This window comes from Escherichia sp. 93.1518, assembly GCF_013368915.2.
Taxonomy (GTDB): domain Bacteria; phylum Pseudomonadota; class Gammaproteobacteria; order Enterobacterales; family Enterobacteriaceae; genus Escherichia; species Escherichia ruysiae.
Genome location: NZ_JABWMT020000016.1, coordinates 1 through 57,671 on the forward strand (window position 1 = coordinate 1; position 57,671 = coordinate 57,671).

Genomic DNA, 57,671 nt, shown 5'->3' on the forward strand with positions numbered 1-57,671 from the left:
TTACAGATAACATCTAAACAGAACTGGGAGCTTCCGTGTCGTCTCAGCACCAAACTTAATCTTTATCATTCTTATTCTATAATAGACCTTACTTACACTTAAACATGTGATCTTTGAAATTTCTTTTATTTTCCTCCTTTTAATAAAGTAGAGGTACAGAATCTCTCGTTCAATATCATTAAGAGAGCACAAGATTTGTTCTGGTGGATATGTATAATCAATTGATAACCGATTTCCATAGTGTATAGTTACATTATCAGCACATATGCACTTAACAGGCCCCCCAGAAAAAAGAAGACTGTATAAAAAATAATTATTATTATCGCAGACTATATAAACATGACTATATTGCTGAACGGCCTCATATACAGAGGCACGCCCACTGAACTCAAAACATTTATACCCTTCATCCTGGCTTGCAAAATATAAGATACCATTTTTTAAATAAATGTCTTTTGTAACCATTATTAGAGCAACGGTCATAGCATATATAAAAACATTAGATACCTGAACTGAATTCAACTATAAGCTAAAGTAAAGAAAAAGGCCATTCTAAAAAATAGCAACATAAGATAAAATTTTACACTACTGAATGTCAGGCAGATAAGTATATTTGACTGTCTATAGTAATCAATCAATAAGAAAACCTGAACAATATGTTCAGGTTTTCTTTTTTATCTACTCTACGACTCAGAATGTATAACGAATATTAGCATTAATTAACTTATCAATATTGTAAGAACCAAACTCAGATCGCTCCATATTCAGACTTATCCTGGTGTTTTCTTTGATTTTAGTATTTAACCCGACATTGAATACCACTCTGCTATCTTTACCATTATTAATATATGTATCACCTGCCAGATCCTTGAATGCTGTCACAGTAGGCTTAAATAAATCGTACTGATAATTAATCCCAGTCAATGCTGTAATTTCCCAGTCTTTGCCCCTGAATGTTTTGCCAAATTCAATGCCTGTGCGACCAATTAACGGTTGCATCCGCTTACGTTGCATATTGATCTCAGCTCCATTGAATTGCCAGGAAAACTGATTCTCAGATACAGTACCGTAGATCAACTCTGTTTGCGGCTGTATATATGTTTCGTCAGGTAAGGAAAAACGCCAACCGGCCTCAGCGCCCAAATACCAGGAGTGCGAGCCATAATCTTGTTCTGGCATTCCTAACGCACTTGATGAGTAATGATTGTCATGACGCACATATTTCCCGATAGTATCTACATAGAGTCCAGAGTCAAACATAGCTGAAGCGTACACACCAATACCCGTTGATTTGGTTCTTCCTGACCATCCACTTCCCCGGTTATTACTGTTTGTAAATGTCGCCGTTACGCCAGTAAATAACTCTCCGCCTTCAATTATATGTTTCCTGTCTGCCCCAATTTGCAAGTGCGTATGACTTCCGGTAAACCCATCAGTAGCTGAGCCCGAACCACTGTTAAGTCTAGCCCAGGCTCCTGTTTCACCGTGGGTATGGCGTAAGTCACCCATACGATCATTCAGATTATTAATTTCTGTAATAAAGTTTTTATAACCGAGATCCATAAAACTCTTGCCTGTCCGCAAAGCGGCTTTATCAGGCTGTATGTAAAATCCCTCCAGACGCCATTGCTTATTAACGTCGGTCTCCAACATATCAAGTTGTGGTGTGAAACTATGGAACCCCGAGTTTATTGAAACCGGGTTAAGTGTAAATATATCGCTTTGTGTATTTTTCGGGGCAGTAACCAATGACACAGGGTAACCGGCCTGTTTTACTGAATTCGTCGTAGGAATAACAACCAGTGTGTTATTCGCCCCTGTCAACGCCTGGTTTACCGTCACCGTATCTGCTGCTTTACCATCGGCATTAATAATGAACGAACTGTTAGTGGCCTCCAGCGTATCTGCCGTCAGTTCCCCCTGCCCGAGACGATTAAAACTCAGTGTTGAACCATTCAAAGTGAGCGACTTAACCACCGACTGCTCATTTGCCAGCCAGGCAGTGTCCTTCATTGTTACACTTGCCAACGGCGCGCTGATATTTCCATAGTAATTTGTGGATTGGTTAATATCAGTCGTGCCAAAGCTAATGCTGGCCGCATCATTGGCATTGATATCTCCAGTGATGATCCCACCCGCGCCAACATTTAAGCTCGTGTTTTGTCCGCTAAGCTCCCAGCTTTGGGCGGAATACATCGTTCCTGGCTGGTCTGATAGTAAGGAAAGGCTCGAACCCGCATTACTGCTTACTGTCCCGTCAGAAAGCAATCCGGCTGTAGCGGTCAATTTTGCCCCTTCACCTAATGACAAAGAAGATTGGGTGAAACGGCTGAGCTGATTAAGTGTGGTATCTTTAGAGGTTATCGTCGTCGCACTATCTGTACTATCAATACCACCGACAAAATGTTCATTAATAGTTAGTGCCGATCCTTGTTTCAACTGTACATGTCCATTGAAACGACTCTGATCATCTTCTGCGGTTGCCTTTGACTTACCCAATGTTGGTTTGGTTGCCACGCCATTACCGTCATTGAGATCAATGTAAAGATCCTCACTACCTAATGTCACGATAGAATGATCGGCATTAATTCTCGTATTAAGGCTGGCGTTTCTTGCAAGATTAAATTCAGCATTTTGTAAGTTAAGCTCCGCCATACTGAACTGTCGATTTTCCCAATCATTCTGAGTAAATGACACTGGTTGGGTCAGTACTGAATCGTCACCCAACGCCTTTAATTTATTTGCTACATCCTGGCTGCTAACGGCGTGAACAACCGGATGTCCTTGCATAAATAGCCGACCATTTTGCTGAGTTACACTCCCCTGAGTATCCACTCCACCATCAATAACGAAATCATTCTGTGTTCCTGCTGTAACCTCATTATTGATATTTAGATTGCCGGTGAAATGGCCGTGCCAGATATTAGCAATCGTGGCTGTTGTATCTGGGCTGTTGAAATCCAGATTAACATTAGCCATGGAGCCACTGTTAGTCAGTATGGCTCCATCATCAGCCCCGTTAAGTTTATGAAAAGTCAAACCGTTTCCATTAATGTCGAGCTTGCCGCCATGATAGCCCCATTTGATATTATCTGGATTAATTTGTTTGTCGTCGCTTAGCACCAGAGTAGGGCGCCCGCTTACAATACTGACAGAACTGAACGCCTGGCTCAGTCCGTTATCATCAGCACGCTGTGCTAATATTACGGTTCCGTCTCCCACACTTAAACTTCCTGGGTTTACACCAGTACCGCTAATTTTTAACGTCCCCGTACCCAGTTTATGCAAACTATCACCAGTAACCCCATTAATCTGCCAGTCGACAAGATGCTCACCATTAACAATAATTCCGCCACCTTTCCATGTCTGAGTATCAACGGGCTTGACAATATAATCATCATCAAAAGTAAGTGTGCCAGCCCCCTGATTAACGGTATTTTCTAACACTACAGTACCGCCGCCCTGAAAAGTTAGATCTTTACCGCTATTAAGCGAAGCAGGCCATGTTGCGCCCAAATTCCCATGCATTGCCCATGATGAGCTTCCCTGGGTTAACGAACCAAGTCCCGTTTTTTCGTCATATGACCAATGAATATCCCCCTCACCTTGTTTTGTATTTACCGGTGCATCGGCATCTTGTTTCATCGTATTTTTTACGTCACCGGCAGGAATTATTGTGTACCAGTTAGTATTGCCATTGACCCCTGCATATGAATTGAGAACGGCTAACAAAACCCATTTATTTTGGTCTGCATCCCAGGCAAAAAGAGGAGAACCGCTGTCACCGGGAGTACCGTAGGTTGAGAGCGGAGTATTAGTGGTATTCGTGACAAAACTCCAGTCAGATATAAACGGCGTATTTACTATTCCACCTGTTTTATACGAGTACGCCCCCATTAAATGGGAAATTTTTCCGTTGGTATCTTTTACATATTGAGTCCCTGCTCCTACTCGATAGAACACAGGGAAACGGTTAGCATTTTGATAGGTTCCATTAGCTGTGCCCGCATTGGTTATATCTAGCGGTGTAACCTCAGTAACAATTTTGTTGAGACGGGGAGTGTGGAAATCTCTCCAGTGGTTATTTCTGTCAACAAGGGTATAGGAGGAATCATCCGCATAGCCAAATTTCACATATTGATAACCAACATTGTGCTTAACGCTGACGACATATTGTGGCGAAACCAATGTTGCAACCCCAGTCAAGTCATTAGAGCTGAAGTCAATCATGGGTGCTTTACTTAAGCTTGTAACGACATTGCCCTGTTTATCATAAAAAGATATGTTCACGGTGCCAGGTTTAAAAAGACCTTTATTTTCAGCAAAATCACGATAGGTCTGGTAAGGAATATAGTTTGTCGTCACCGAAGCCCTTGATGAAGCAGAACATAATAACCCTAACCCAATCATTAACAGGATGTTCAACGATAGTCGTGAAGTAACGCACTTCCTTATACCTTCACTAACTTCTGAAACGACAACCGCCTCGCCCTTTTTGTTCTTTTTTATTGCATATATTTTATTCACTTTATCTCCAGGTAACTATCTTCTTAAATCTTAAATAATTGACATTTAAATAAACTTTGGTAGCCGTCAATAAAAAAAGGCTTTCCTTTTATTTTTATATCTTGAGGAGATATCCTGATAAAGAATTTATTACCCCCGTTCTGTATTTTAACCATTTAATAAAAATAAAAGGATTGGTGACAATAAGTTGAATTTTCATGAGTAGGTATATCAAAAATAAAAAAATATGATAGAAAAATAACGGATGATTATTTGGCGTTTGATTATGAACTTACAGTGCAATATATTCTGCATCGCTCATCAAGATGGTTATGAGCTGACTTAAGAATTAAGCCTATTATTTATGGAGTATAAAATGAAAAAGCTGATTTTAGGTTCGGCAATTCTGGCAGTTTTAGGTGTGGCGTCTAGTGCTATGGCTGCACCAAACACGGGCACTGTGACCTTTATTGGTAGTGTTTCTACTGCAACTTGTGAAATTAATGTAACAGATAGTGCTGGCGCGCAGGTTAGCAATGTTAATTTAGGTACGCTTGCTAATACTGGAACAACTGGGCAACAAGTAGCTTTCAAACTCGTTCCTACAGACCAAACATGCCTTGGCAAGACTCAGGCCAATATTACGTGGTCCTCTCCAACACTAATGGCTACGGGGTTATCTAACGCTGCAACCGGAGGTACTAACGCGACAATGGCACTGGTCGCGATGAATGCAACCAAAACTGGAGCAGCAGCTGCAATTAAAACAGGCGCAACATCTCTTGATTATAATGTTACAGGTGGTATCCCCTCCTTCAATTACAATGCTTGGCTGGCTAAACCTGCCACTGGCGCGCTTACCGCTGGCCCATTCTCAGCCTCTGCAAGCTATGTAATCGCATATAAATAAATATTGCGCATAAAAAAGGGAGTCTCGACTCCCTTCTTAAATGAGATATCCGTCGGCAAGGAATAAAAATGAAAATAAAAGTATTATGTATCGCTATCATTTTTCATTTATGGTCAAATGAAGTTCTTGCCGACGATTTTAATTACAGTTTTATCCGGGGTGGAAGTAAAGAGATACCCGAGGTGTTGAAAAAAACCGGGCAAAACATACCCGGAAAATACGTTATTGACCTGTTATTTAATGGTTCTAAAACTGCGACCTCTGTAGATTTAGCGATCAGTAATGATGATGCAGAGCATATTTGTCTTTCTGATGAATGGTTGCAGGAAAAAGGCATTACTATCAATAAAGAATTTTATAAAGCGTATCTTAATCCCACACGCAACTGCTATCTCATAGATAAAGAGAAGAACAGCCGAGTATTTTTTGATCCTTCCCTGCAAGAGCTGTCAATCGATATGCCTCAGGCGGGTTTTATCGATACAAAAAAAGAAGGCGGCTCCTGGGATTATGGTAGTACCGGTTTTAAACTCGCCTATGATCTTAATACTTCAAAATCAAGCAACCAGGACCGGACAACATACGGTAACATTGAAGGCCAAGTCAATATTGGCGAATGGGTCCTGCTTGGCAGAGGATACGCGTATCAGGGGGAAAAATTTCAGAGCAATAACCTATTGTTAACACACGCAATTAAATCGATAAAATCAGATATTCTGATTGGCAAAACCCAGTCCTACAATACTCTGAATAACGGGTTTACCTTTTATGGCGCACAGTTAAAATCCAATCAGGATATGTATCCCTGGAACTCACAATCCTATGCCCCGGTAATAAACGGTATTGCCAGAACACATGCCCGTGTCACTGTCGAACAGGGCGGGTATACACTGAAATCATTCGTGGTTCCGCCAGGGCCTTTTGTGATTAACGATCTGACTGGTGTGTATTCTGGCGATATTATTTTAAAGATCTATGAAGAAGACGGCACGGTCAAAGAACAGCGATTCCCGGTTGCCGTTCTGCCGAATTTATTGAAACCCGGTAATTATAATTACAATATTGCCGTAGGTAGCAAAGTAGACCAATACAGTGACAAGCGTGATGAGGATAGCTTATTCGCGCAAATGACCTATGATTACGGTTTTGTGCCCTTTACGCTTAATACGTCTGCGCTGGTGGACAAAAACTACACTAACGTTGGTCTGGGGCTTATCCGTTCTTTTGGCTGGTTTGGCGCAGTCGCGATGAGCGGCAATCTGTCGCAAGCCAAATATCATAATGGTAAAGCCATGAATGGTTTTAGCGCATCGGTAAAATATGCCCGCGCCTTAGGGGAAAACGCAAATTTACAGCTAATCGGTTATCGTTTTAACTCAGAGAATTATATTGATTATTCAGATTTCAACTATCGCTATTACAGCCTGTTAAACAACAGGCCTAAACAGCGGTATGAATCGATTATTACCTATCAATTACCAGAAATGAATGTGTTCTTAAATATGTCTGCCTGGAAAGAGGACTACTGGGACACCTCCAGTGAAGTAGGTGCAAACTTGAATCTTAGCAAGAGCTTTAATAATATCTCGGTCTCTCTGAATGCCGGGTATTCCCGACTGCAGGGGATGGAATACGATTATAACGCCGGAGTTTCCCTTAGCGTGCCCTTTAGTGTGTTTGATAAATCGCACTATAGCTTCTCAGGTATAAACTATGATCGCCGTAACGGTACTAACTTCAATACTGGCGTTTCTGGAAATATCAATTCTCGCTTGAGCTATAATGCGTCCATCAACCAGTCGCGTAACACCACAGGAAGCGCAGTTTCTGCTTCTTATCTGTTTGATAGCGTACAAACTTCAGCAAGCTATTCGCAAATGGGGAGCACGTCGAGTTCGTCATTCCAGGTTGGCGGAAGTATTATCGGACTGCCTGATGCAGGTATTCTTTTTACGCCTGTTAAAAATGATGAAATTGCAGTTGTACAAATGGAAGATGTTCCTGGCGTCATATTCAATGGTTCCATGCCTGGCGATAAAAAAGGACGCGCAGTGATACCTTTAACAGCGTATAACAATAACACCATCACGGTCAATGCGGACAACTTACCTCAGAGCGTTGAATTAACCGAAAACGCAATCAATGTAACGCCAACAGAAAACGCGATTATCTATAAAAAGGTGAAATACAGAAAAATCAACACCTATATTGTTAAAGTCATCAGCGGTAATGGTTTCGTTATTCCAATGGGGAGTATTGCTAAAAACGCGGAAAATCAGGAAATCGGCTACGTCAACAACGGCGGCATTCTGTTAATGAATCTGGAAGAAAAAGATGAAGGGATAATTTCTGTCGGTGATTGCAAATTCGACTCTCGATCGCTGAAGAAAGATATGGGTAAAGTACAGGAGATTAAGTGTGGCTAAGAAAAATACACTACAGAAATTATTCACGTTCGCATCACTGTGTTTATTTACGGCATCAACTCATGCGGCTTTCGTCCTTAACAGCACACGTTATGTTTTTGATGAAAAAAGAGAGAATATCTCTGTACAGGTTGATAACCAGTCTACTCAGGAATATGGCGGGCAAATATGGATTGAAAATCAGGATCAGAACGATAAAAACGTCTATTTTGTGCCCAGCCCCACTTTTTTTAAAGTGGCTGAGCAGCATAAACAAATTCTGCGTATCCTGAAAATTAATGATGCATTACCAAAGGACAAAGAATCGCTATTTTGGATCAATGTTCAGGAGATCCCAAAAGCACCAAAAGAAGGCGAAAATTCCTTATCGATTGCGCTGCATACTCAGGTCAAAATGTTTTATCGTCCTGACGCATTGAAAGAGAAAAGGGAAAACGCTGAGCAGAATATTAAAGCGATAAGCAGTGAAGGGAACACCGTTCTCTGGAACGACACCCCCTACTACTTTGCGATAATCAGTGTTAAACAAAATGGAGCACCCATAAAAGTTAGCGAGGATATTAAAGATAAACTATCTGTGTTTGCTCCGGGTGAAAAAGTATCGCTGGGTAAGTCAGTCACCAGTAACAGCCTGAGTATTGTGGCATTCGATGATTATGGCGTTGATAAAGAGTATAAACTAACTAAATCCTGAGGCGCATTAGGTGTTTGCTATGTATAAATTCATACTTGCTCTTTTCATTGCTATTTTATCACTCAGTTCCATACCCGCCATAGCGGCAGACTGTAGCGGAGGAGGAATAGCTTTTCAAATTGATCCCAATGATTCTCGCTATTTTATGAATGGCTACACGTCGGCGGATAATGCCCCATTGTTACTTATGAATCTAACTCTAAGTAATGGCATTGATTGTGAACCGGATTATATAGAAAATGCAGTCAAGAAGAGTAAAATGACCTTAAAAATGACTGGTGGAGGAAGCTGTAAAACCCCCACCACCATAACGACGCCCTATCCAAACATTGAATGGCAACTGGAGGGTATGACGTGCAGTAGTGGGTTCATTGCCTCTAACAACATTAGAGATGTCGACTGGGATGGAAAAGCCCACTGGCCTGCAGGTACTTCTTTGGGAAAAGCCAGGCTTGTGGTAAATGATCAATACTGGATACAAAACACACAAACCGGTGAGTATACTGTTAATATACCGATACTTTCTGCAGGCAATACACTAGTTAACAGTCCCGCAATAAATGTCAGTTCAATATTGGGGGCAATGATGACTTTTATTTTTAATGACATTGGCACCTGCTCGATGTCTTTGTATCCTGAAAATATTGATTTTGGTAAATTAACCCCAAATGATGTTAATAGCAGTATATATAAAGAAATTATGGTTTCTTATTCTTGTAAAAATAAAGCTCTTATTAATGGGTTATATGTTCGCTTTGACCCGGAGAACGTGGTTGACGCAGCAAATGGGTTGTTTAGTGCCAGTGATAGTAATGGACGAAAATTAAACTTCCAAATAACCAGACAGTATGGGAATTTACAGACCATCCCTCTAAATACGAATTATAAAATATTTGAGCCATACAAATATGATCTTGATGCTACTGCGACATTCAGAATTAACGTTAAGCCTTCAACCCCACTTCCTGTCGGGAAGGTTTCAACGTACCTGAATGTTTCGCTAATATACAGATAGGCTGGATGACGTTATGCATAGATGGCTAATATTTTTTTTAATACTTTTTTCATTTCACAACGCCTCTGCGTCGAAATCAGTACAGAGGAGAGCGATGATAAACGCCGAGTTAGCCGTAAACACATGTGCATTGTCACTCTCTCCCGCAAACCTTAACTTTCAACAGGTCAGCTTTAGTCAGTTTGAAAATAGCGCAACAACGGCTCAGACCGTCGATTTGAATATTTCCTGCAGTTGGCCTGCAACGGGGATCTCCATAAAATTTTCGCCAGCCGCTGGCGTTGCTGCGAGCAGCACCAGTCTGATGAAAACGGGTTTATCTGGCGTTGGGCTTGCGTTGTCATGGAAAAATGCAACCGGTACGGATTTTGCGCCGCTTGAATTGAATAAGCCTTTTGCACCTGCATCGACGGCATTAAGTAAAAATAGTGAAACGCTTGGCCAGTTTCAGCTTTTACCCAAACAAATTCCCGGTGAAACGCTCCAGGCAGGGAATGTTAATACCAGTTTGACGGTCGAGGTGACCTATGATTGACAAGCGTTGTCTCCTTTTTCCCTTGCTTATGGGACTCTTAAGCGCATCCACACCGTTGGCGGGTTATGCTGCGCAAAAAGCAAACGTTAGCTTACCCATCAACATGACCGTGACCAATCCACAATGTCAGATCAATAATGGAACTGGTCTGCCTGAAAATGTTCAGCTTCCCCTTATAACGACATCAGGCGCTTTATTAGGTGACAATAATGTTGAAGTCCCAATTTTAATAAATTGCTTAAGTAATATTACCAAATTTGAAGTGACGTTTACTGGAGGCAATAACTCTAAAATCACGACCTCCAACAATATGGTAGATCTTACGCTGTCATGGAAAAAAGGCGGGGGAGCCGTTACATTTGGCTCACCGGTTGAGTTGAGTAAAGCCCCTTTTCTTGTGAGTCCAAAACAGTTTGACGGAAGCTTACTGGTCAGAGTTTCACCGCGTACAGGGACGATTCCTGCCGGAAGTTACACCGCCAGTTTGCCGGTTACATTTACCTATTATTGAGAGGGTGCCGGGGAACGCTCCCCCGGCTTTTAACCAGGTTAATCAAACACACCGTTAATAATTGCGGTTACCACTGAGGTACTCAACCAATCAGTACCAGATTATCCCCTATGATCATCATGATAGAAGAAATCTTCGACTCCGAGTCCGGGCACCACTAATTCCTGAGAACCCGCCTACAAGGCGGGTTTTTGCTTTTGGGAATACGTCCTTCCTGCCTTCGCCCCATCAACTGCGAATATCATCATACTCACGCGTTTTATCAAATTCGTGTTTCGCAAACGGGCACAGTGGGATAATTTTCCGTTTTTCCTGGCGCATTTTTTCCACGACTTTCGCTACCAGTTGTTTACCAATCCCCTGCCCTTTCAGGCTTTCATCAACATCGGTATGTTCGATAATCGCTAAATTCTCTCCGGTCGGCACAAAGACAATTTCAGCTATTTGATTTCCCTGGGCATCATTGATGTAAAATTTATTATGACCCTCACGTATTTCCATTTTCCCCTCGCTTATTTAAGACGGTATTTCAGTGCGCCGCTGGGGCACGTATCAATAACATTCACGACGGTAGCGACGTCTACTTCATCCGGCATGATCCACGGCTTACGTTTGAGATTAAACAGTTTGCTATTACCGCGCACACAATTACCGGAATGCTGACATATTGCGGTGTTGAAATAGACATCGACCTTTTCGCCGGTATAGCAGCGATAACCAACGTCCAGTAGTTCCTGATCCATGACCTTCCCTCCCTCATAAGTATGGTTTTCGCTATAAGCATAGCTCCCGAATCGCCAGACGACACTGGAAGTTTCAGTTACCAAATCAGCTTCCCCGAATGGCCAATCCCCTTACTCCCTTTGAATTACCCGCAGCATCAGAGATAATGCTTAGGAAATTTGTCATACAAGGAAGCTGATGAGACATTCACTGCCCTACCGCATGTTACGCAAACGTCCGATGAAACTCAGTACCACGGTGATCTTAATGGTCAGCGCAGTGCTGTTCTCGGTGCTGCTGGTAGTGCATCTGGTTTACTTCTCGCAAATCAGCGATATGACGCGTGACGGGCTGGCTAACAAGGCGCTGGCCGTGGCGCGTACCCTTGCCGACTCGCCAGAAATTCGTCAGGGCTTGCAGAAAAAACCGCAGGAGAGCGGTATCCAGGACATCGCCGAAGCTGTACGCAAACGCAACGATCTGCTGTTTATTGTCGTTACCAATATGCAAAGCCTTCGCTACTCGCACCCTGAAACCCAACGCATTGGTCAGCTCTTTAAAGGGGACGACATCCTGAAGGCGCTCAACGGCGAGGAAAATGTCGCGATTAATCGCGGTTTTCTGGCACAGGCTTTACGCGTATTTACCCCTATCTACGACGAAAATCATAAGCAGATCGGCGTGGTGGCGATTGGTCTGGAGCTAAGCCGCGTAACGCAGCAGATCAATGACAGTCGCTGGAGCATTATCTGGTCAATTTTATTCGGTGTGCTGGTTGGCGGGCTGGGTACATGGATTTTAGTCAAAGTACTTAAGCGCATCCTGTTCGGCCTGGAGCCTTACGAAATCTCAACTCTGTTTGAGCAACGCCAGGCAATGCTGCAATCAATCAAGGAAGGTGTCGTTGCCGTAGACGCGCGCGGCGAGGTCACACTCATCAATGATGCTGCGCAAGAACTGCTTAATTATCACAAATCCCAGGATGACGAAAAGCTATCGACACTGAGTCAGGCATGGTCGCAGGTGGTGGATGTCTCGGAAGTATTACGTGACGGCACGCCGCGACGAGATGAAGAGGTTACCGTCAAAGATCGGCTATTACTCATCAACACCGTACCCGTACGCAGCAATGGCGTTATCATCGGAGCCATCTCTACCTTCAGGGACAAAACGGAAGTTCGTAAGCTAATGCAACGGTTGGATGGGCTGGTCAACTATGCCGACGCACTTCGTGAACGCTCCCACGAATTTATGAACAAATTACACGTGATTCTCGGATTATTACATCTGAAGAGTTATAAGCAGTTGGAAGATTACATTCTAAAAACAGCCAACAACTATCAGGAAGAGATTGGCTCTTTGCTGGGTAAAATCAAATCTCCGGTTATCGCTGGTTTTTTAATCAGCAAGATTAACCGCGCGACCGATTTAGGCCATACGCTGGTATTAAATAGTGAGAGCCAGTTGCCAGACAGCGGTAGTGAAGATCAAGTCGCAACGTTAATTACCGCACTGGGAAATCTGATAGAAAACGCGCTGGAGGCATTAGGGCAAGAACCCGGTGGTGAAATCAGCGTTACGTTGCACTACCGTCACGGCTGGCTGCACTGTGAAATTAACGATGATGGTCCGGGAATTTCCCCCGACAAAATCGATCACATTTTTGAAAAAGGTGTCTCGACAAAAGGAAGTGAACGAGGCGTCGGTCTGGCACTTGTCAAACAACAGGTTGAAAATCTCGGCGGCAGCATTGCCGTGGAATCGGAACCCGGGATTTTCACACAATTTTTTGTCCAGTTACCCTGGGATGGGGAGAGGTCGAGCAAATGATCAATGTATTAATTATCGATGACGACGCAATGGTGGCGGAGTTGAATCGCCGATACGTGGCGCAGATCCCTGGTTTTCAATGCTGCGGAACAGCCTCGACACTGGAGAAAGCCAAAGAGATTATCTTCAACAACGAAACACCTATCGACCTGATCTTGCTCGATATCTATATGCAAAAAGAAAACGGGCTCGATTTACTGCCTGTCCTGCACAACGCTCGATGCAAAAGCGATGTGATTGTCATCTCCTCGGCTGCTGATGCCGCAACCATTAAGGATTCTCTGCATTATGGCGTCGTTGATTATCTCATCAAACCGTTCCAGGCATCACGTTTTGAAGAGGCACTCATCGGCTGGCGACAAAAGAAAATGGCGCTAGAGAAACATCAATACTATGACCAGACCGAACTGGATCAGCTAATTCATGGCAACTCATCTAACGAACAGGATACCCGCCGACTGCCGAAAGGCTTAACGCCGCAGACTTTACGCACGCTGTGCCAGTGGATTGACGCTCACCAGGACTATGAATTTTCAACCGACGAGCTGGCCAACGAGGTTAACATCTCTCGCGTTTCCTGCCGCAAATATCTGATCTGGCTAGTAAATTGTCACATCTTAGTTACCAGTATCCATTATGGCGTCACCGGTCGTCCGGTTTATCGCTACCGTATTCAGGCAGAGCATTACTCATTACTGAAGCAATATTGCCAATAACGCGTTATTAGTTATCTGGAAGTAACAATTATTGCAGTAATGCAAACCAGCACTGGCACAAGTTACATCAGCCATCAGTAAAACTTGTGCCAGATCAAATATAATTATCCCTCTTCATCCCCTGCGAATTAATATCAATTCGGATAAATAGAGTTTTTAATTTCAAAACGCTAACAAAAGTTAATTAACTATTATGTCACCCGTATTATGTGTATTTTTACCCACAAATAGGTAGATCAGAATAATCTATAAACTTGATGATATCTGTCTGTAGAACAAAAATTATACCAATAAATATCAACAAGATAGAGCAAAACAGATCTTTAACATCTGCGAAACACAAACTATAACCCCATCGCCAGAGAGTATTTTCCTCTGAAAAAGTCACTTATCACAGTGCATAAATTTACCGCTGTCTGAATCAGCCAATATTCACTGTGAAGTATTTACTCAAGCCAGTAACGACCAAACAGATATTTAGTCAGTCTCTGATAACAGTTCATCCAAAACAGAATGTGGCTGTGATCTATTTGGCAAGAATTTAAATGGGATTATCGCGAGGGTTTACACATGTTATTTACCATCCAACTTATCATAATACTGATATGTCTGTTTTATGGTGCCCGAAAGGGCGGTATCGCGCTGGGTTTATTAGGCGGTATCGGCCTGGTCATTCTGGTATTCGTCTTCCATCTTCAGCCGGGTAAACCACCGGTTGATGTCATGCTGGTTATCATTGCGGTGGTGGCGGCATCGGCGACCCTGCAAGCCTCTGGCGGCCTGGATGTTATGCTGCAAATTGCCGAAAAACTGCTGCGTCGCAATCCGAAATATGTTTCCATCGTCGCACCATTTGTCACCTGTACGCTGACCATTCTTTGCGGTACGGGTCACGTGGTTTACACCATCCTGCCGATCATCTACGACGTTGCGATTAAGAACAACATCCGTCCGGAACGCCCAATGGCGGCGAGCTCTATCGGCGCGCAGATGGGGATTATCGCCAGTCCGGTGTCGGTTGCCGTTGTATCGCTGGTCGCAATGCTGGGGAACGTAACCTTTGATGGTCGTCACCTTGAGTTCCTCGACCTGCTTGCGATTACCATCCCCTCTACCTTGTTAGGTATCCTGGCGATCGGTATTTTCAGTTGGTTCCGTGGTAAAGATCTGGACAAAGACGAAGAGTTCCAGAAATTCATCTCCGTACCAGAAAACCGTGAGTACGTTTACGGTGACACTGCCACGCTGCTGGATAAAAAACTGCCGAAAAGCAACTGGCTGGCAATGTGGATCTTCCTCGGGGCAATCGCGGTGGTCGCACTTCTTGGTGCTGATTCTGACCTGCGTCCGTCTTTTGGCGGCAAACCGCTGTCGATGGTACTGGTTATCCAGATGTTTATGCTGTTGACCGGGGCGCTGATTATTATCCTGACCAAAACCAATCCCGCGTCCATCTCAAAAAATGAAGTCTTCCGTTCCGGTATGATTGCCATCGTGGCGGTATACGGTATCGCGTGGATGGCGGAAACCATGTTCGGTGCGCATATGTCTCAAATTCAGGGCGTACTGGGCGAAATGGTGAAAGAGTATCCGTGGGCTTATGCCATTGTTCTATTGCTGGTCTCCAAGTTTGTTAACTCCCAGGCCGCTGCACTGGCAGCAATTGTTCCGGTTGCACTGGCGATTGGCGTTGACCCGGCATACATCGTGGCTTCAGCACCGGCTTGCTATGGTTATTACATCCTGCCGACCTATCCGAGCGATCTGGCAGCGATTCAGTTTGACCGTTCCGGAACCACCCACATCGGCCGCTTCGTCATCAACCACAGCTTTATTTTGCCAGGGTTGATTGGTGTGAGCGTATCGTGCGTCTTCGGCTGGATCTTCGCTGCGATGTACGGGTTCTTGTAATTGCACTCTGCGTGCTGCCCGTCGCTGTGCGGCACGCCATTTTCGTATAACAAATACAGAGTTACAGGCTGGAAGCTATGTCAAATAAAGAGTTTATTTATCAGGCGCCTTTCCCGATGGGGAAAGACAATACCGAGTACTATCTGCTCACATCCGATTACGTTAGTGTTGCCGAATTTAACGGCGAAACCATCCTGAAAGTGGAACCTGAAGCCCTGACCTTGCTGGCGCAGCAAGCCTTCCATGACGCTTCTTTCATGCTCCGCCCGGCACACCAGCAACAGGTTGCTTCTATTCTTCATGACCCTGAAGCCAGCGAAAACGATAAGTATGTGGCGCTGCAATTCTTGAGAAACTCCGAAATCGCCGCCAAAGGTGTATTGCCGACCTGCCAGGATACCGGCACCGCCATCATCGTCGGTAAAAAAGGTCAGCGAGTGTGGACCGGCGGCGGTGATGAAGAAGCCTTGTCAAAAGGTGTCTATAACACTTATATCGAAGATAACCTGCGCTATTCACAAAACGCACCGCTGGACATGTACAAAGAGGTCAACACCGGCACTAACCTGCCTGCGCAAATCGATCTGTACGCAGTAGATGGCGACGAGTACAAATTCCTCTGCGTTGCCAAAGGCGGCGGTTCTGCCAACAAAACGTATCTCTATCAGGAAACCAAAGCCCTGCTGACTCCGGGTAAACTGAAAAACTTCCTCGTTGAGAAAATGCGTACCCTCGGCACCGCAGCCTGCCCGCCGTACCATATCGCGTTTGTGATTGGCGGCACGTCTGCGGAAACCAACCTGAAAACCGTCAAGTTGGCAAGTGCTCACTATTACGATGAGCTGCCGACTGAAGGGAACGAACACGGTCAGGCGTTCCGCGATGTTCAGTTAGAACAAGAACTGCTGGAAGAGGCTCAGAAGCTCGGCCTCGGCGCGCAGTTTGGCGGTAAATACTTCGCTCACGACATCCGCGTAATCCGCCTGCCGCGTCACGGCGCATCCTGCCCGGTGGGTATGGGCGTCTCCTGCTCCGCTGACCGCAACATTAAAGCGAAAATTAACCGCGAAGGTATCTGGATAGAAAAACTGGAACACAACCCAGGTCAGTATATTCCTGAAGAGCTGCGTCAGGCGGGTGAAGGCGAAGCGGTGAAAGTCGATCTCAACCGTCCGATGAAAGAGATCCTCGCCCAGCTTTCGCAGTATCCGGTATCCACCCGCTTGTCACTCACCGGCACCATTATCGTTGGTCGTGATATTGCGCACGCCAAGCTGAAAGAATTGATCGACGCTGGTAAAGAGCTGCCGCAGTACATCAAAGATCATCCGATCTACTACGCAGGTCCGGCAAAAACGCCAGCCGGTTATCCATCGGGTTCTTTAGGCCCAACCACCGCAGGCCGTATGGACTCTTACGTAGATCTGCTGCAATCCCACGGCGGCAGCATGATCATGCTGGCGAAAGGTAACCGCAGTCAGCAAGTCACCGACGCGTGTCATAAACACGGCGGCTTCTACCTCGGCAGCATTGGCGGCCCGGCGGCAGTGCTGGCACAGCAGAGCATTAAGCATCTGGAATGTGTCGCTTATCCGGAACTGGGTATGGAAGCTATCTGGAAAATCGAAGTAGAAGATTTCCCGGCGTTTATCCTGGTCGATGACAAAGGCAACGACTTCTTCCAGCAAATCGTCAACAAACAGTGCGCGAACTGCACTAAGTAACTTCTTTGGCCCAGCGCCTGGCGGCATACTGCCAGGTGATCCCCCTGGGCCACCTCTTTTGCGATTGTAATTTCATGCTTGCTGGTGAATAGTCAGTATTTTCCCTGACTTGCGAACTCACCATGACCCGCACACTCAAGCCGTTAATTCTTAACACTGGCGCACTGGCGCTGACGTTAATCCTGATTTACACCGGAATTTCGGCTCATGACAAACTCACCTGGTTGATGGAAGTGACGCCGGTAATTATTGTCGTACCGTTGCTGCTTACCACCGCCAGACGTTATCCGTTAACACCGCTGCTCTATGCACTGATTTTCTTTCACGCCATCATCCTGATGGTCGGCGGACAATACACCTACGCGAAAGTCCCCGTTGGTTTTGAGGTGCAGGAATGGCTGGGGTTGAGCCGTAATCCGTATGACAAGCTGGGGCATTTTTTCCAGGGGCTGGTGCCTGCACTGGTGGCACGAGAGATTCTTGTACGCGGGATGTACGTTCGCGGACGTAAGATGGTGGCGTTTCTGGTCTGCTGCGTGGCGCTGGCGATAAGCGCGATGTATGAATTAATCGAGTGGTGGGCGGCGCTGGCAATGGGCCAGGGAGCGGATGATTTTCTCGGCACCCAGGGCGACCAGTGGGACACGCAATCCGATATGTTCTGCGCGCTGCTTGGCGCATTAACGACGGTGATATTCCTCGCTCGCTTTCATTGCCGCCAGCTACGGCGCTTTGGCTTGATAACCGGATAACAACGTGCGCTTTGTTGATGCCGGATGCGGCGTGAATTCCTTATTCGGTCTACAAAATTTGCAAATCCAAAGCATTGTATTAAGACGTGGCCTGATAAACATAACACATCAGGCCATTTTCGTTAGCTATTGTCCACGTCAGGCTTTCACATCACTCACTGCACCGACCGGAATATCAGCATGAACAGGTTCGGGCGGTACTTTGCGATATTTATCCAGCAGATGGATCTGGATCCTGCGCAGCGTGTCGCCATTGAGGCGATAGAAACGAAAGTAGAGAATCAGCGTTACCATGAAAAACAGAGTCGGTAGAGCAATCATAATAAACTGCATACCTAATAGGGCTTGCGTAGACTGTTCAACATTCGGTACATAGCCAATCATCCCTAACACAACCGCAATGAAAAAAGCCGCAAAGGCTGAACCGCCCTTCACCACCATAGTCTGCACGGAGTAAGCGATGCTTTCACAGCGTACGTGCAGTTTATATTCACCGTAATCAACGGTATCTGCCACCATGATGACCTGTAATACCCAGAAAAGCGCCGTTCCCACATTCAGCAAAATACCCGCAATCACAATGAGGACGACGTTGTGATAGCTCATTAATGCCATTAACAGGAGAACACCACAGCTTAACACCGGAAGAATAGATGCTCCGGCCCATAAAATGCGTCGGGATAATGATTTAACTAAGCGTGGGAAGAATACTAACGTCACCAGGTTAGCAGCTCCCGCATACGACAGATAATAGGGGAACAAATCCGCATCACCGATAACATATGAGAAATAATAGATAGCAAAGCCGGTAATAATATTGCTGGCTACATTATAAGCAAGAGCCATACCCAAGAGGCATGAAAGCTGATCGTTTTTATAAATTAGCGCAACGATGGCTTTAAGTGTCAGATGGCTTCCTTCAGCAGACGGTTGATTGTCTGACGAAAAGACTTCATGCACATTGCGCAGAGTGATGATGGTTGAAACAATAAAAAAGGCGATCAGTACCAGAGTGAACATCTGAAAGCCAAATCCCCGATCGGCACCGCCGACATAATTAACAAATGGTAGCGTCACACCAGCCGTAACAAAGCCTGCCAGACTGGCAAAAAAACGCGGATAAGGAACCAGTTGTTCGCGCTCACGTTTATCGAGCGTTATGGTTGGAACCAGCGACCAGAAGGGAATATCCATAATGGTGTAAGTCATGCCCCAGAGGATGTAGGTCACGCAAACAAAGACAATCTGAGTAGTACCTTCAAACAGATGCGCACTAAAGAGGAGAAATAAGATTACAGAGTTTGCCAACGTACCGATCAGGATCCAGGGTTTGAACTTACCCCATCGCGATCGCGTAGCATTTACAATCCATCCCATAATCGGATCGTTAATAGCATCCCAGATCCTCGCCACCAGAAACAAAGTACCGACCAAACCCACAGACAGCCCGACGACATCGGTGTAGTAATACATGAGGTACATATACACAATGCCGATCGCAAAATCCTTCCCGAACGCTCCAAATCCATAACTGAGTTTTGTAGTCATTGAAATGCTCATAGGGTATCGGGTCGCTGTTACCAACGCCCGCCTTCTGTTATTGGTATCGTCAGAGGTGTGCGCCGGAATAAATCCCCCGGCGCAGTAGCGTTTAGTCGCGTTTTAACGGTGCAACCAGCCTGGCAGCCAGTCGCCGTGGGCGGCAATCAGGTCGTCAACAAGAGCATATATTTCGTCAATGCCCAGCACGGCGGCAGTATGCGGGTCCATCATCGCGGCGTGGTAAACACGGTCACGATTTTCCGTAAGAATAGCTTCGGTCAGCAGCGTCTGTACGTTGATGTTGGTTTGCATCAGGGCGGCCAGATGCGAAGGTAGCGTACCGACTTTGGTCGGCTGAATGCCATTAGCATCAACCAGACAGGCTACTTCCACGCAACATCCTTGTGGCAGGTTATCAATCAAACCATCGTTACGGACGTTGCCATAAATCACACTCGGCTCGCCAGTCCAGATAGCGTTCATGATTGTGCTGGCATATTCCCGTGATGGTTTAATATCAATCAGGGAGGCGTTTTTATACTCCTCCAGCTCTTTATGCCAGTTCGCCAGCTGCTCGACGCAGCGTTTCGGGTACTCATCCAGCGGTACTTTATAACGCTCAATCAAATCCTCACGACCTAGCTTAATAAACCACGGTGTGTACTCAGCAAAATGTTCTGACGATTCCGTAACGAAGTAGCCTAGCTTTTTGAACATTTCGTAGCGCACAATATTCTGGCAGCGAGGATTACCATGAATATTCGGCTTCGGTGCCTGACCTGCGTCATACGCTGCCAGCAGTTCCGGGTAGAGATTCACGTAACTGCCGTCGGCGGTTTTGCGCTCCAGTTCCAGGTAAAACGCCATATGGTTGATACCCGCACAACGATAACGCAGCGTAGCGGGGTCAATATTGAGGTCACGCGCCAGCTCTTCCGCCGTTCCTTGCACCGAATGGCACAGCCCTACCTGTTTGATATGCGGATAGCGGGCATACATCGCCCAGGTATTCATCGCCATCGGGTTAACGTAGTTGAGCATGGTGGCATCGGGGCAGACTTCTGTCATGTCTTCGCAAATTTGCCACAGGTGCGGAATGGTACGCAGCGCGCGCATAATGCCGCCCGGCCCCAACGTATCGGCAATAGTTTGTTCCAGACCATGGCGCTTACAGACCTCGAAATCAGTCACCGTGCAAGGTTCATAACCACCAATCTGAAATGCCACCACGACAAAATCGGCATCCTGTAAGGCTTCTTTCTGTTGCGTGTGGCAGGTGATTTTGCCGCTGGCTCCTGCTGAATCCATCAGCTTACGCACCACAATGTGCGACTCTTCCAGGCGAGTTGGATCAATGTCCATCAGAGCAATATGCGCCGTTTTCAGCGCCTCGCGATGAAACACATCACCAAGAATATTTTTTACGAAAATTGTCGAACCAGCGCCGATAAAAGTAATTTTGGGTGCAGACATCATTCAGGTCTCCAGGCTTGCTTGAATGATTTCATCATGACAGGCGATTTCGCAGAAAGCCTCCGGCTTCCCGATTGAGCATTCCCAAAAACTCAGATCTGGGGTTACTTAGCAGTAAATCTGAGTTTTTGGGACTAAATTACCTAAAAAACAGAGTAATTGGCTCTTATAAAATCCTCTCTCTTTACGTTTTGTGTCGTCATTCGCAGTCATCCTCAGCCACTCATGCCATAATTCTGATAATCCAGGAAAGAGAGCCATCCATGAATACAGATACCTTTATGTGTAGCAGCGATGAAAAACAGACCCGCAGCCCGCTGTCTCTGTATTCAGAATACCAGCGGATGGAGATAGAGTTTCGTGCACCGCATGTCATGACCACCAGCCACTGGCATGGTCAGGTTGAGGTAAATGTGCCTTTCGATGGCGATGTGGAATACCTGATTAACAATGAAAAAGTGAATATCAATCAGGGGCATATCACACTGTTCTGGGCCTGTACGCCACACCAACTAACCGATACCGGAACCTGTCAGAGCATGGCGATTTTTAATCTGCCGATGCATCTGTTTCTCTCCTGGCCTCTGGATAAAGACCTTATAAACCACGTCACTCACGGCATGGTGATTAAATCGCTGGCGACACAGCAACTTAGCCCCTTTGAAGTGCGCCGCTGGCAGCAGGAATTGAACAGCCCGAATGAGCAAATCCGCCAGCTCGCCATTGATGAAATTGGCCTGATGCTCAAGCGATTTAGCCTCTCCGGCTGGGAACCGATTCTGGTCAATAAAACCTCGCGCACGCACAAAAACAGCGTCTCGCGCCATGCGCAATTTTACGTCAGCCAGATGCTGGGCTTTATTGCAGAAAACTATGACCAGGCGCTGACCATCAACGACGTGGCTGAGCACGTCAAACTAAACGCCAACTATGCGATGGGGATATTTCAGCGAGTCATGCAGTTGACGATGAAACAGTACATTACCGCGATGCGCATCAACCACGTTCGCGCGTTACTGAGCGATACCGATAAAAGTATTCTCGATATTGCCCTGACGGCAGGTTTTCGTTCGAGCAGTCGTTTTTACAGTACTTTCGCCAAATATGTCGGTATGTCGCCGCAACAATACCGCAAACTTAGCCAACAACGCCGCCAGACACTTCCCGGTTAAAAACGATATCAGTATCAGCCAAAAAAATAATTTAGCTGTCGATAATAAACATTGAAAATTAATTGAAAAATTAATATAAGCTTCTGTTTATAATAACAAAAAATTAAAACCGCTTATTTTTCAATCGCTTTACAGCCTGAAATGCCCGGAAGATACTTGCCCGCAACGAAGATTCCTTCACAACCGGGTAAACAATGATGAAAGTATTAATTGTTGAAAGCGAGTTTCTACATCAGGACACCTGGGTCGGTAGCGCCGTTGAACGTCTGGCGAATGCCTTGAGCCAACAAAATGTTACCGTCATTAAATCAACCTCATTTGATGATGGTTTTGCCATTCTCTCTTCAAATGAAGCTATTGATTGTCTGATGTTCAGTTATCAAATGGAGCATCCGGACGAACATCAAAACGTCAGAGAATTGATCGGTAAACTTCATGAACGCCAGCAAAACGTGCCGGTATTCCTGTTAGGCGATCGGGAAAAATCAATCGCCGCGCTGGATCGCGACCTGCTGGAGCTTGTCGATGAATTCGCCTGGATTCTGGAAGATACTGCCGATTTTATTGCCGGACGCGCCATCGCCGCGATGACCCGCTACCGTCAACAGCTGTTACCGCCACTGTTCAGCGCGCTGATGAAATATAGCGACATCCATGAGTATTCCTGGGCCGCGCCGGGTCACCAGGGCGGAGTGGGGTTCACTAAAACGCCAGCCGGACGTTTCTACCATGACTATTATGGTGAAAACCTGTTCCGCACCGATATGGGGATCGAACGAACTTCTCTCGGTTCTTTGCTTGACCATACTGGCGCATTTGGCGAAAGCGAAAAATATGCCGCGCGCGTATTTGGTGCCGATCGCTCCTGGTCAGTCGTTGTCGGCACTTCAGGTTCTAACCGCACCATCATGCAAGCCTGCATGACCGATAACGACGTGGTCGTTGTTGACCGTAACTGCCACAAATCCATTGAACAAGGCTTAATGCTGACTGGCGCGAAACCGGTATACATGGTGCCAAGCCGCAACCGCTACGGCATTATCGGGCCAATCTACCCGCAGGAAATGCAGCCTGAAACCTTGCAGAAGAAAATCAGTGAAAGTCCGCTGACTAAAGACAAAGTCGGGCAAAAACCGTCTTACTGCGTGGTGACCAACTGCACCTACGACGGCGTGTGTTATAACGCCAAAGACGCGCAGGATCTGCTGGAAAAAACCTCTGACCGTCTGCATTTCGACGAAGCCTGGTATGGCTACGCACGGTTTAACCCAATCTATGCCGATCACTATGCAATGCGCGGTGAACCGGGCAATCACAACGGTCCAACCGTTTTTGCTACCCACTCCACACATAAACTGCTGAATGCGCTGTCGCAGGCATCTTATATTCATGTACGTGAAGGCCGGGGCGCGATTAACTTCTCCCGATTTAATCAGGCATACATGATGCATGCCACCACTTCCCCGTTGTATGCCATCTGCGCATCAAATGATGTGGCTGTATCAATGATGGACGGCAACAGCGGTCTGTCACTGACTCAGGAAGTGATCGATGAAGCGGTCGATTTCCGCCAGGCAATGGCACGGTTGTATAAAGAATTTACTGACGAAGGTAGCTGGTTCTTTAAACCGTGGAATAAAGAAGTGGTTACCGATCCGGAAACCGGCAAAACCTATGACTTTGCCGACGCGCCACGCAAACTGCTGACCACCGTTCAGGACTGCTGGGTAATGCATCCGGGCGAAAGCTGGCACGGCTTTAAAGATATCCCGGACAACTGGAGTATGCTCGACCCGATTAAAGTCAGCATCCTCGCACCGGGGATGGGTGAAGACGGTGAACTGGAAGAGACTGGCGTACCTGCCGCACTGGTTACCGCATGGCTTGGTCACCACGGCATCGTGCCAACTCGCACCACCGATTTCCAGATTATGTTCCTGTTCTCAATGGGCGTGACCCGAGGGAAATGGGGAACTCTGGTTAACACCCTCTGTTCCTTCAAACGCCACTACGACGCTAACACACCACTGGCGCAGGTGATGCCGGAACTTGTTGAACAATATCCTGACACTTACGCGAACATGGGGATTCACGATCTGGGCGACAAAATGTTTGCCTGGCTGAAAGAAAACAACCCAGGTGCACGGTTAAACGAAGCCTATTCTGGCCTGCCGGTGGCTGAAATCACTCCGCGTGAAGCGTACAACGCGATTGTCGACAACAACGTCGAGCTGGTATCCATTGAAAATCTGCCAGGACGCATTGCGGCGAACTCAGTCATCCCGTATCCGCCAGGAATCCCGATGCTGCTGTCTGGTGAAAACTTCGGCGATAAAAACAGTCCGCAGGTAAGTTATTTACGCTCGCTGCAATCCTGGGATCATCATTTCCCTGGATTTGAACACGAAACTGAAGGGACTGAAATTATTGACGGTATTTACCACGTAATGTGTGTGAAAGCGTAACCACTATTCCGCTGAAGGCGTAATTGTTTTAATAACATTACGCCGCCTGGCCTGAGGCCTTTTGAGTATGGCAACGTTTTCATAAAAATTGCTGCAAACAAAAATGTCATACTTTTTGCGCGGTCCCACCCCGCGCTTTTTTTGTTTATTATTTACCCTTCACCACTCTGTAAAAATTTTTGTACATGAGAAATTACTATAAAAATTTGTAATATTAGTAAAACACGTTATTTTTATGCATGTTTTGATTCGTCATACAATTATATAACCAGTCCCCGGTATCTCTCTATGTTGGCGAGATCCACTATTTTTCTTTGCATTTCAGGAGTACATGTATGAGGATTTGCAGCAACCAACCTTGTATAGTTTTATTAACTGAAAAAGATGTCTGGCTAAGAGTGAATGGGAAAGAGCCTATAAGTTTGAAGGCTAACCATATGGCGTTATTAAGTTGTGAAAATAATATTATCGACGTCTCCTCTCTGAATAACACTTTGATTGCGTATATTAGCCTCGACATCATCAAAGATTATCTCCGTTTTCTGAATAAAGATCTCTCGAAAATACCGGTCTGGCAACGTAGCGCCACACCGATTATTTCCCTGCCATGCCTTACACCAGAGGTGTTTCGCGTTGCGGCGCAACATAGCACAGCGCCTGCTGAAACAGAGTCGGAAAAAGAACGAACACGTGCATTATTATTCACTGTGCTCTCTCGCTTTCTCGACAGTAAAAAATTCCTTTCTCTACTTATGTATATGTTACGTAATTGTGTTAGCGACAGCGTTTATCAAATCATTGAAAGCGATATCCATAAAGACTGGAATCTTAGTATGGTAGCCAGTTGTTTATGTCTTAGCCCAAGTTTGTTAAAGAAAAAGCTGAAAAGCGAAAACACCAGTTATAGCCAAATAATAACCACCTGCCGGATGCGTTATGCTGTTAATGAATTAATGATGGATGGAAAAAATATCTCACAGGTGTCACAGTCCTGTGGCTACAACAGCACGTCTTACTTTATTTCTGTATTTAAAGACTTCTATGGCATGACGCCACTCCATTATGTTAGCCAACACAGAGAACGTTCTGTCGCCTGATTTATAACCTTTACGAAGAGATATATTAATAACGGCATCAGCGATAACCCGACTGACGATAATTCAATGCGCGAATGCAGGCGTATGATATGACGTAATTTATTGTCACGAAGCTCGCCTTCGCAGGAGTTTAATTATGTCTTCGGATGCTGATGCTCACAAAGTGGGCTTAATCCCCGTTACTCTGATGGTGTCGGGGAATATTATGGGGTCAGGTGTATTTCTGTTACCTGCAAACCTGGCCTCAACTGGCGGTATTGCCATATATGGTTGGTTGGTGACGATTATCGGTGCTTTGGCTTTATCGATGGTCTACGCCAAAATGTCGTTCCTCGATCCCAGCCCTGGCGGTTCATATGCCTACGCGCGCCGCTGTTTCGGTCCTTTTCTCGGATATCAAACCAACGTTCTCTACTGGCTGGCCTGCTGGATTGGCAATATCGCCATGGTGGTCATTGGCGTAGGATATTTGAGCTATTTCTTCCCGCTCCTCAAAGATCCGTGGGTATTAACCATCACCTGTGTAGTGGTGCTGTGGATCTTCGTTCTGCTTAATATCGTCGGTCCGAAAATGATCACCCGCGTGCAGGCCGTCGCTACCGTGTTGGCGCTGATCCCAATCGTCGGGATTGCCGTATTCGGCTGGTTCTGGTTCCACGGAGAAACCTATATGGCGGCATGGAACGTCAGCGGCCTGGGCACCTTCGGCGCGATTCAAAGCACCTTAAACGTTACGCTGTGGTCATTTATCGGGGTGGAAAGTGCGTCTGTTGCAGCGGGTGTGGTTAAAAACCCGAAACGCAACGTCCCTATCGCCACCATTGGCGGGGTATTGATTGCCGCCGTTTGCTATGTGCTCTCGACCACCGCGATTATGGGGATGATCCCCAACGCCGCACTGCGCGTTTCCGCCTCACCTTTCGGTGATGCTGCACGGATGGCGCTGGGTGATACCGCAGGGGCCATTGTCTCCTTCTGTGCGGCGGCTGGTTGCTTAGGTTCGCTGGGCGGCTGGACATTACTGGCCGGGCAAACGGCGAAAGCCGCTGCTGATGACGGTCTGTTCCCACCGATTTTTGCCCGCGTCAACAAAGCTGGCACACCGGTAGCTGGGTTGATTATCGTCGGTATCCTGATGACTATCTTCCAGTTCAGCAGCATTTCGCCAAACGCAACCAAAGAGTTCGGTCTGGTCTCTTCCGTATCGGTAATCTTTACCCTGGTGCCTTATCTTTATACCTGTGCAGCTTTACTGCTTTTAGGCCACGGTCACTTTGGTAAAGCGCGTCCGGCGTATCTGGCCATCACCACTATCGCCTTCCTTTACTGCATCTGGGCGGTGGTCGGTTCTGGCGCACAAGAGGTTATGTGGTCATTCGTCACGCTGATGGTGATCACCGCAATGTACACGCTGAACTACAACCGACTGCATAAAAACCCCTATCCTTTAGATGCACCAATAAGCAAAGATTAAGCCCCCTTAATCCAGCAAACATAAAAGCCAACCTTAAGAACTTAAGGTTGGCTTAACTTTGCTTTGCGAGCATATGCGCACTTTGTTCGATGGAAACACCGTGATGTTGAAGCGCCTTCTAAAAAGACCCTCTTTGAATTTACTCGCCTGGCTATTGCTGGCCTCTTTTTATATTGCTATCTGCCTGAACATTGCCTTTTTTAAACAAGTGTTACAGGCGTTACCGCTGGATTCAATGCATAACGTACTGGTTTTCTTATCGATGCCGGTCGTCGCGTTCAGCGTGATTAATATTGTCCTGACGCTAGGCTCTTTCTTATGGCTTAATCGTCCACTGGCCTGCCTGTTTATTCTTGTCGGCGCGTCTGCACAATATTTCATAATGACTTATGGCATCGTCATCGACCGTTCGATGGTTGCCAATATCATGGATACCACACCTGCGGAAAGCTACGCGTTAATGACACCGCAGATGTTATTAACTCTGGGATTAAGCGGGGTTCTTGCTGCGCTGATTGCCTGCTGGGTAAAAATCAAACCCGCAACCTCACGCCTGCGTAGCGTTCTTTTCCGTGGGGCCAATATTCTGATTTCTGTACTGCTGATTCTGCTGGTCGCCGCGTTGTTTTATAAAGACTACGCCTCGCTGTTTCGCAACAACAAAGAGCTGGTGAAATCCTTAAGCCCCTCCAACAGCATTGTTGCCAGTTGGTCATGGTATTCCCACCAGCGACTGGCAAATCTGCCGCTGGTTCGCATTGGCGAGGATGCACACCGCAACCCATTAATGCAAAAAGAGAAGCGTAAAAATCTGACCATCTTGATCGTCGGCGAAACCTCGCGGGCAGAGAATTTCTCACTCAACGGCTACCCACGTGAAACCAATCCGCGTCTGGCGAAAGATAACGTGGTCTATTTCCCCAATACCGCGTCTTGCGGCACGGCAACGGCTGTTTCTGTGCCATGCATGTTCTCGGATATGCCGCGTGAGCATTACAAAGAAGAGCTGGCACAGCACCAGGAAGGCGTGCTGGATATCATTCAGCGAGCGGGCATTAATGTGTTATGGAATGACAACGACGGTGGCTGCAAAGGTGTCTGCGACCGCGTACCACACCAGAATGTCACCGCGCTGAACCTGCCCGGCCAGTGTATCAACGGCGAATGCTATGACGAGGTGCTGTTCCACGGGCTGGAAGAGTACATCAATAACCTGCAAGGTGATGGCGTGATTGTCTTACACACCATCGGTAGCCACGGACCGACCTATTACAACCGCTATCCGCCGCAGTTCAGGAAATTTACCCCCACCTGCGACACCAACGAGATCCAGACCTGTTCCAAAGAACAACTGGTGAACACTTACGATAATACGTTGCTCTACGTCGACTATATTGTTGATAAAGCAATTAATCTGCTGAAAGAACATCAGGATAAATTTACCACCAGCCTGGTTTATCTTTCTGACCATGGTGAATCGTTAGGTGAAAATGGCATCTACCTGCACGGCCTGCCTTATGCCATCGCACCTGACAGCCAAAAACAAGTACCGATGCTGCTGTGGTTATCGGAGGATTATCAAAAGCGGTATCAGATTGACCAGAGCTGCCTGCAAAAACAGGCACAAACGCAGCACTATTCACAGGACAATTTATTCTCAACCCTGTTGGGATTAACCGGCGTCGAAACGAAGTATTACCAGGCTGCGGATGATATTCTGCAAACTTGCAGGAGAGTGACTGAATGAAAATTCTGATTGTTGAAGACGATACACTGTTATTGCAGGGGCTGATTCTGGCGGCGCAAACCGAAGGCTACGCGTGTGATGGCGTTACGACCGCGCGGATGGCGGAGCAAAGCCTTGAGGCCGGTCATTACAGCCTGGTGGTGCTGGATTTAGGTTTACCCGACGAAGATGGGCTGCATTTTCTCGCCCGTATCCGGCAGAAAAAATATACCCTGCCGGTACTGATCCTCACCGCTCGCGACACCCTGACCGACAAAATAGCGGGGCTGGATGTCGGTGCCGATGACTATCTGGTAAAACCTTTTGCGCTGGAAGAGTTACACGCCCGCATCCGCGCCCTGCTGCGACGCCATAATAATCAGGGCGAAAGTGAGCTGATTGTTGGCAATCTGACGCTGAATATGGGTCGCCGTCAGGTATGGATGGGCGGCGAAGAGTTGATTCTGACGCCCAAAGAATATGCTCTGCTCTCGCGGCTGATGCTCAAAGCAGGCAGCCCCGTGCATCGGGAAATTCTCTACAACGATATCTACAACTGGGACAACGAACCCTCGACCAACACCCTGGAAGTGCATATCCACAACCTGCGCGACAAAGTGGGCAAAACACGTATCCGCACCGTGCGCGGCTTTGGCTATATGCTGGTCGCGAATGAGGAAAACTAATTGAATCTGATGCGTTTTCTGCGCCGCCCAATGTCGCTGCGTCAACGGCTGATATTGACCATCGGCGCCATTCTGCTGGTTTTTGAGCTGATTAGCGTCTTCTGGCTATGGCATGAAAGTACCGAGCAAATTCAGCTCTTTGAGCAGGCGCTACGTGACAATCGCAACAACGATCGCCACATCATGCGTGAGATCCGCGAAGCAGTCGCCAGCCTGATTGTTCCCGGCGTATTTATGGTCAGCCTGACACTATTTATCTGCTATCAGGCGGTGCACCGCATCACACGCCCGCTGGCGGAACTGCAAAAAGAGCTGGAAGCGCGCACCGCTGACAACTTAACGCCCATAGCCATTCACAGTGCCACCCTCGAAATCGAAGCGGTGGTTTCGGCGTTGAACGATCTGGTCAGTCGCCTGACCAGCACGCTGGATAACGAAAGGTTGTTTACCGCTGACGTCGCTCACGAACTGCGAACGCCGCTGGCGGGGGTGCGTTTGCATCTGGAACTGCTGGCGAAAACGCATCACATTGATGTAGCGCCGTTAGTCGCACGGCTTGATCAGATGATGGAGAGCGTCTCCCAGTTGTTGCAACTGGCACGCGCCGGACAGTCATTTTCTTCCGGTAATTATCAACATGTAAAACTGCTGGAAGATGTGATCCTGCCCTCCTATGACGAACTCAGCACCATGCTCGACCAGCGTCAACAAACCCTGCTGTTACCAGAGAGCGCCGCCGACATCACCGTTCAGGGCGACGCGACCCTGCTGCGGATGTTATTGCGTAACCTGGTAGAAAACGCCCATCGCTATAGTCCAGCAGGCAGCAACATTATGATTCAGCTGCAAGAAGATGGCGGTGCGGTAATGGCGGTTGAAGATGAAGGGCCTGGCATTGATGAGAGTAAATGCGGAGAGTTGAGCAAAGCGTTTGTACGAATGGACAGCCGTTATGGCGGGATTGGTCTGGGATTAAGCATTGTCAGCCGCATCACACAGTTGCATCACGGGCAGTTTTTCCTGCAGAACCGGGAAGAGGCTTCCGGCACGCGCGCCTGGGTACGGCTGAAGAAAGATCAGTACGTGGCAAACCAGATATAGAGAAAGCTGCTGACGACCAGCACGCTAAACACAGTCGTTAAACTTTCATAAACACGGTTTTTCATTGCACTCTCCTCCGTTGTCCTGGAGGAGAGTATGCGCGTCAGAGATTAAGTGAACCTTAAGAGTTCGATTGTTGGCCTGATAAGAGAGTGCCGCATCAGGCAATCCGTTTCAGCTTACTCATCAATTCGCGGATGTTGCTGCACCAGACGGGTACGTTTCGCCTGCAAATCGGCAATCTCCTGGTCAATATCCTCGATTTTCTGCTCGATATTATCGTAATGCTCGACGAGAATTTCCTTCGCTTCCTGCAAATCTGACGCCGCAGGCGTCGCACCTTTCAGTGGACGATTCGCCGTCTCTTTCATGGTCACGCCGGTAATTAATCCAATCACCGCCACTACCATCAGATAATAGGCAGGCATCATCAGATTATGCGAGCTTTCCACCAGCCAGGCCGCCAGCGTTGGCGTCAGACCGGCAACCAGTACCGAAATATTAAATGCCGCCGCCAGCGCACTATAACGGATATGTGTCGGGAACATCGCTGGCAAGGTAGAGGCCATTACACCCGTAAAGCAGTTAAGGATCACCGCCAGCATCAGCAACCCGGCGAAAATCAGGCCGATAATATTACTGTTAATCAGGATAAACGCCGGGATCGCCAGCGCAAACAACGCAACACTGCCGAGGATCACAAACGGACGACGGCCAAAACGGTCACTCAGCAAGCCCATCACCGGCTGAACAAACAGCATACCGATCATAATCGCGATAATAATCAGCACCCCGTGGTCTTCGGAGTAATGCAGGTTATGCGACAAATAACTCGGCATATAAGTCAGCAACATGTAGTAAGTCACGTTGGTGGCAATCACCAGACCAATACATGTCAACAGACTGCGCCAGTGTTTGGTGGCAATCTCTTTAAACGAGACTTTCGGGCCATCCTGCAAACCTTCGCGGTCACCCTGTTCCAGTTTCTCAACATGTTGCTGGAACGCTGGCGTCTCTTCTAAAGCATGACGAAGATAAAGCCCAATAATTCCCAGCGGCAGCGCGATAAAGAACGGAATACGCCAGCCCCAGTCAAGGAAATTCTCTTCACCGACGATGGTCGAGATCAACACCACCACGCCCGCACCCAGCACAAACCCGGCAATAGAACCGAAATCCAGCCAGCTGCCCATAAAGCCACGTTTACGGTCAGGTGAGTATTCCGCAACAAATATCGACGCTCCGGTATATTCGCCGCCGACCGAGAAACCTTGTGCCATCTTACAGATCAACAGCAAAATCGGCGCCCAAATACCAATAGAGGCGTAGGACGGTATTAAACCGATACAGAACGTACTGATCGACATAATCACAATAGTGATAGCGAGGATCTTCTGGCGACCATATTTATCGCCCAACATACCAAAGAAGAGTCCGCCAAGCGGTCGAATCAGAAAGGGAACGGAGAAGGTGGCAAGTGCAGCAACCATCTGCACGCTGGGGTCAGCCCCTGGGAAAAATACTTTACCTAATGCGTAAGCAACAAAGCCATAAACACCAAAATCGAACCATTCCATTGCATTACCCAGCGATGCTGCAGTAATGGCTTTTCGCAGTTTACCGTCATCAATAATGGTGACATCACGAAGGGTTATCGGTTTTACTTTTTTCCTTTTCAGCATAGCTTTCCTCGCAGAGTAAGCCCATTTCCGCACGCGTCAGGCAAATCGACACGGCGCCCGCAAAAGGGGAGCGGGAATTGCAGGGTGCAATCTCTGTAACAAGCGTAGCTGGTTTGCTTACACGATCCGATTAAGGATTGTACAATCAAACCTGTTGACGCCTGAATTGGGCAGTTAATGACCTTTTTACCCTACCAGTGTTTAAATTTGTGATCAACTTCACACATGGATTTCGTTGAGCACTCATTGATGTAACTGATCATTTACAGTCAATTTACAGAGAAGATTTCCTCAACCATCGCGCCCGCCAGACGCTGTGCTGAACAGAGCCGTGGCATCCCCAGCGCGACGGTTTGCCAGCGTTGGGTTACTGACCAGCAAACGGGCTGCTTATCGGCATCGGACCACTTGCCAAGCCAACTTAAAAAGTCAGCATGATCCCCGCCAGTCGGGGTAGTAGGAGAGGAAAACCACTGATGGTAATAATGGCGAGTAGTCGGTGCCGCATTGATACTTTCAGCCAGATATTGCGTCGCTTTCACGCGTAAATCGCCAAGCAACAACGCCGCTGCTTGTGGGTTTCCCAGACGGCAGGCATCACCAAACGCCCCCCAGCGCAGCTCTTCCAGAGCAATAAAACAACGTCCCGGCAGCGACCAGGCGTTGTACGCACCAGCACACCAGCGGGTAAAAATTTGTTCACTCTGCTCACCTGCCTGAACCAGTAACCCTCGTTGCATTAACGCTTTTTCCTTCCAGCGACAGCGGGCAGAAAACCACTCATACAACGCGGCAATTTGCTGGGGAAGTTCCGGGAAAGCGGAGTGCGAGCGGTGATCCATTTTTTGCAATAGCGCCAGATGTTGCGTGATCTGCGTCAGCGCCAGATGGCCGGGATCCAGCATCGCCGCCAGTTTTTCCACCAATGTCAGGCGCAGGCTAAGTGGCGCATTTAACATTCCGACATTCGCCCACGCCTGAAGCTGTGCGCGCGCAAGGATCTCCTGCATCAGTCGTTCACGAAACTGCTGCTGATGGGCTTGTGGATAGCGGGCATCATCGCCCTGCGCCAGATCCACCAAAAAGCGGGGATAAACCGACTCCAGTACGCGACCGGAGCCGTCCAGTAACGTCTTTGTCAATACTGTTCTGCCATGAAAAGAGTTTGAATATCATCGCGTAACAACTGAGAGTCCGTATAAATCCAGCCATGAATCATCACGGTCTGTTGCAATTGCTGCTGCATCATCCTGACCACGGATTCATTTTGTTGACGCAGAGCCAGACTATCGCGTAAACGCGCCTGTAATTCCGTCAAACATAACGCGAAATCAGCGAAAAAAGTGTTCATGCCTGCCGTGACAGAATCATCGACCTGAACCGCCAAAGCTTTAGCCATTTGTTGGCAATAAAGGTCTACTTCTTCGGTTAACGTTCGTTGTAGCGCACTGTAATCAACGGCCTCTGGCGGGGATTTCTCACCACCCCGTCCCCAGTCAGGCTGATTCAGCCAGCGCGAGAACGTCTCACGCACAATGCCAAAACGGCTGCTCTGCTCATCCGTTGCTTCCTGGTGGGATATTGCATCGCTGAACAACTGGCGAGTATTGAAGTGTGGGACTGCGCCATGAAAAGCAGGAAAATGAAAGCCGGGGCGAAACCCGGACTCATTCAATTCTGTTTTTACCCGCTGCTCGATGGGGTGAATAACATCGGTTAACACCCGGCAAAGGGTTGATTCCAGTTCAGCAAAACGCAGCGTAAAATCACGGCTGATTTTGGTCTGCGCCGCCTGTAACAGCGTCTCGCAGCGGGTACGAATCTCGCTTAACGACCATGAATCATGTTGAAAAAGTACAGCTAACTGGGTATTCACCTCATCTTGCTGCTGACGCAGAAAGTCGTTGGCTGATACCAGAGCCACCTCGATTTCATGTTTAATCTCGCCACTCACCTGCACCTGATTGAGCTGCAATAGCTGCATATTTTCTTCAACCTGGCGGATATTTTGCCGCAATTGCTCGCAGACGACGTTCAGCCCGTGTGCGCGAAAATCAAGGTATTCCCGCGCTTGTTGGGCATAATTCAACAACTTATGCGAGGCAGATCGCAGAGCATATAACGACGCGTTGGCGTAGGCAGCATGGAGTAATGCCTGAACCGGTTGCGCGAACAGCGAATCTTCCCACAGTTGATCGGCGGCATGACGAATACGGTCGATATCTGCCAGATCGGCATTGCGCCAGCGCCTGCCAAGCGCGGCATGGGCAAAATCCTCCACCCAGCGTTGTTGCTCCGGCGCAGGCAACTTCCCATTGTTAGCTAACTCATGACGTGCCCGATTCGCCAGATAGCCCCACATCGACGATACCGGAAATATCTGCCCTGGCGTAACACAGCCTTTCATCAGCGTTCCGGAAATCAGCGCCCGCACCTGTTCGGCATCGTCACTGTTACGATCCTGCTGATCGAACTTATTGACGAGCACATACAGCGGTACTGATTTCCCCACCGCTAAAACCGCCTCACGCACCTCTTCATCGGAGATTGACTTCAGTTGCGTATAGTCCAGCACCGCCAGCACTGCGGAGGCGCGCGCCAGTTGCTCGTTAAGCATTTTTTGCAGATGCGGTTGTCCGGCTTCATTCGGTCCGGGGGTATCCAGCAACGTCAATTGACCGGGATAACTCTCCAGCCCCGCCAGATGGACAAACTCCACTTCAATTACTGGAATATGCTCAATGGCGGCGTAAGCAGAAAAAGGAAAATCGACGTCCAGCGCCTTCGCCAGACGCACCAAATCATTCAAACTTTTCAGACAATGAAAAATTGGCTGGGCACCAAGATAATATTTTTCAAAAGCAACGCCATTTTCGATCCGCTGCATAAGCGCACGCATATCTTTATCTATTTCCAGCAGTTCGGTCAGATGCTCAATATCGCAATCGCGCAGGCGTTGTTGTAATTGTTGGATTAAACAGTCGATTGGTGCGACATGTGAAAAATGCAGCACCGGTTCTTTTTGCCCCGGCGTATGGCGAATAAGCGTCGGCAGCGCAGTCATAGGGCGATTGCGATTAGGCAGAACTTCAGTGCCAACAATAGCGTTAATGGTGGTTGATTTCCCTGCTTTCATGGTGCCAATAATCGCCAGCACCATTTCCAGACGGGAAATTTTACGCAGCTCATTATTCAGCATCGCATGACGCTCGGCGATATTAGGCTGACTCCAGGGTAAAGTCAGTGGTGGTGCATCTTCTCCGGGCACAGAGAGCGGCATTTTTTCCAGTAACTGCAACTGTTGTCGGGAAAGCTGTAACAGACGCTCAGCCTCCTGACTTAATTCATATATTGTCTGTGTGTACATGGAAAATTCTTCCTTAAGGCAAATTTCATTATTTTTTATTTAGCCAGATCGTTTTTTAGTTCTGTTGTCGGCTTTTATAATTACTGCAGGAAATAATTTTTATATTTAATATATTGTTTTTATTAGGATGAATAAATCTCTTCCGACAAGTTAAAAGTCAGAAAGATAAAATAACAATTTAATTAAAAAAAGAACAAGAAGAGAGTTAACCTTAACTTAAATAATAAACAGAGGCAAAAAGATTATTTTCTTTTTGCGTTGTCTTTCAAATGAAAACGATCGTCGACTAAAATCAGCAGTACCCCCGACAAACTCAGGGATTTTGTGTATAATTGCGGCCTTTTTCGGCAATCTGCCGTTTTTTGGCGCTTTTGCCCTGCTGACTTTTGAGGAAATCCACATGTCATTACCACACTGCCCGAAATGCAACTCCGAATACACCTACGAAGATAACGGCATGTACATCTGCCCGGAATGCGCCTACGAATGGAACGACGCCGAACCTGCACAGGAAAGCGACGAGCTGATCGTTAAAGATGCTAACGGCAACCTGCTGGCTGACGGCGACAGCGTTACCATCATTAAAGATCTGAAGGTGAAAGGTAGCTCTTCGATGCTGAAAATTGGCACCAAAGTGAAAAACATCCGCCTGGTTGAAGGCGACCATAACATCGATTGCAAAATCGACGGTTTTGGTCCAATGAAACTGAAATCTGAGTTTGTGAAAAAGAACTGATTTCAAATGCCGGGTGCGATACATCCGGCAACGGTGCCAAATGCCTGATGCAACGCTTGCGCGTCTTATCAGGCCTACTCTTCATCTGTACAAAATTCAAACTACACTTAACTGACTTCTCTTAACTGAGGTCACCATCATGCCGTTAAGTCCCTATATCTCTTTTTCCGGTAACTGTGCCGACGCGATAGCCTATTACCAACGCGCGTTAGGCGCGGAACTGCTCTATAAAATCAGCTTTGGGGAAATGCCGAAACCCACGCAAGAAAGCACCGAAGGCTGTCCTTCAGGGATGCAATTTCCCGATACTGCCATCGCCCATGCTAACGTGCGCATTGCCGGAAGCGACATCATGATGAGCGATGCCATACCGTCAGGAAAAGCCAACTACTCCGGCTTTACGCTGGTGCTCGATTCGCAACAAGTCGAGGAAGGGAAACGTTGGTTTGACAACCTTGCAGCCAACGGAAAAATCGAAATGGACTGGCAGGAAACCTTCTGGGCGCATGGCTTCGGCAAAGTTACCGATAAATATGGTGTGCCGTGGATGATTAATGTCGTTAAGCAGCAGTCAACACAATAGCGGGGCTTTAATAGCTGATGGGGAGAATTAGGGGGAGGGGCGATGCCTGCTCCACACCCAACATCACCGCCCATACTCATCTTCCATTCTCCGCTCTTCATCTTCCAGCTGCCGACGCTCCTGATCAAGCTGGCGCTGGCGGTCGTCAAGCTGCCTGCGGCGATCTTCAAACTGGCGGCGGCGGTCGTCATATTGTCTGCGACGATCGTCGCTCACTTGACGCTGCCAGCCGTCGTCGCGCGAATCTTCATAGTCACGCCCACGATCAGGGTTATAAGCGTCGTTAATCGCCTGCTGAATATTACCAATCGTGTCGTCGATAATATCGGCCTGAGCCGGAACGATGGTCAACGTGAGCAGGGTGAAAAGAAAGAGTGTGGAGTAAGGTTTCATAAGCCAGTCTCTGTGATGGACTGGCTTAACGTTAGTTGAGTGTGAATAACCGGAGTAGCGGAGTAATCTCAAATACGGTAAGGCGCAGACTCTTCCATTAGCTGGATAGCTCGCCGTTTATTTTCCGCCACCAGCACAATGCTATGACATTTTTGATCCGGAGAAATACTCCAGATACGTTCTTCCGGAATGCAGCCACCATCGTAGATCACTTTCGTGCCATCGTAAGGCCAAAATGTCTCTTGTTCAGTGTCTAATATAAACACTGAAATCTGATCGGACTCGCGCGCGATCTTCTGCCAGAGCATCTTCCCGCCATCATACTGATCAAAATCGCTGATGAGTGTGATTCCGCATTGCAGGATTAACGCTTCATACAGTCGCGTTGCCAGACCTTTATCGCGTTCACCTGGGAAGACGCAGATACCTTCCACTTGTACCAGATCCGAGTCTTCCCACCAGCGTTCAACGGCAATAATATCGCTGCCGAACTCTTTTTTACGCTGCAGGTCGAGAGCGGCAAGTACCCGATGACGTGGCACGCCTGCAAAAACTTCAATGTCCGCTTCAATGATGGCCGCTCTTGGCGTCTGGCTGTCATAAATCACCTGTAACAGACGCCCGGAAAGCTCGATCTCTTCCACCACGCGAAAAGAACGAGCAACCGTCATTGGGCTATAGGTGGTTGGCATCACGATCATATGTGAATCGCCTCTTGTCAGTACTGGCATAATTCCTTTTATATCCCATTCAGAGCAGAATTGCTCACAATAGCAGCACATTTGCTCCAGGCCTCTTGATAAATTCTGAAAATCATCCCTCAATTTGCCCCAATGCCTGCGCCAGTTGCACGCGGGTAAAAGGTTTGCGCAGCAGCGCCACTTCTGGCAACGCGGGGTTATAGCTGGGGCGTAAATCCTGACCGCTGATAAGCAACAGCGTCAGGTGTGGGTAGCGTTTGCGTGCTGCATTGACCACTTCTGCGCCGCTCATACCGCCTGGGAGCATTAAGTCGCTGATAAAGATATCGATTTCCGCTGATGCCGCCAGCAGATCCAGCGCCTGTTCGCCGCTGCTGGCTTCCAGCGTCAAATAGCCCAGTAGGTGCAACTGTTCGCAGATTGTCTGGCGTACCGCAGCTTCATCTTCCAGCACCAACACCAGCTTATCGCCGCTGACGGCTGTCTGTTCTACCACCGCTGACGATACATTTTTCGCCGCCAACAACGCACGGGGAAGCTGTAGTCTGACTGTCGTTCCCTGCCCCGGCGCACTTTCGATTTCCACCCTCCCGCCGGACTGGCGCACAAAACCATAGACCATCGACAAGCCCAGCCCGCTGCCGCTCCCCGTCTGTTTGGTGGTAAAGAACGGTTCGAACACCTGGTCTTTCACCTCCTGCGACATTCCACAGCCATGATCGATAACCTCCAGAGCCACCATATCCTGACGCTGCCCACCGCTACGGGTGACACGCTGGTTCCAGGTGCGGATTTTGAGGGTTCCCGTCAGCCCTTCCATCGCATCACGAGCGTTCATCACCAGGTTGATGATGGCGTTTTCCAGTTGGCTGACGTCAATCCACGCAGGCCACGCCGGAGACTGCGCTTCAATCTCCAGCGTCAGCGTTGCCGGTAAGGAGTGGCGCATCAATTCGCTTAACTCTTCCAGCAGTGTTTTCAGTTCAATGGCTTGTGGATGTAAGGACTGCTTGCGGGAAAATGCCAACAGCCGTTGGGTCAGTAGCGCGCCACGTTCGGCGGCTTGCTGCGCCCGCTGTATTCGCGGCGCGTCGGGCGAGTCCGTGTTCACCAGCTCCAGGCTGCCAATAATCACCGCCAACAGATTATTAAAATCATGCGCCAGTCCCCCCGTCAGTTGCCCGACCGCTTTTAGCTTCTGGCTGTGCAATAGCGCCTCTTCCAGCCCCTGCCGCTCGGTTTGGGCAATCTCCATCTGCGTGGTTTTCTCTTTCAGCAGCCGTGACGTCCGTTCAAGCGATGCGGTATTACGGGCGAAGACGTTAAAGGCGCGTGCCAGTTCCCCCAACTCATCGCGCCGCTGTAACGCCGGAAAGCTGACGTCTGCTTCACCGTGCGCCAGACGACTCATGGCGCGAGAAATCGCCGTCAGGTTTGAGCCAAGATTGCGATAGATGTACCAACCTGCAAACGCGGTGATCACCACCGCTAACAGGGCAAAGATCATGATCACTCTCTCGCCGGAGCGCAGATCCTGGTAACTTTGCGCTACCCGCTGACCTGAAAGCATCGCCACCTGTTCGGCATAATGGTTAATATCGCTGTTAAGGATCGCCACCAGAGCTTTGATGTGAAACATATACCAGCTAATCGCCAGATCGCTTTGCTCCAGAGCGGCAGAAAGCGGCGCGAGTTTACGTAGTTCATCATTGAAATCAGTAAGTAGCGTATTTACTAACGGCGTATCACTATGAGTCGGCAGCGCAGACATCACTTCAACCAGTTGATGAATAATCGCCTGCGGTGCTGGAGTGGCAATGGCGGCAACAATCAGCCGGTTCATCTCGTTAAGCAAAATATCATCTTGCGCGTGAGTGACTTTTTGCAGATGCCGCAGATAACTTAAGTTTTGATATAGCGAACTTAACAACGCGTTGCGTTCCAGATGCCGCCTTTGCCCCCGCTCCAGCATTCCGCCGACGCTGGTTTGCAGTTCATTGCTGCGCTGGATGATTCGCGCCACCAGCCCGGCGTCCTGCTGTGCTAAAGGCGCTGTCGCCAGTTGCTCAAGTGAGTTTTTTAACGCCCGCTGTGTCTCCAGCAATCGCTCGGCTTCGCCTTTATATTCCAGCGCCCCCACCACCTGTGACAATCGCACCGCCGCCGTCGCCACGTTTGCCGTGTCGCGCGCCAGATTCAGGCTGCCGGTCATATCATCTACCGTTTGCTGCTGCACCTGCTCCTGCATCTGGCTGGCATGACGAAAGCCCATTACCGCCACGCCGCTGACCATCAGCGTCACTGCTACCACCAGCAAATTTAAAAGCAGCAATCGCCCGCGCGCGCTGGCAAAAAAGTGACGTCCGGGGTGCGCCATATCACGCTCCGTGAAGAAAATTCGCAATATGACAAATATGAACGGCTTCTGACATTTTGCATTTACTTTCCTGTGATGGAGTGCTGATATCGACAACCTCGCAGGAGTCCACCATGAACAGCACGCCAGTTCTGGAGATGCGCAATATTGCCAAAGCCTTCGGCAAATTTTATGCGCTCAAAGGGGTGGATTTGACGGTTTACCCTGGCGAGATCCATGCCCTGATGGGGGAAAACGGCGCAGGAAAAAGCACGCTGATGAAGGTGCTGGCAGGGGCTTATACCGCCACCAGCGGCGAGATCCTGATTGATGGCACCCCCTTTCACATTCGCACGCCAAAAGATGCCTTAAGCGCCGGTATTACGCTGATTTATCAGGAGATGCAGCTGGCACCCAATTTGACGGTGGCAGAGAACATTTTCCTCGGCAGCGAGCTTTCCCACGGCGGGCTGGTGCAGCGTAAAGAGATGCTGGTACAGGCGCAAAAAGTGATCGACCGCCTTGGCGCGCAGTTCAAGGCCAGTGATAAAGTCATGACGCTGACCATTGCCGAACAACAGCAGGTCGAAATTGCCCGCGCGCTGCATCGCAACAGCCGCATTCTGGTGATGGACGAACCCACCGCCGCCCTCTCCTCCCGCGAAACTCACCGCTTGTTTGAACTGATTATGCGGCTGCGCGATGAAGGGATGGCGATTATCTACATCAGCCACCGCATGGCAGAAGTGTATGAGCTTTCCGATCGCGTCAGCGTGCTGCGCGACGGGCAATACGTTGGCAGCCTGACCCGCGACAACCTCAACGCTGCTGAACTGGTGCGGATGATGGTTGGCAGGCCGCTGAGCGATCTGTTCAATAAAGAACGCGATATCCTGCCCGGCAAAGCCCGCCTGAACGTTCACCACCTGACCGACGGCGGCAAAGTGCAGCCGAGCAGTCTGCTGGTGCGTTCAGGCGAAATTGTCGGCCTCGCAGGGCTGGTGGGTGCCGGACGTTCCGAACTCGCGCAGTTAATTTTCGGCGTGCGTAAAGCAACGGGCGGAATGATTGAAGTGGATGGCGAACCGGTGGTGATCCACTCCCCGCGCGAAGCCATCGATCTTGGCATTGGATTTCTGACCGAAAACCGTAAAGAACAGGGGCTGTTCCTTGAAATGGCGGCAGCCGAAAACATCACCATGGCAACCCTGGAGCGCGATGCCAGCTGGGGGATGCTCAACCGCAAAAAAGCGCAAACCATCTCCGATGACGCCATTAAGTTGCTCAACATTCGTGTGCCACATTCCCAGGTGCGAGCGGGCGGGCTTTCCGGCGGTAATCAGCAAAAACTGTTGATCTCCCGCTGGGTGGCGATTGGCCCGCGCATTTTACTGCTCGATGAACCCACGCGCGGCGTGGATGTCGGCGCAAAAAGTGAGATCTACCGGATCATGAACGAGATGGCGCGCAAGGGCGTGGCGATCCTGATGATCTCCAGCGAACTGCCGGAGATAGTCGGGATGAGCGATCGCGTTTATGTAATGCGCGAAGGCAGCATTGCCGGTGAGTTAAACGGCAACAACATCACCCAGGAAAACATTATGACCTTAGCGACCGGCGTCAACGACGCTCATTCCCAGGCGGTGCGCTCATGACAACATCTGCAAAGACCTCTGCCAAAAAAATGTTAATGAGCGATCTGATGCAAACGGTCGGCATTTTGCCGATTCTAATCCTGATCGTGGCAGTTTTTGGCTTTATCGCGCCAAACTTTTTTACCGAAAGCAACCTGCTGAATATTACCCGCCAGGCGTCAATCAACATTGTGCTGGCGGCGGGAATGACCTTCATTATTTTGACCGGCGGGATCGATCTTTCTGTAGGTTCAATTCTTGGCACCACGGCGGTAGCGGCGATGGTCGTCTCCCTTAGCCCGGAGTTCGCCATGCTGTCGATCCCGGCTGCGCTGATGCTCGGCCTGCTGCTGGGGTTGTTCAACGGCGCGCTGGTGGCCTTTGCCGGATTACCGCCGTTTATCGTCACACTTGGCACCTATACGGCGCTGCGCGGGGCAGCGTATCTGCTGGCGGATGGCACTACGGTTATCAACTCCAACATTAATTTCGAGTGGATAGGCAATAACTATCTTGGGCCGATCCCCTGGCTGGTGGTCATTGCGCTGGCGGTGATCGTGGTGTGCTGGTTTATTCTGCGCCGTACTACGCTTGGCGTTCATATCTACGCCGTCGGCGGCAATATGCAGGCGGCGCGTCTTACCGGCATAAAAGTCTGGCTGGTGCTGCTGTTTGTTTATGGCATGAGCGGCCTGCTTTCAGGGTTGGGCGGGATTATGAGTGCCTCGCGACTGTACAGCGCCAACGGCAACTTAGGCATGGGTTACGAACTGGACGCCATTGCGGCGGTGATCCTCGGCGGCACCAGTTTTGTCGGCGGCATCGGCACCATCACCGGCACGCTGGTGGGGGCGCTGATTATCGCCACGCTAAACAACGGCATGACCTTAATGGGCGTCTCTTACTTCTGGCAACTGGTGATCAAAGGGGCGGTGATCATCATTGCGGTGCTGATCGACAAATACCGTACCCGACACCATCAAAGCGCATAACAACAATACCCTACATATGAGGAATACAGCATGAGATTGAAGCCCTTAGTGACCGCGCTCTGTGCAGGCGCGCTGCTGGTCGCAGCACCGTTCGCCCAGGCGAAAGAACTGAAATCGATAGGCGTGACGGTGGGCGATCTGGCGAACCCGTTCTTCGTGCAGATAACCAAAGGCGCGGAGTTGGAAGCGAGCAAACTGGCAGGCGATAACGTCAAAGTGACGCTGGTGTCCAGCGGCTACGATCTGGGCCAGCAGGTGTCGCAAATAGACAACTTTATCGCCGCCAACGTCGATATGATCATTTTGAATGCTGCCGATTCAAAAGGGATCGGCCCGGCGGTGAAACGGGCGAAAGACGCCGGGATCGTGGTGGTGGCGGTTGACGTAGCGGCAGAAGGTGCCGACGCCACCATTACTTCCGATAACACCCAGGCGGGCGAAATGGCCTGTAAATACATCACCGATCGCCTGAAAGGCAAAGGCAACGTGGTGATCATCAACGGGCCGCCGGTGTCCGCCGTGCAGAACCGCGTCGAAGGCTGCCAGACCGAATTTAAACGCCATCCTGACATCAAGGTGCTCTCTGACAACCAGAACGCCAAAGGCAGTCGTGAAGGCGGGCTGGAGGTGATGACCGGGCTGCTGGCGGCGAATCCGAAGATCGACGGCGTGTTTGCGATTAACGATCCCACCGCGATCGGCGCCGATCTGGCAGCAAAACAGGCACAACGTAACGAGTTCTTTATTGTCGGTGTGGACGGAAGCCCGGACGCCGAAGAGGCGCTGAAACGTGAGAACTCGTTGTTTGTCGCGACTCCCGCGCAAGACCCACAGGTGATGGCGGCGAAAGCCGTTGAGATCGGTTATGACATTTTGCAGGGCAAGCCCGCGCCGAAAGAGCCGGTGCTAATCCCGGTGACGATGATCGACAAAGACAACGTCGGCAATTACAAAGGCTGGACGGTGAAATAAGTCCGAGGCCGGGCGGCGACGCTGCCCGGCGGTAGCGCATTAGCTAATCCAGGAGCTGGCATGATGGAACGTAAAGGTATTATCGCAGCAGGAAATATGTTGGTTGATCACGTCCACCAGATTATCCAGTGGCCGGAGCGCGGCTGGCTGGCGGAGATCACCCACAGCGAACGCTCTACCGGTGGCGCACCGCTTAACGTCCTGCTGACGCTGGCGAAAATGCGCGCCGGGCTGCCTTTGCAGGCGGTCGGACTAATCGGTCAGGACAGCGATGGCGATTACATTATGGCGATGCTTGAGCAATACCACGTCAACCGCCAGCATGTGCAGCGCACCACCTTTGCGCCGACGTCGATGTCGCAGGTGATGACCGATCCCAGCGGACAGCGCACATTTTTCCATTCACCGGGCGCTAACCGGCTGCTGGATCTCCCGGCGTTCGACCAGCTTGATAGCAGCATGAAAATCTTCCATCTCGGCTATCTGCTCCTGCTCGAAAGCCTGGATATGCCAGACGATGTTTATGGCACTCGCAGCGCCCGCTTGCTGGCGCAGATGCATGACGCTGGCTATGAAACCTGTCTCGATCTGGTTTCCCGCAAGGGCGATCCGCGCTATCAGCCGCTGGTATTGCCCGCGTTGCGTCATCTGGATTATCTGGTGATAAACGAACTGGAGGCCGGAGAATTTAGCGGGCTGGAGATTCGTTTGCCCAACGGTGAGCCACATATCGCGCATATTGCCGCCGCCGCGCGCGAACTGTTAGATGCGGGCGTGCGCCAGCGCGTGGTGATTCACTGCGCGGAAGGCGCATGGGGAGAGACGCCAGAACAGGGCGGCATGTGGATACCCTCACGGAAATTAGAACCGCGCGAGATTATCGGTAGCGTCGGCGCGGGTGATGCGTTTTGTGCCGGATTTTTGTATGGCTGCCACGAACGCTGGACGCTTACCGAGAGCATCAAACTGGCACATGCCTGTGCGCGCGCGAGCCTGTTATGCGCCAACGCCATCGACGGGGCAAAAACACTGGAAGAGCTGCAAACAGAAATGTCGGATTAATGCACGTCGGCAGCGAAGACATAACCCAGACCGCGCAGAGTTTTAATCAACATTGGCTGATGCGGGTTCAGTTCGATTTTGCGTCGTAGTCGCATGATTAATACGTCGATGGTGCGATCAAACACCTCTATGCTGTCACTATGGGTAAACTCCAGCAACTGCTCGCGGCTCAATACCCGACGGGCGTTTTGTGCCAGAGCCAGCAACAAGCCATATTCGCCCTGAGTCAGCTCAACAAGTTGCTGTCGCGGATTGTGTAGCTGGCAGCGTGTGGTATCGAGATACCAGCCATTAAATGACAGCCCGGCATTTTTCTCCTCATTGACCGCCAGCACGCCAACGCGCCGTAACACCGCTTTTAGTCGCGCGACCACTACCCGTGGGGTAAATGGCTTGCAGATGTAATCATCCGCGCCCATTTCCAGCCCGACCACCACATCAGACTCACTGCCCAGACCGGTCAGCATCACCACCGGCAATGCAGGACGCATTTTCTGTAGTTGTTGTAATACCATCAGGCCGTTGGTATCAGGCAACATCATATCCAGCACCACCAGCGCAATGTCAGGATCGCCTTCAATACACGATATTGCCTCCTGTCCGGTATGGCAGACTGAAACCGTAAAGACATGTTCGCTTAACACGTCCTGCAACAGTGCGCAGATAGCCGCGTCATCATCCACTACCAGCACCACGGGTTTCATGGTTACACTCCGCATTATTCGCCTGATTAATCATTGTGCGTACTTCCTGGCGAAGTGAAAGAGGAAAGCAATATATATAATGAAAATATAATTCATGTCACATTATTGATATTATTAATAGATATGCCGTACTTTTTCACCTTCAGCACAAATGCCTAATAAAATGGCTCGTTCCGCTCACACTTCCGTTTATTAAAGTCGTCGTTTCCCAATTATGATAACGCCAGCTTTAAATGACGTATTTTGCATGGATTACATATTTACGACATAAATGATAAATGGAGATTTATATGAATAACTCTCAGTTATTCCGTTTGAGCAGGATTGTTATTGCCTTAACCGCCGCCGGCAGCATGATGGTAAATACCGCTTACGCAACAGATGAAGCGAAAGCCGCCACTCAATATACGCAACAGGTAAATCAGAATTACGCCAAATCATTACCGTTTAGCGATCGTCAGGATTTTGACGATGCCCAGCGTGGATTTATCGCCCCGCTGCTCGATGAAGGTATTCTTCGTGATGCGAATGGCAAAGTTTACTACCGCGCGGATGATTACAAATTTGATATTAATTCCGCTGCACCGGAAACCGTAAACCCCAGCCTGTGGCGTCAGTCGCAGATCAACGGTATTTCTGGCCTGTTCAAAGTCACCGATAAAATGTATCAGGTACGTGGTCAGGACATCTCCAACATTACGTTCGTGGAAGGCGAGAAAGGCATTATTGTTATCGACCCGCTGGTGACGCCACCAGCCGCAAAAGCCGCACTTGACCTTTACTTCCAGCATCGTCCGCAAAAACCGATTGTTGCGGTTATCTACACCCATAGCCACGCCGACCATTATGGCGGTGTGAAAGGCATTATCTCTGAAGCTGATGTTAAATCGGGAAAAGTTCAGGTGATCGCTCCGGCTGGCTTTATGGACGAAGCCATCAGCGAAAACGTACTGGCGGGTAATATTATGAGCCGCCGTGCGCTCTACTCTTACGGCCTGTTACTGCCGCACAACGCGCAGGGTAACGTGGGTAACGGCCTCGGCGTGACGCTGGCAACCGGTGACCCAAGCATTATTGCGCCAACCAAAACTATCGTCAGAACTGGCGAGAAGATGATTATCGACGGTCTGGAGTTTGACTTCCTGATGACCCCTGGCAGCGAAGCGCCAGCGGAAATGCACTTCTATATTCCGGCACTGAAAGCCCTGTGTACCGCCGAGAACGCTACTCATACCCTGCACAACTTCTACACTCTGCGCGGCGCGAAAACCCGCGACACCAGCAAGTGGACCGAGTATCTGAACGAAACGCTGGATATGTGGGGTAACGAAGCAGAAGTATTGTTTATGCCGCATACCTGGCCGGTTTGGGGCAATAAGCATATCAATGATTATATTGGTAAATATCGCGATACCATCAAGTACATTCACGATCAAACCCTGCACCTGGCAAACCAGGGCTACACCATGAATGAAATCGGCGACATGATTAAGCTGCCGCCAACGCTCGCCAATAACTGGGCCAGCCGTGGCTATTACGGTTCTGTCAGCCACAACGCCCGTGCGGTATATAACTTCTATCTCGGCTATTACGACGGTAACCCGGCAAACCTGCATCCGTATGGACAGGTGGAGATGGGTAAACGTTATGTGCAGGCGCTGGGCGGTTCCGCACGCGTCATCAACCTGGCGCAAGAAGCGAACAAGCAGGGTGATTATTGCTGGTCGGCAGAACTGCTGAAACAGGTGATTGCCGCCAATCCGGGTGACCAGGTGGCGAAAAACCTGCAAGCCAATAACTTTGAACAGCTCGGTTATCAGGCAGAGTCCGCCACCTGGCGCGGTTTCTACCTGACTGGCGCGAAAGAGCTGCGCGAAGGGGTACATAAGTTCAGCCATGGCACCACCGGTTCCCCGGATACCATTCGCGGTATGTCGGTCGAAATGCTGTTCGACTTTATGGCTGTTCGCCTCGATAGCGAAAAAGCCGCCGGGAAGAATATCAGCCTGAACTTCAATATGAGTAACGGCGATAACCTCAACCTGACCCTGAACGATAGCGTGCTTAACTACCGTAAAACGCTGCAACCGCAAGCCAATGCCTCTTTCTACATTAACCGTGAAGATCTGCACGCCGTGCTGACCGGACAGGCGAAAATGGCGGATCTGGTAAAAGCGAAGAAAGCCAAAATTATTGGCAATGGTGCGAAACTGGAAGAAATTATTGCTTGTCTGGATAATTTTGATTTGTGGGTGAATATCGTAACCCCGAATTAATTCCACTCATTCTCGGGGGCGTTCAAGCCCCCGAAAGCATTTATATTAAAAATATATGCAGCAAATTAATACACAATATATATAAGTTATGAATGCGGTGGCTGAATAAAGCTATTTTTATTCATCAAGAAAATAGCCATACTGACGCCTTCAATGGATATTGATATTCACTACAGATATTGTTCGCAGCAGACAGGATGTATTTAATATGCCAACAGTTCTCTCTCGCATGGCGATGCACCTCAAAAAAACAGCCTGGATAGTTCCCGTCTTCATGGTTTCGGGATGCTCATTATCTCCGGCAATCCCGGTGATCGGCGCTTATTATCCCAGCTGGTTTTTCTGCGCCATTGCCAGCCTTATTTTGACGCTCATCACGAGGCGAATTATTCAGCGGGCAAATATCAATCTGGCATTTGTCGGAATTATTTATACCGCCCTTTTTGCTCTCTACGCCATGCTGTTCTGGCTGGCATTTTTCTAATCTATTTGAGATGCGCTCATGGAAAGTACGCCGAAAAAAGCTCCTCGCAGTAAGATCCCTGCCCTGCTGGTCGTTGCGCTGGCGCTGGTTGCCCTCGTTTTCGTTATCTGGCGCGTAGACAGTGCGCCATCAACCAACGACGCTTATGCTTCTGCCGATACCATCGATGTGGTGCCGGAAGTCAGCGGTCGTATTGTGGAACTGGCAGTCACAGACAACCAGGCAGTCAAACAGGGCGATTTGCTGTTTCGTATCGATCCTCGCCCTTACGAAGCGAATCTGGCGAAAGCCGAAGCCTCCCTCGCCGCACTGGATAAGCAAATTATGCTCACCCAGCGTAGTGTTAACGCCCAACAGTTTGGCGCCGACTCAGTTAACGCCACGGTAGAAAAAGCCCGCGCCGCCGCTAAACAGGCCAGCGATACATTGCACCGTACCGAACCATTACTGAAAGAAGGTTTTGTTTCTGCTGAAGAAGTTGACCGTGCGAGAACTGCACAGCGCGCTGCAGAGGCCGACCTTAATGCCGTATTGTTGCAGGCGCAGTCAGCCGCCAGCGGCGTCAGCGGCGTCGATGCACTGGTCGCCCAACGTGCAGCGGTGGAAGCGGATATCGCGCTGACCAAACTGCATCTGGAGATGGCAACCGTTCGCGCGCCGTTTGATGGTCGGGTCATTTCCCTCAAAACCTCGGTTGGACAATTTGCCTCCGCAATGCGCCCTATTTTCACGCTAATCGACACCCGTCACTGGTACGTTATTGCCAACTTCCGCGAAACCGATCTGAAAAATATTCATGCTGGTACGCCTGCGACAATTCGCCTGATGAGCGACAGCGGCAAAACCTTCGAGGGTAAAGTGGATTCCATTGGCTACGGCGTGCTGCCGGATGACGGCGGTCTGGTGCTTGGCGGCCTGCCGAAAGTGTCTCGCTCTATTAACTGGGTTCGCGTCGCCCAGCGTTTTCCGGTCAAAATCATGGTCGATAAACCTGACCCGGAAATGTTTCGCATCGGCGCGTCGGCAGTCGCTAATCTTGAGCCGCAATAATGAGCGCCCTCAACTCCCTGCCATTACCGGTGGTCAGGCTGCTGGCGTTCTTTCATGAAGAGTTAAGCGAGCGGCGGCCTGGTCGTGTGCCGCAGACCGTGCAGCTCTGGGTTGGCTGCCTGCTGGTGATTCTGATCTCAATGACCTTCGAGATCCCCTTCGTGGCGTTATCACTGGCGGTGCTGTTTTACGGTATTCAGTCGAACGCGTTTTACACCAAATTTGTGGCGATCTTGTTTGTGGTTGCCACGGTGCTGGAGATCGGCAGCCTGTTTTTGATCTACAAATGGTCATACGGCGAACCGTTGATCCGATTGATCATCGCAGGTCCTGTCCTGATGGGCTGTATGTTTTTGATGCGCACTCATCGGCTGGGGCTGGTCTTTTTTGCCGTCGCCATTGTCGCCATTTACGGGCAAACCTTCCCCGCCATGCTCGACTACCCGGAAGTGGTCGTGCGTTTAACGCTGTGGTGCATCGTTGTCGGCCTCTATCCAACCTTGCTGATGACGTTAATCGGCGTGCTGTGGTTTCCCAGCCGCGCCATTACGCAGATGCATCAGGCGCTTAATGATCGGCTTGATGACGCGGTACGTCACCTGGCAGAAAGTCTTGCGCCGCTACCCGAAACGCGGATTGAAAGAGAGGCGCTGGCGCTGCAAAAACTGAATGTCTTTTGCCTCGCGGACGACGCCGACTGGCGAACCCATAGCGCATGGTGGCAAAGCTGCGTGGCAACGGTAACCTACATTTACTCCACGCTGAATCGCTACGATCCCACCTCTTTTGCGGATTCGCAGGTAATCATTGAGTTTCGGCAAAAATTAGCCTCTGAAATCAACAAGCTGCAACATGCTATTGCCAAAGGGCAGTGCTGGCAAAGCGACTGGCGGCTTAGTGAAGATGAAGCGATGGCGGCACGGGAATGTAACCTGGAGAATATCTGCCAGACACTGTTACAGCTTGGTCAGATGGACCCGCACACGCCGCCAACGCCCGCCGTCAAACCGCCGTCAATGGTCGCCGATGCCTTTACTAATCCGGACTATATGCGTTACGCGGTAAAAACACTGCTGGCCTGTTTGATCTGTTACACCTTCTACAGCGGCGTGGACTGGGAAGGCATTCACACCTGTATGCTGACCTGCGTGATCGTCGCTAATCCAAATGTCGGTTCGTCGTACCAGAAGATGGTGCTGCGTTTTGGCGGAGCTTTTTGCGGTGCAATTCTGGCGTTGCTGTTTACGCTACTGGTCATGCCATGGCTGGACAATATTGTCGAATTGCTGCTCGTACTGGCACCGATTTTCCTGGTGGGCGCGTGGTTCGCCACCAGCTCTGAGCGTTCTTCTTATATCGGCACGCAGATGGTGGTGACCTTTGCTCTCGCCACGCTCGAAAACGTCTTTGGTCCAGTTTACGACCTGGTGGAAATACGCGATCGTGCCATCGGCATTCTTATCGGTACGGCGGTATCGGCGGTGATTTACACCTTTGTCTGGCCTGAAAGCGAAGCGCGCGCGCTGCCGCAAAAACTGGCTGGCGCGCTGGGTATGTTAAGCAAACTGATGCGTATCCCGCGCCAGCAGGAAGTCACGGCTCTGCGCACTTATCTGCAAATTCGTATAGGTCTACATGCGGCGTTTAATGCCTGTGAAGAAATGTGCCAACGCGTGGCGCTTGAACGTCAACTGGACGGCGATGAACGCGCCTTACTGATTGAACGCTCGCAAACAGTTATTCGTCAGGGACGCGACGTTCTTCACGCCTGGGATGCCACCTGGAACTCGGCGCAGGCGCTGGATCACGCGCTCCAGCCGGACAGAGCCAGCCACTTTGCCGATGCACTGGAGAAATACGCTGCCGGTCTGGCAACCGCGCTCAGCCATTCTCCCCTGATAACGCTTGAAGAGATACCCGCCTCGCAGGCCATCCTGCCCACCTTATTAAAACAGGAGCAACACGTCTGTCAGCTCATCGCCCGCTTGCCAGACTGGACAGCCCCGGCATTAACGCCCGCCACGGAACAGGCACAAGGAGCCACTCAATGATCAATCGTCAACTTTCATGCTTGTTGTTGTGCAGCATTCTCGGCAGCGCGACGCTGATTTCCGGCTGTGCGTTAGTGCGTAAGGATTCAGCCCCTCATCAACAGCTTAAACCAGAGCAGATCAAACTTGCCGATGATATTCATCTTGCCAGTTCCGGCTGGCCGCAAGCGCAGTGGTGGAGACAGTTTAATGATCCACAACTGGATGCGCTGATCCAACGGACGTTAAGCGGTTCTCATACCCTCGCCGAAGCGAAATTGCGGGAAGAAAAAGCGCAGTCGCAGGCAGATTTGTTAGATGCTGGTTCACAATTGCAGGTGGCGGCATTAGGGATGCTCAACCGCCAGCGCGTCTCTGCCAACGGCTTTTTAAGCCCTTATGCGATGGATGCGCCCGCACTGGGAATGGATGGTCCGTACTACACCGAAGCCACCGTAGGTTTATTTGCCGGATTAGATCTCGATTTATGGAGCGTACATCGCTCAGCGGTTGCCGCAGCCATTGGCGCGCATAACGCCGCGCTGGCAGAAACTGCGGCAGTGGAACTGTCGCTCACTACAGGCGTAGCGCAGCTTTATTACAGTATGCAGGCCAGCTACCAGATGCTCGATCTGTTAGAGCAAACCCGCAGCGTGATTGATTACGCAGTGAGAGCGCACCATAGTAAAGTGGCGCACGGCCTGGAAGCGCAAGTACCGTTCCACGGCGCGCGGGCGCAGATTCTGGCGGTCGATAAACAAATTGCTGCCGTCAAAGGGCAAATCACTGAAACGCGAGAATCTCTGCGTGCATTGACTGGCGCGGGCGCCAGCGATATGCCGGAGATCAAACCGGTAGCATTGCCGCAAGTCCAGACCGGTATTCCGCCGACACTCTCTTATGAGTTGCTCGCCAGACGCCCGGATCTGCAAGCCATGCGCTGGTATGTTCAGGCGTCATTAGATCAGGTGGATTCCGCACGGGCGCTGTTCTACCCAAGCTTTGATATCAAAGCGTTTTTCGGCCTGGATTCCATCCACCTGGATACCTTATTCAAAAAAACCAGTCGCCAGTTCAACTTCATTCCGGGTCTGAAATTGCCGTTGTTTGACGGTGGGCGGTTGAATGCCAATCTCGAAGGCACTCGTGCTGCCAGCAACATGATGATTGAACGTTACAACCAGTCCGTGCTGAACGCAGTGCGCGACGTTGCAGTCAATGGCACGCGTCTGCAAACGCTGAATGACGAGCGGAAGATGCAGGCAGAACGCGTAGAAGCGACCCGCTTCACCCAGCGCGCCGCCGACGCCGCCTACAAGCGCGGTTTAACCAGCCGCTTACAGGCAACCGAAGCCGAATTGCCGGTGCTTGCCGAAGAGATGTCATTACTGATGCTGGATAGCCGCCGCGTGATCCAAAGTATTCAGTTGATGAAATCGCTGGGCGGCGGGTATCAGGCGGCTCCCATCACCGAGAAAAAATAAAATGTCTGCCGCGTGATGGCTGTCACGCGGTATTTCGTTTCGTCACGTCAAAACTGACGACAGCCTGTTTTTCGTCAGAGTTTTGAATAAATAGTGCCCGTAATATCAAGGAATGTCCCCAAATAAAATGTGGCATAAAAGATGCATACTGTAGTCGAGAGCGCGTATGCGTGATTTGATTAACTGGAGCGAGACCGATGAAAAAAGTCGTCACGGTTTGCCCATATTGCGCATCAGGTTGCAAAATCAACCTGGTCGTCGATAACGGCAAAATCGTCCGGGCGGAGGCAGCGCAGGGGAAAACCAACCAGGGTACTCTGTGTCTGAAGGGTTATTATGGCTGGGATTTCATTAACGATACCCAGATCCTGACCCCGCGCCTGAAAACCCCCATGATCCGTCGCCAGCGTGGCGGCAAACTCGAACCTGTTTCCTGGGATGAGGCACTGAATTACGTTGCCGAGCGCCTGAGCGCCATCAAAGAGAAGTACGGTCCGGATGCCATCCAGACGACCGGCTCCTCGCGTGGTACGGGTAACGAAACCAACTATGTAATGCAAAAATTTGCGCGCGCCGTTATTGGTACTAATAACGTTGACTGCTGCGCTCGCGTCTGACACGGCCCATCGGTTGCAGGTCTGCACCAATCGGTCGGTAACGGCGCAATGAGCAATGCCATTAACGAAATTGATAATACCGATTTAGTGTTCGTTTTCGGGTACAACCCGGCAGATTCCCACCCGATCGTGGCGAATCATGTGATTAACGCTAAACGTAACGGGGCGAAAATTATCGTCTGCGATCCGCGTAAAATTGAAACCGCGCGCATTGCTGACATGCACATCGCACTGAAAAACGGCTCGAACATCGCGCTGTTGAATGCGATGGGACATGTCATTATTGAAGAAAATCTGTACGACAAAGCGTTCGTCGCTTCTCGCACAGAAGGCTTTGAAGAGTATCGTAAAATCGTTGAAGGCTACACGCCGGAGTCGGTTGAAGATATCACTGGCGTCAGCGCCAGTGAGATTCGTCAGGCGGCGCGGATGTATGCCCAGGCCAAAAGCGCATCCATTCTGTGGGGCATGGGGGTTACCCAGTTCTATCAGGGCGTGGAAACCGTACGTTCTCTGACCAGCCTCGCAATGCTGACCGGTAACCTCGGTAAGCCACATGCGGGCGTTAACCCGGTTCGTGGTCAGAACAACGTGCAGGGTGCCTGCGATATGGGCGCGCTGCCAGATACGTACCCTGGCTACCAGTACGTAAAAGATCCGGCTAACCGCGAGAAATTCGCCAAAGCCTGGGGCGTGGAAAGCCTGCCAGCCCATACCGGTTATCGCATCAGCGAACTACCGCACCGTGCGGCACATGGCGAAGTCCGTGCGGCGTACATTATGGGCGAAGACCCGCTGCAAACTGATGCGGAACTGTCGGCAGTACGTAAAGCCTTTGAAGATCTGGAACTGGTCATCGTCCAGGATATCTTTATGACCAAAACCGCGTCGGCGGCGGATGTTATTTTACCGTCAACCTCGTGGGGCGAACATGAAGGTGTCTACACTGCGGCTGACCGTGGCTTCCAGCGTTTCTTCAAAGCGGTTGAACCGAAGTGGGATCTGAAAACGGACTGGCAAATCATCAGTGAAATCGCCACCCGTATGGGTTATCCGATGCACTACAACAACACCCAGGAGATCTGGGATGAGTTGCGTCATCTGTGCCCGGATTTCTACGGTGCGACTTACGAGAAAATGGGCGAACTGGGCTTCATTCAGTGGCCTTGCCGCGATACATCAGATGCCGATCAGGGGACTTCCTATCTGTTTAAAGAGAAGTTTGATACCCCGAACGGTCTGGCGCAGTTCTTCACCTGCGACTGGGTAGCGCCAATCGACAAGCTCACCGACGAGTACCCGATGGTGCTGTCAACGGTGCGTGAAGTCGGTCACTACTCTTGTCGTTCGATGACCGGTAACTGTGCGGCGCTGGCGGCGCTGGCTGATGAACCTGGCTACGCACAAATCAATACCGAAGACGCCAAACGTCTGGGTATTGAAGACGAGGCATTGGTTTGGGTGCACTCGCGTAAAGGCAAAATTATCACCCGCGCACAGGTCAGCGATCGTCCGAACAAAGGGGCGATTTACATGACCTACCAGTGGTGGATTGGTGCCTGTAACGAGCTGGTTACCGAAAACTTAAGCCCGATTACGAAAACGCCGGAGTACAAATACTGCGCCGTGCGCGTCGAGCCGATCGCCGATCAGCGCGCCGCCGAGCAGTACGTGATTGACGAGTACAACAAGTTGAAAACTCGCCTGCGCGAAGCGGCACTGGCGTAAATCAGTCCCTCTTACAGCCTCCTTTCGGAGGCTGTTTTTTTATCTATTCGAACTCTTTATACTGGTTACTCCCTACCCAATCGTATTATCAAAATGAAAAAAATTATCGCATTGATGTTATTTTTGACATTCTTTGCCCACGCAAACGACTCCGAACCCGGCAGCCAGTATGTAAAGGCAGCAGAGGCCGGAGATAAACGCGCACAATATTTTCTTGCCGATAGCTGGTTTAGCTCCGGCGATTTGAGCAAAGCCGAATATTGGGCACAGAAAGCCGCTGACAGCGGTGATGCCGATGCCTGCGCGCTGTTAGCGCAGATCAAAATCACCAATCCGGTCAGTCTGGACTATCCACAAGCAAAAGTTCTTGCCGAGAAAGCGGCACAGGCGGGCAGTAAAGAAGGTGAAGTGACGCTGGCGCATATTCTGGTAAATACTCAAGCGGGTAAACCGGATTATCCAAAGGCGATTTCGCTGTTAGAAAACGCTTCGGAAGATTTAGAGAATGATACTGCCGTTGATGCCCAGATGCTGCTTGGCTTGATTTACGCCAACGGCGTGGGCATTAAGGCCGACGATGACAAGGCAACCTGGTATTTCAAACGCAGCTCTGCAATTTCCCGAACCGGTTATTCCGAGTACTGGGCGGGAATGATGTTCTTAAACGGTGAAGAAGGTTTTATCGAGAAGAACAAGCAAAAGGCGCTGCACTGGTTGAACCTGAGCTGTATGGAAGGGTTTGATACCGGGTGTGAAGAGTTTGAAAAATTAACCAACGGTTAAGCCAGGCCTGATAAGACGCGTTAAGCGTCGCATCAGGCGTTGATGTCGGATGCGGCGTAAACGCCTTATCCGACCTACAAAAATCACGCTAAATCAGGCTATTGCACTGTCTGGCGTAGGCCTGATAAGACGCGACAGCGTCGCATCAGGCATCACACATTGCCGGGTGGATATAACCCTCCGGCAATCTTCAATTACTGATCCGCAGTCTTATCAAATTTGCCCAGCATTTCACGTTCATAGGCCATCGCCTTTTTGCGGTCAAATTTGTGTTCCCACTTGGCAATCACCAGCACCGCCAGCGCATTACCCACCACGTTCAGCGCGGTACGCGCCATGTCGAGGATACGGTCAACACCGGCAATAAACGCCAGGCCTTCCAGCGGAATACCCACGCTCCCCAGCGTTGCCAGCAGCACCACAAACGACACGCCCGGCACGCCTGCAATCCCTTTCGAGGTCACCATCAGCGTCAGCACCAGAATGATTTCCTGCCAGATGGACAAATCAATGCCATACAACTGCGCGATGAAGATAGCGGCAATACTTTGATACAGCGTCGAGCCATCAAGGTTAAAAGAGTAACCGGTCGGCACCACGAAGCTGGTGATCGACGCCGGTGCTCCGTAGGCTTCCATCTTCTCAATAATTCGCGGCAGTACGCTTTCAGAGCTGGCAGTGGAGTACGCCAGAATCAGCTCATCTTTCAGAATACGAATCAGGATCCAGACGCTTAACCCGCACAGGCGCGCCACAATTCCCAGCACTACCAGCGCGAAGAACAGAATGGCGAAATGCACCAGCAGCACCAGCTTCGCCAGCGGCCACAGGGAAGAGAAACCGAAGTTAGCCACCGTCACCGCAATCAGCGCAAATACACCCACCGGTGCATAACGCATCACCATGTGAGTCACTTTAAACATGGTTTCAGAGATGGAGCGGAACACAGTCACCAGCGGTTCACGATGCGTCGCTGGCAGGGAGGAAAGCCCCAGACCAAACAGCACCGAGAAGAAGATAATCGGCAGCATTTCACCTTTCGCCATCG

At 49.5% G+C, this 57,671-nt stretch carries 45 protein-coding genes (1 of these 45 running past the window's edge); 31 read left to right on the top strand and 14 right to left on the bottom strand.

Going from position 1 to position 57,671, the window contains the following annotated elements; all coding sequences use genetic code 11:
• Positions 1–690: 690 nt before the first annotated feature.
• Entirely contained in the window at positions 691–4,527 is a 3,837-nt protein-coding gene (locus tag HEN21_RS13300) for a S6 family peptidase (protein WP_176252146.1), read from the bottom strand.
• A 355-nt stretch (positions 4,528–4,882) separates the two neighbouring features.
• Between HEN21_RS13300 and HEN21_RS13305 the strand changes: the two genes are divergently transcribed.
• From HEN21_RS13305 to HEN21_RS13330, 6 genes are all read left to right on the top strand, one after another.
• Positions 4,883–5,416, top strand: a complete 534-nt coding sequence (locus HEN21_RS13305) for a fimbrial protein (protein WP_105290481.1) — start codon at positions 4,883–4,885, stop codon at positions 5,414–5,416.
• 68 nt (positions 5,417–5,484) lie between these two features.
• Positions 5,485–7,842 carry a PefC/AfrB family outer membrane usher protein gene (gene pefC, locus HEN21_RS13310; protein WP_176252241.1) on the top strand — a complete coding sequence of 786 codons (2,358 nt, stop codon included), beginning with the start codon at positions 5,485–5,487 and terminating at the stop codon, positions 7,840–7,842.
• Positions 7,835–8,536, top strand: a complete 702-nt coding sequence (locus tag HEN21_RS13315) for a fimbrial chaperone (protein ID WP_176252240.1) — start codon at positions 7,835–7,837, stop codon at positions 8,534–8,536. Before pefC ends, HEN21_RS13315 begins: the two co-directional genes overlap by 8 nt.
• 19 nt (positions 8,537–8,555) lie before the next feature.
• Positions 8,556–9,551, top strand: coding sequence for a fimbrial protein (locus HEN21_RS13320; protein WP_176252239.1), 996 nt, complete (start codon positions 8,556–8,558; stop codon positions 9,549–9,551).
• Between the two features lie 94 nt (positions 9,552–9,645).
• A complete protein-coding gene (locus HEN21_RS13325; RefSeq protein ID WP_105286321.1) occupies positions 9,646–10,086 on the top strand; it encodes a fimbrial protein in 441 nt (146 codons plus the stop codon).
• Entirely contained in the window at positions 10,079–10,597 is a 519-nt protein-coding gene (locus tag HEN21_RS13330) for a fimbrial protein (RefSeq protein ID WP_176252238.1), read from the top strand. The genes HEN21_RS13325 and HEN21_RS13330 overlap by 8 nt, the downstream gene beginning before the upstream one ends.
• Positions 10,598–10,825: 228 nt before the next feature.
• On the opposite strand, the gene HEN21_RS13335 is transcribed toward HEN21_RS13330, so the two are convergent.
• Complete coding sequence (locus HEN21_RS13335) at positions 10,826–11,098, bottom strand: GNAT family N-acetyltransferase (RefSeq protein ID WP_000405640.1); 273 nt, start codon at positions 11,096–11,098, stop codon at positions 10,826–10,828.
• Positions 11,099–11,109: 11 nt separating this feature from the next.
• Entirely contained in the window at positions 11,110–11,340 is a 231-nt protein-coding gene (yjdI, locus tag HEN21_RS13340) for a 4Fe-4S mono-cluster protein YjdI (RefSeq protein ID WP_016159911.1), read from the bottom strand.
• A 178-nt stretch (positions 11,341–11,518) separates the two neighbouring features.
• Between yjdI and HEN21_RS13345 the strand changes: the two genes are divergently transcribed.
• From HEN21_RS13345 to HEN21_RS13365, 5 genes are all read left to right on the top strand, one after another.
• Complete coding sequence (locus tag HEN21_RS13345; RefSeq protein ID WP_176252237.1) at positions 11,519–13,150, top strand: sensor histidine kinase; 1,632 nt, start codon at positions 11,519–11,521, stop codon at positions 13,148–13,150.
• Entirely contained in the window at positions 13,147–13,866 is a 720-nt protein-coding gene (gene dcuR / locus HEN21_RS13350) for a two-component system response regulator DcuR (protein ID WP_021551520.1), read from the top strand. The genes HEN21_RS13345 and dcuR overlap by 4 nt, the downstream gene beginning before the upstream one ends.
• A 570-nt stretch (positions 13,867–14,436) precedes the next feature.
• Positions 14,437–15,777 (top strand): anaerobic C4-dicarboxylate transporter DcuB, encoded by a 1,341-nt coding sequence (gene dcuB, locus HEN21_RS13355; RefSeq protein WP_176252236.1) that lies wholly within the window; start codon positions 14,437–14,439, stop codon positions 15,775–15,777.
• Positions 15,778–15,854: 77 nt separating this feature from the next.
• The gene (fumB, locus tag HEN21_RS13360) at positions 15,855–17,501 is read left to right on the top strand and encodes a class I fumarate hydratase (RefSeq protein ID WP_000066142.1); all 1,647 of its coding nucleotides are present in this window, start codon (positions 15,855–15,857) and stop codon (positions 17,499–17,501) included.
• 122 nt (positions 17,502–17,623) lie between these two features.
• Positions 17,624–18,253, top strand: coding sequence for a DUF2238 domain-containing protein (locus tag HEN21_RS13365; protein WP_176252235.1), 630 nt, complete (start codon positions 17,624–17,626; stop codon positions 18,251–18,253).
• A 138-nt stretch (positions 18,254–18,391) separates the two neighbouring features.
• On the opposite strand, the gene melB is transcribed toward HEN21_RS13365, so the two are convergent.
• Together melB and melA are read right to left on the bottom strand one after the other, a co-directional pair.
• Positions 18,392–19,813: a melibiose:sodium transporter MelB gene (gene melB / locus HEN21_RS13370; RefSeq protein WP_176252234.1), complete on the bottom strand. Its 1,422-nt coding sequence runs from the start codon at positions 19,811–19,813 to the stop codon at positions 18,392–18,394.
• 102 nt (positions 19,814–19,915) lie between these two features.
• Entirely contained in the window at positions 19,916–21,271 is a 1,356-nt protein-coding gene (gene melA, locus HEN21_RS13375) for an alpha-galactosidase (protein ID WP_176252233.1), read from the bottom strand.
• Between the two features lie 260 nt (positions 21,272–21,531).
• Here melA and melR point away from each other — a divergent pair, with 260 nt between their 5' ends.
• The 7 genes from melR to pmrB all read left to right on the top strand — a co-directional run bounded on the left by melR (position 21,532) and on the right by pmrB (position 30,989).
• On the top strand, positions 21,532–22,440 hold the full coding sequence (gene melR, locus HEN21_RS13380; RefSeq protein ID WP_001090774.1) for a transcriptional regulator MelR: 909 nt from the start codon (positions 21,532–21,534) through the stop codon (positions 22,438–22,440).
• 197 nt (positions 22,441–22,637) lie between these two features.
• Positions 22,638–24,905: an arginine decarboxylase gene (adiA, locus tag HEN21_RS13385; RefSeq protein ID WP_077637380.1), complete on the top strand. Its 2,268-nt coding sequence runs from the start codon at positions 22,638–22,640 to the stop codon at positions 24,903–24,905.
• Positions 24,906–25,240: 335 nt separating this feature from the next.
• Entirely contained in the window at positions 25,241–26,002 is a 762-nt protein-coding gene (gene adiY / locus HEN21_RS13390; protein ID WP_001217092.1) for a DNA-binding transcriptional activator AdiY, read from the top strand.
• Between the two features lie 136 nt (positions 26,003–26,138).
• Positions 26,139–27,476, top strand: coding sequence for an arginine/agmatine antiporter (gene adiC, locus HEN21_RS13395; RefSeq protein WP_000093133.1), 1,338 nt, complete (start codon positions 26,139–26,141; stop codon positions 27,474–27,476).
• Positions 27,477–27,579: 103 nt separating this feature from the next.
• Positions 27,580–29,223, top strand: a complete 1,644-nt coding sequence (eptA, locus tag HEN21_RS13400) for a phosphoethanolamine transferase EptA (RefSeq protein WP_010349934.1) — start codon at positions 27,580–27,582, stop codon at positions 29,221–29,223.
• Complete coding sequence (gene basR, locus HEN21_RS13405) at positions 29,220–29,888, top strand: two-component system response regulator BasR (RefSeq protein WP_000697918.1); 669 nt, start codon at positions 29,220–29,222, stop codon at positions 29,886–29,888. The genes eptA and basR overlap by 4 nt, the downstream gene beginning before the upstream one ends.
• Positions 29,889–30,989, top strand: coding sequence for a two-component system sensor histidine kinase PmrB (gene pmrB, locus HEN21_RS13410; RefSeq protein WP_001052143.1), 1,101 nt, complete (start codon positions 29,889–29,891; stop codon positions 30,987–30,989).
• Here pmrB and pmrR read toward each other — a convergent pair.
• From pmrR to crfC, 4 genes are all read right to left on the bottom strand, one after another.
• Positions 30,965–31,054: an LpxT activity modulator PmrR gene (gene pmrR / locus HEN21_RS13415; RefSeq protein ID WP_000797657.1), complete on the bottom strand. Its 90-nt coding sequence runs from the start codon at positions 31,052–31,054 to the stop codon at positions 30,965–30,967. The genes pmrB and pmrR overlap by 25 nt on opposite strands.
• A 114-nt stretch (positions 31,055–31,168) precedes the next feature.
• Complete coding sequence (gene proP, locus HEN21_RS13420) at positions 31,169–32,671, bottom strand: glycine betaine/L-proline transporter ProP (RefSeq protein WP_010353876.1); 1,503 nt, start codon at positions 32,669–32,671, stop codon at positions 31,169–31,171.
• Positions 32,672–32,940: 269 nt separating this feature from the next.
• Positions 32,941–33,813, bottom strand: coding sequence for a diguanylate cyclase regulator RdcB family protein (locus HEN21_RS13425; RefSeq protein ID WP_105285635.1), 873 nt, complete (start codon positions 33,811–33,813; stop codon positions 32,941–32,943).
• Positions 33,810–36,038: a clamp-binding protein CrfC gene (gene crfC, locus HEN21_RS13430; RefSeq protein ID WP_000288530.1), complete on the bottom strand. Its 2,229-nt coding sequence runs from the start codon at positions 36,036–36,038 to the stop codon at positions 33,810–33,812. Before crfC ends, HEN21_RS13425 begins: the two co-directional genes overlap by 4 nt.
• Positions 36,039–36,438: 400 nt before the next feature.
• On the opposite strand from crfC, the gene HEN21_RS13435 reads away from it, so the two are divergent.
• Together HEN21_RS13435 and yjdN are read left to right on the top strand one after the other, a co-directional pair.
• Complete coding sequence (locus HEN21_RS13435) at positions 36,439–36,774, top strand: zinc ribbon domain-containing protein YjdM (RefSeq protein WP_001300891.1); 336 nt, start codon at positions 36,439–36,441, stop codon at positions 36,772–36,774.
• Positions 36,775–36,913: 139 nt separating this feature from the next.
• A complete protein-coding gene (gene yjdN, locus HEN21_RS13440) occupies positions 36,914–37,357 on the top strand; it encodes a VOC family metalloprotein YjdN (protein ID WP_001131296.1) in 444 nt (147 codons plus the stop codon).
• 63 nt (positions 37,358–37,420) lie between these two features.
• On the opposite strand, the gene yjdP is transcribed toward yjdN, so the two are convergent.
• From yjdP to HEN21_RS13455, 3 genes are all read right to left on the bottom strand, one after another.
• Positions 37,421–37,750: a DDRRRQL repeat protein YjdP gene (gene yjdP / locus HEN21_RS13445; RefSeq protein ID WP_016159899.1), complete on the bottom strand. Its 330-nt coding sequence runs from the start codon at positions 37,748–37,750 to the stop codon at positions 37,421–37,423.
• 68 nt (positions 37,751–37,818) lie between these two features.
• The gene (locus HEN21_RS13450; protein ID WP_176252243.1) at positions 37,819–38,451 is read right to left on the bottom strand and encodes a GNAT family N-acetyltransferase; all 633 of its coding nucleotides are present in this window, start codon (positions 38,449–38,451) and stop codon (positions 37,819–37,821) included.
• 112 nt (positions 38,452–38,563) lie between these two features.
• A complete protein-coding gene (locus HEN21_RS13455; RefSeq protein ID WP_176252232.1) occupies positions 38,564–40,828 on the bottom strand; it encodes a hybrid sensor histidine kinase/response regulator in 2,265 nt (754 codons plus the stop codon).
• Between the two features lie 113 nt (positions 40,829–40,941).
• Here HEN21_RS13455 and HEN21_RS13460 point away from each other — a divergent pair, with 113 nt between their 5' ends.
• From HEN21_RS13460 to HEN21_RS13475, 4 genes are read left to right on the top strand one after another with little or no spacing between them, the layout of a single operon-like run.
• Complete coding sequence (locus HEN21_RS13460) at positions 40,942–42,462, top strand: sugar ABC transporter ATP-binding protein (protein WP_001089402.1); 1,521 nt, start codon at positions 40,942–40,944, stop codon at positions 42,460–42,462.
• The gene (locus tag HEN21_RS13465; protein ID WP_021551530.1) at positions 42,459–43,433 is read left to right on the top strand and encodes an ABC transporter permease subunit; all 975 of its coding nucleotides are present in this window, start codon (positions 42,459–42,461) and stop codon (positions 43,431–43,433) included. The genes HEN21_RS13460 and HEN21_RS13465 overlap by 4 nt, the downstream gene beginning before the upstream one ends.
• A gap of 30 nt (positions 43,434–43,463) precedes the next feature.
• Positions 43,464–44,405, top strand: coding sequence for an ABC transporter substrate-binding protein (locus HEN21_RS13470; RefSeq protein WP_176252231.1), 942 nt, complete (start codon positions 43,464–43,466; stop codon positions 44,403–44,405).
• A gap of 60 nt (positions 44,406–44,465) precedes the next feature.
• Positions 44,466–45,467 carry a carbohydrate kinase family protein gene (locus tag HEN21_RS13475; protein ID WP_000970595.1) on the top strand — a complete coding sequence of 334 codons (1,002 nt, stop codon included), beginning with the start codon at positions 44,466–44,468 and terminating at the stop codon, positions 45,465–45,467.
• Here the strand turns inward: HEN21_RS13475 and HEN21_RS13480 are convergent.
• Positions 45,464–46,171 (bottom strand): response regulator transcription factor, encoded by a 708-nt coding sequence (locus HEN21_RS13480; RefSeq protein ID WP_000805927.1) that lies wholly within the window; start codon positions 46,169–46,171, stop codon positions 45,464–45,466. The genes HEN21_RS13475 and HEN21_RS13480 overlap by 4 nt on opposite strands.
• 290 nt (positions 46,172–46,461) lie before the next feature.
• On the opposite strand from HEN21_RS13480, the gene yjcS reads away from it, so the two are divergent.
• From yjcS to yjcO, 7 genes are all read left to right on the top strand, one after another.
• Positions 46,462–48,447, top strand: a complete 1,986-nt coding sequence (gene yjcS / locus HEN21_RS13485; protein ID WP_176252230.1) for an alkyl sulfatase YjcS — start codon at positions 46,462–46,464, stop codon at positions 48,445–48,447.
• 208 nt (positions 48,448–48,655) lie between these two features.
• Positions 48,656–48,931 carry a YtcA family lipoprotein gene (locus tag HEN21_RS13490; protein ID WP_010351753.1) on the top strand — a complete coding sequence of 92 codons (276 nt, stop codon included), beginning with the start codon at positions 48,656–48,658 and terminating at the stop codon, positions 48,929–48,931.
• 18 nt (positions 48,932–48,949) lie between these two features.
• Entirely contained in the window at positions 48,950–49,981 is a 1,032-nt protein-coding gene (gene mdtN, locus HEN21_RS13495; RefSeq protein ID WP_000446396.1) for a multidrug efflux transporter periplasmic adaptor subunit MdtN, read from the top strand.
• On the top strand, positions 49,981–52,032 hold the full coding sequence (gene mdtO / locus HEN21_RS13500; protein WP_176252229.1) for a multidrug efflux transporter permease subunit MdtO: 2,052 nt from the start codon (positions 49,981–49,983) through the stop codon (positions 52,030–52,032). The genes mdtN and mdtO overlap by 1 nt, the downstream gene beginning before the upstream one ends.
• Positions 52,029–53,495 carry a multidrug efflux transporter outer membrane subunit MdtP gene (gene mdtP / locus HEN21_RS13505; RefSeq protein WP_176252228.1) on the top strand — a complete coding sequence of 489 codons (1,467 nt, stop codon included), beginning with the start codon at positions 52,029–52,031 and terminating at the stop codon, positions 53,493–53,495. Before mdtO ends, mdtP begins: the two co-directional genes overlap by 4 nt.
• A gap of 197 nt (positions 53,496–53,692) precedes the next feature.
• Positions 53,693–55,840, top strand: coding sequence for a formate dehydrogenase subunit alpha (gene fdhF, locus HEN21_RS13510; protein ID WP_105285625.1), 2,148 nt, complete (start codon positions 53,693–53,695; stop codon positions 55,838–55,840).
• 93 nt (positions 55,841–55,933) lie between these two features.
• The gene (gene yjcO, locus HEN21_RS13515) at positions 55,934–56,623 is read left to right on the top strand and encodes a Sel1 family TPR-like repeat protein YjcO (protein ID WP_176252227.1); all 690 of its coding nucleotides are present in this window, start codon (positions 55,934–55,936) and stop codon (positions 56,621–56,623) included.
• 194 nt (positions 56,624–56,817) lie between these two features.
• Here the strand turns inward: yjcO and gltP are convergent, their stop codons facing one another.
• A protein-coding gene (gene gltP / locus HEN21_RS13520; RefSeq protein WP_000789605.1) for a glutamate/aspartate:proton symporter GltP crosses the window boundary here: on the bottom strand, positions 56,818–57,671 show its 3' portion. The gene runs 460 nt beyond the window's last position; 854 of the gene's 1,314 nt are visible here — the last part of the coding sequence; its start codon lies beyond the right edge, outside the window — the gene reads right to left on this strand; its stop codon occupies positions 56,818–56,820.

What these genes read in the sequence shown, in the direction of transcription:
- HEN21_RS13305 (WP_105290481.1), top strand. Translation starts at nt 4,883, where the DNA reads ATGAAAAAGCTGATTTTAGGTTCGGCAATTCTGGCAGTTTTAGGTGTG.
- pefC (WP_176252241.1), top strand. Translation starts at nt 5,485, where the DNA reads ATGAAAATAAAAGTATTATGTATCGCTATCATTTTTCATTTATGGTCA.
- HEN21_RS13320 (WP_176252239.1), top strand. Translation starts at nt 8,556, where the DNA reads ATGTATAAATTCATACTTGCTCTTTTCATTGCTATTTTATCACTCAGT.
- HEN21_RS13325 (WP_105286321.1), top strand. Translation starts at nt 9,646, where the DNA reads ATGATAAACGCCGAGTTAGCCGTAAACACATGTGCATTGTCACTCTCT.
- HEN21_RS13330 (WP_176252238.1), top strand. Translation starts at nt 10,079, where the DNA reads ATGATTGACAAGCGTTGTCTCCTTTTTCCCTTGCTTATGGGACTCTTA.
- HEN21_RS13335 (WP_000405640.1), bottom strand. Translation starts at nt 11,098, where the DNA reads ATGGAAATACGTGAGGGTCATAATAAATTTTACATCAATGATGCCCAG.
- yjdI (WP_016159911.1), bottom strand. Translation starts at nt 11,340, where the DNA reads ATGGATCAGGAACTACTGGACGTTGGTTATCGCTGCTATACCGGCGAA.
- HEN21_RS13345 (WP_176252237.1), top strand. Translation starts at nt 11,519, where the DNA reads ATGAGACATTCACTGCCCTACCGCATGTTACGCAAACGTCCGATGAAA.
- dcuR (WP_021551520.1), top strand. Translation starts at nt 13,147, where the DNA reads ATGATCAATGTATTAATTATCGATGACGACGCAATGGTGGCGGAGTTG.
- dcuB (WP_176252236.1), top strand. Translation starts at nt 14,437, where the DNA reads ATGTTATTTACCATCCAACTTATCATAATACTGATATGTCTGTTTTAT.
- fumB (WP_000066142.1), top strand. Translation starts at nt 15,855, where the DNA reads ATGTCAAATAAAGAGTTTATTTATCAGGCGCCTTTCCCGATGGGGAAA.
- HEN21_RS13365 (WP_176252235.1), top strand. Translation starts at nt 17,624, where the DNA reads ATGACCCGCACACTCAAGCCGTTAATTCTTAACACTGGCGCACTGGCG.
- melB (WP_176252234.1), bottom strand. Translation starts at nt 19,813, where the DNA reads ATGAGCATTTCAATGACTACAAAACTCAGTTATGGATTTGGAGCGTTC.
- melA (WP_176252233.1), bottom strand. Translation starts at nt 21,271, where the DNA reads ATGATGTCTGCACCCAAAATTACTTTTATCGGCGCTGGTTCGACAATT.
- melR (WP_001090774.1), top strand. Translation starts at nt 21,532, where the DNA reads ATGAATACAGATACCTTTATGTGTAGCAGCGATGAAAAACAGACCCGC.
- adiA (WP_077637380.1), top strand. Translation starts at nt 22,638, where the DNA reads ATGAAAGTATTAATTGTTGAAAGCGAGTTTCTACATCAGGACACCTGG.
- adiY (WP_001217092.1), top strand. Translation starts at nt 25,241, where the DNA reads ATGAGGATTTGCAGCAACCAACCTTGTATAGTTTTATTAACTGAAAAA.
- adiC (WP_000093133.1), top strand. Translation starts at nt 26,139, where the DNA reads ATGTCTTCGGATGCTGATGCTCACAAAGTGGGCTTAATCCCCGTTACT.
- eptA (WP_010349934.1), top strand. Translation starts at nt 27,580, where the DNA reads ATGTTGAAGCGCCTTCTAAAAAGACCCTCTTTGAATTTACTCGCCTGG.
- basR (WP_000697918.1), top strand. Translation starts at nt 29,220, where the DNA reads ATGAAAATTCTGATTGTTGAAGACGATACACTGTTATTGCAGGGGCTG.
- pmrR (WP_000797657.1), bottom strand. Translation starts at nt 31,054, where the DNA reads ATGAAAAACCGTGTTTATGAAAGTTTAACGACTGTGTTTAGCGTGCTG.
- proP (WP_010353876.1), bottom strand. Translation starts at nt 32,671, where the DNA reads ATGCTGAAAAGGAAAAAAGTAAAACCGATAACCCTTCGTGATGTCACC.
- crfC (WP_000288530.1), bottom strand. Translation starts at nt 36,038, where the DNA reads ATGTACACACAGACAATATATGAATTAAGTCAGGAGGCTGAGCGTCTG.
- HEN21_RS13435 (WP_001300891.1), top strand. Translation starts at nt 36,439, where the DNA reads ATGTCATTACCACACTGCCCGAAATGCAACTCCGAATACACCTACGAA.
- yjdN (WP_001131296.1), top strand. Translation starts at nt 36,914, where the DNA reads ATGCCGTTAAGTCCCTATATCTCTTTTTCCGGTAACTGTGCCGACGCG.
- yjdP (WP_016159899.1), bottom strand. Translation starts at nt 37,750, where the DNA reads ATGAAACCTTACTCCACACTCTTTCTTTTCACCCTGCTCACGTTGACC.
- HEN21_RS13450 (WP_176252243.1), bottom strand. Translation starts at nt 38,451, where the DNA reads ATGATCGTGATGCCAACCACCTATAGCCCAATGACGGTTGCTCGTTCT.
- HEN21_RS13455 (WP_176252232.1), bottom strand. Translation starts at nt 40,828, where the DNA reads ATGGCGCACCCCGGACGTCACTTTTTTGCCAGCGCGCGCGGGCGATTG.
- HEN21_RS13460 (WP_001089402.1), top strand. Translation starts at nt 40,942, where the DNA reads ATGAACAGCACGCCAGTTCTGGAGATGCGCAATATTGCCAAAGCCTTC.
- HEN21_RS13465 (WP_021551530.1), top strand. Translation starts at nt 42,459, where the DNA reads ATGACAACATCTGCAAAGACCTCTGCCAAAAAAATGTTAATGAGCGAT.
- HEN21_RS13470 (WP_176252231.1), top strand. Translation starts at nt 43,464, where the DNA reads ATGAGATTGAAGCCCTTAGTGACCGCGCTCTGTGCAGGCGCGCTGCTG.
- HEN21_RS13475 (WP_000970595.1), top strand. Translation starts at nt 44,466, where the DNA reads ATGATGGAACGTAAAGGTATTATCGCAGCAGGAAATATGTTGGTTGAT.
- HEN21_RS13480 (WP_000805927.1), bottom strand. Translation starts at nt 46,171, where the DNA reads ATGAAACCCGTGGTGCTGGTAGTGGATGATGACGCGGCTATCTGCGCA.
- yjcS (WP_176252230.1), top strand. Translation starts at nt 46,462, where the DNA reads ATGAATAACTCTCAGTTATTCCGTTTGAGCAGGATTGTTATTGCCTTA.
- HEN21_RS13490 (WP_010351753.1), top strand. Translation starts at nt 48,656, where the DNA reads ATGCCAACAGTTCTCTCTCGCATGGCGATGCACCTCAAAAAAACAGCC.
- mdtN (WP_000446396.1), top strand. Translation starts at nt 48,950, where the DNA reads ATGGAAAGTACGCCGAAAAAAGCTCCTCGCAGTAAGATCCCTGCCCTG.
- mdtO (WP_176252229.1), top strand. Translation starts at nt 49,981, where the DNA reads ATGAGCGCCCTCAACTCCCTGCCATTACCGGTGGTCAGGCTGCTGGCG.
- mdtP (WP_176252228.1), top strand. Translation starts at nt 52,029, where the DNA reads ATGATCAATCGTCAACTTTCATGCTTGTTGTTGTGCAGCATTCTCGGC.
- yjcO (WP_176252227.1), top strand. Translation starts at nt 55,934, where the DNA reads ATGAAAAAAATTATCGCATTGATGTTATTTTTGACATTCTTTGCCCAC.